This window comes from Pseudomonas sp. MSSRFD41 (genome assembly GCF_014230245.1).
GTDB lineage: Bacteria > Pseudomonadota > Gammaproteobacteria > Pseudomonadales > Pseudomonadaceae > Aquipseudomonas > Aquipseudomonas piscis.
Genome location: NZ_JACKZK010000014.1, coordinates 55,162 through 110,734, shown reverse-complemented (window position 1 = coordinate 110,734; position 55,573 = coordinate 55,162). Strand labels below are relative to the sequence as shown.

General features: G+C 65.2%; 55 protein-coding genes and 2 pseudogenes (2 of these 57 running past the window's edge). 35 read left to right on the top strand and 22 right to left on the bottom strand.

What is annotated here, in order from left to right:
* From H7A76_RS20740 to H7A76_RS20700, 9 genes are all read left to right on the top strand, one after another.
* Positions 1-484: the 3' portion of an NAD-dependent deacylase gene (locus H7A76_RS20740; RefSeq protein ID WP_185700225.1), read on the top strand. Its footprint begins 266 nt before the window's first position; only the last 484 of its 750 coding nucleotides appear in the window; its start codon lies off the left edge, out of view; the stop codon is at positions 482-484.
* Positions 485-535: 51 nt separating this feature from the next.
* Positions 536-1,189 carry a suppressor of fused domain protein gene (locus H7A76_RS20735; protein WP_185700224.1) on the top strand — a complete coding sequence of 218 codons (654 nt, stop codon included), beginning with the start codon at positions 536-538 and terminating at the stop codon, positions 1,187-1,189.
* Between the two features lie 221 nt (positions 1,190-1,410).
* Positions 1,411-2,784 carry a nucleotide 5'-monophosphate nucleosidase PpnN gene (gene ppnN, locus H7A76_RS20730; protein ID WP_185700223.1) on the top strand — a complete coding sequence of 458 codons (1,374 nt, stop codon included), beginning with the start codon at positions 1,411-1,413 and terminating at the stop codon, positions 2,782-2,784.
* Positions 2,785-3,206: 422 nt separating this feature from the next.
* Positions 3,207-5,042: a DUF1302 domain-containing protein gene (locus H7A76_RS20725; protein WP_260498035.1), complete on the top strand. Its 1,836-nt coding sequence runs from the start codon at positions 3,207-3,209 to the stop codon at positions 5,040-5,042.
* A gap of 23 nt (positions 5,043-5,065) precedes the next feature.
* On the top strand, positions 5,066-6,427 hold the full coding sequence (locus H7A76_RS20720) for a DUF1329 domain-containing protein (protein WP_185700221.1): 1,362 nt from the start codon (positions 5,066-5,068) through the stop codon (positions 6,425-6,427).
* A gap of 247 nt (positions 6,428-6,674) precedes the next feature.
* Positions 6,675-7,601, top strand: coding sequence for a LysR family transcriptional regulator (locus H7A76_RS20715; RefSeq protein ID WP_185700220.1), 927 nt, complete (start codon positions 6,675-6,677; stop codon positions 7,599-7,601).
* Between the two features lie 118 nt (positions 7,602-7,719).
* Entirely contained in the window at positions 7,720-8,913 is a 1,194-nt protein-coding gene (locus tag H7A76_RS20710) for a M20 aminoacylase family protein (RefSeq protein WP_185700219.1), read from the top strand.
* A gap of 24 nt (positions 8,914-8,937) precedes the next feature.
* A complete protein-coding gene (locus H7A76_RS20705; RefSeq protein WP_185700218.1) occupies positions 8,938-10,236 on the top strand; it encodes an MFS transporter in 1,299 nt (432 codons plus the stop codon).
* A 121-nt stretch (positions 10,237-10,357) separates the two neighbouring features.
* Positions 10,358-11,452: a M14 family metallopeptidase gene (locus H7A76_RS20700; protein WP_185700217.1), complete on the top strand. Its 1,095-nt coding sequence runs from the start codon at positions 10,358-10,360 to the stop codon at positions 11,450-11,452.
* Positions 11,453-11,463: 11 nt separating this feature from the next.
* Here the strand turns inward: H7A76_RS20700 and H7A76_RS20695 are convergent, their stop codons facing one another.
* Positions 11,464-12,456: a hypothetical protein gene (locus tag H7A76_RS20695; protein ID WP_185700216.1), complete on the bottom strand. Its 993-nt coding sequence runs from the start codon at positions 12,454-12,456 to the stop codon at positions 11,464-11,466.
* 167 nt (positions 12,457-12,623) lie between these two features.
* Here H7A76_RS20695 and H7A76_RS20690 point away from each other — a divergent pair, with 167 nt between their 5' ends.
* The gene (locus tag H7A76_RS20690; protein WP_185700215.1) at positions 12,624-12,998 is read left to right on the top strand and encodes a DUF2784 domain-containing protein; all 375 of its coding nucleotides are present in this window, start codon (positions 12,624-12,626) and stop codon (positions 12,996-12,998) included.
* 187 nt (positions 12,999-13,185) lie between these two features.
* Here the strand turns inward: H7A76_RS20690 and H7A76_RS20685 are convergent, their stop codons facing one another.
* Both H7A76_RS20685 and H7A76_RS20680 read right to left on the bottom strand, forming a co-directional pair.
* The gene (locus tag H7A76_RS20685) at positions 13,186-13,995 is read right to left on the bottom strand and encodes a helix-turn-helix domain-containing protein (protein ID WP_185700214.1); all 810 of its coding nucleotides are present in this window, start codon (positions 13,993-13,995) and stop codon (positions 13,186-13,188) included.
* A gap of 29 nt (positions 13,996-14,024) precedes the next feature.
* A complete protein-coding gene (locus tag H7A76_RS20680) occupies positions 14,025-14,483 on the bottom strand; it encodes a GNAT family N-acetyltransferase (RefSeq protein ID WP_185700213.1) in 459 nt (152 codons plus the stop codon).
* Positions 14,484-14,623: 140 nt separating this feature from the next.
* Here H7A76_RS20680 and H7A76_RS20675 point away from each other — a divergent pair, with 140 nt between their 5' ends.
* Positions 14,624-15,025, top strand: coding sequence for a DUF6713 family protein (locus H7A76_RS20675; protein WP_185700212.1), 402 nt, complete (start codon positions 14,624-14,626; stop codon positions 15,023-15,025).
* 13 nt (positions 15,026-15,038) lie between these two features.
* Complete coding sequence (locus tag H7A76_RS20670) at positions 15,039-15,362, top strand: DUF2834 domain-containing protein (RefSeq protein ID WP_185700211.1); 324 nt, start codon at positions 15,039-15,041, stop codon at positions 15,360-15,362.
* 9 nt (positions 15,363-15,371) lie between these two features.
* On the opposite strand, the gene H7A76_RS20665 is transcribed toward H7A76_RS20670, so the two are convergent.
* Both H7A76_RS20665 and H7A76_RS20660 read right to left on the bottom strand, forming a co-directional pair.
* A complete protein-coding gene (locus H7A76_RS20665) occupies positions 15,372-16,727 on the bottom strand; it encodes an MATE family efflux transporter (protein WP_185700210.1) in 1,356 nt (451 codons plus the stop codon).
* A gap of 112 nt (positions 16,728-16,839) precedes the next feature.
* Positions 16,840-17,823 (bottom strand): MDR family oxidoreductase, encoded by a 984-nt coding sequence (locus H7A76_RS20660; protein ID WP_185700209.1) that lies wholly within the window; start codon positions 17,821-17,823, stop codon positions 16,840-16,842.
* Between the two features lie 200 nt (positions 17,824-18,023).
* On the opposite strand from H7A76_RS20660, the gene H7A76_RS20655 reads away from it, so the two are divergent.
* Genes H7A76_RS20655 through H7A76_RS20645 form a run of 3 tightly spaced genes read left to right on the top strand, consistent with a single transcriptional unit; the run spans position 18,024 to position 20,437 of the window.
* A complete protein-coding gene (locus H7A76_RS20655; RefSeq protein WP_185700208.1) occupies positions 18,024-18,959 on the top strand; it encodes an ankyrin repeat domain-containing protein in 936 nt (311 codons plus the stop codon).
* Between the two features lie 28 nt (positions 18,960-18,987).
* On the top strand, positions 18,988-19,437 hold the full coding sequence (locus H7A76_RS20650; RefSeq protein WP_185700207.1) for a hypothetical protein: 450 nt from the start codon (positions 18,988-18,990) through the stop codon (positions 19,435-19,437).
* Between the two features lie 58 nt (positions 19,438-19,495).
* Entirely contained in the window at positions 19,496-20,437 is a 942-nt protein-coding gene (locus H7A76_RS20645) for a class I SAM-dependent methyltransferase (protein ID WP_185700206.1), read from the top strand.
* A 170-nt stretch (positions 20,438-20,607) separates the two neighbouring features.
* Here H7A76_RS20645 and H7A76_RS20640 read toward each other — a convergent pair whose 3' ends face one another.
* From H7A76_RS20640 to H7A76_RS20620, 5 genes are all read right to left on the bottom strand, one after another.
* Positions 20,608-21,066: a GNAT family N-acetyltransferase gene (locus tag H7A76_RS20640; protein ID WP_185700205.1), complete on the bottom strand. Its 459-nt coding sequence runs from the start codon at positions 21,064-21,066 to the stop codon at positions 20,608-20,610.
* A 140-nt stretch (positions 21,067-21,206) separates the two neighbouring features.
* Complete coding sequence (locus H7A76_RS20635) at positions 21,207-22,325, bottom strand: agmatine/peptidylarginine deiminase (RefSeq protein WP_185700204.1); 1,119 nt, start codon at positions 22,323-22,325, stop codon at positions 21,207-21,209.
* A gap of 39 nt (positions 22,326-22,364) precedes the next feature.
* Positions 22,365-23,474, bottom strand: a complete 1,110-nt coding sequence (locus H7A76_RS20630) for an extracellular solute-binding protein (RefSeq protein WP_185700203.1) — start codon at positions 23,472-23,474, stop codon at positions 22,365-22,367.
* A 2-nt stretch (positions 23,475-23,476) separates the two neighbouring features.
* On the bottom strand, positions 23,477-24,385 hold the full coding sequence (gene aguB, locus H7A76_RS20625; protein WP_185700202.1) for an N-carbamoylputrescine amidase: 909 nt from the start codon (positions 24,383-24,385) through the stop codon (positions 23,477-23,479).
* Positions 24,382-25,440, bottom strand: coding sequence for an agmatine/peptidylarginine deiminase (locus tag H7A76_RS20620; RefSeq protein WP_185700201.1), 1,059 nt, complete (start codon positions 25,438-25,440; stop codon positions 24,382-24,384). Before H7A76_RS20620 ends, aguB begins: the two co-directional genes overlap by 4 nt.
* 139 nt (positions 25,441-25,579) lie before the next feature.
* Between H7A76_RS20620 and H7A76_RS20615 the strand changes: the two genes are divergently transcribed.
* Complete coding sequence (locus tag H7A76_RS20615) at positions 25,580-26,449, top strand: LysR family transcriptional regulator (protein WP_185700200.1); 870 nt, start codon at positions 25,580-25,582, stop codon at positions 26,447-26,449.
* A gap of 92 nt (positions 26,450-26,541) precedes the next feature.
* Positions 26,542-27,162: a LysE family transporter gene (locus H7A76_RS20610; RefSeq protein ID WP_185700199.1), complete on the top strand. Its 621-nt coding sequence runs from the start codon at positions 26,542-26,544 to the stop codon at positions 27,160-27,162.
* Positions 27,163-27,172: 10 nt separating this feature from the next.
* Here H7A76_RS20610 and H7A76_RS20605 read toward each other — a convergent pair whose 3' ends face one another.
* The gene (locus H7A76_RS20605) at positions 27,173-28,057 is read right to left on the bottom strand and encodes a LysR family transcriptional regulator (protein WP_185700198.1); all 885 of its coding nucleotides are present in this window, start codon (positions 28,055-28,057) and stop codon (positions 27,173-27,175) included.
* Between the two features lie 137 nt (positions 28,058-28,194).
* Here H7A76_RS20605 and H7A76_RS20600 point away from each other — a divergent pair, with 137 nt between their 5' ends.
* From H7A76_RS20600 to H7A76_RS20580, 5 genes and pseudogenes are all read left to right on the top strand, one after another.
* On the top strand, positions 28,195-28,722 hold the full coding sequence (locus tag H7A76_RS20600) for a GNAT family N-acetyltransferase (protein ID WP_185700197.1): 528 nt from the start codon (positions 28,195-28,197) through the stop codon (positions 28,720-28,722).
* Between the two features lie 83 nt (positions 28,723-28,805).
* Positions 28,806-29,516, top strand: coding sequence for a FadR/GntR family transcriptional regulator (locus H7A76_RS20595; protein ID WP_185700196.1), 711 nt, complete (start codon positions 28,806-28,808; stop codon positions 29,514-29,516).
* Positions 29,517-29,611: 95 nt separating this feature from the next.
* Positions 29,612-30,805 carry an L-2-hydroxyglutarate oxidase gene (lhgO, locus tag H7A76_RS20590; protein WP_185700195.1) on the top strand — a complete coding sequence of 398 codons (1,194 nt, stop codon included), beginning with the start codon at positions 29,612-29,614 and terminating at the stop codon, positions 30,803-30,805.
* A 102-nt stretch (positions 30,806-30,907) separates the two neighbouring features.
* Complete coding sequence (locus H7A76_RS20585) at positions 30,908-32,236, top strand: MFS transporter (protein ID WP_185700194.1); 1,329 nt, start codon at positions 30,908-30,910, stop codon at positions 32,234-32,236.
* A gap of 81 nt (positions 32,237-32,317) precedes the next feature.
* A pseudogene (locus tag H7A76_RS20580) lies at positions 32,318-33,102 on the top strand (nucleotidyltransferase domain-containing protein).
* Positions 33,103-33,134: 32 nt separating this feature from the next.
* Here the strand turns inward: H7A76_RS20580 and H7A76_RS20575 are convergent.
* From H7A76_RS20575 to mqo, 3 genes are all read right to left on the bottom strand, one after another.
* A complete protein-coding gene (locus tag H7A76_RS20575; RefSeq protein WP_185700285.1) occupies positions 33,135-33,917 on the bottom strand; it encodes a DeoR/GlpR family DNA-binding transcription regulator in 783 nt (260 codons plus the stop codon).
* Between the two features lie 208 nt (positions 33,918-34,125).
* Positions 34,126-34,845 carry a GNAT family N-acetyltransferase gene (locus H7A76_RS20570; protein ID WP_185700193.1) on the bottom strand — a complete coding sequence of 240 codons (720 nt, stop codon included), beginning with the start codon at positions 34,843-34,845 and terminating at the stop codon, positions 34,126-34,128.
* A 233-nt stretch (positions 34,846-35,078) separates the two neighbouring features.
* Positions 35,079-36,716 carry a malate dehydrogenase (quinone) gene (gene mqo, locus H7A76_RS20565; RefSeq protein ID WP_185700192.1) on the bottom strand — a complete coding sequence of 546 codons (1,638 nt, stop codon included), beginning with the start codon at positions 36,714-36,716 and terminating at the stop codon, positions 35,079-35,081.
* Between the two features lie 709 nt (positions 36,717-37,425).
* On the opposite strand from mqo, the gene H7A76_RS20560 reads away from it, so the two are divergent.
* From H7A76_RS20560 to H7A76_RS20550, 3 genes are all read left to right on the top strand, one after another.
* Complete coding sequence (locus H7A76_RS20560; RefSeq protein ID WP_185700191.1) at positions 37,426-37,920, top strand: PaaI family thioesterase; 495 nt, start codon at positions 37,426-37,428, stop codon at positions 37,918-37,920.
* Between the two features lie 70 nt (positions 37,921-37,990).
* A complete protein-coding gene (locus H7A76_RS20555; protein ID WP_185700190.1) occupies positions 37,991-38,686 on the top strand; it encodes a DUF1963 domain-containing protein in 696 nt (231 codons plus the stop codon).
* A gap of 99 nt (positions 38,687-38,785) precedes the next feature.
* Positions 38,786-39,631 (top strand): CAP domain-containing protein, encoded by an 846-nt coding sequence (locus H7A76_RS20550; protein WP_185700284.1) that lies wholly within the window; start codon positions 38,786-38,788, stop codon positions 39,629-39,631.
* Positions 39,632-39,702: 71 nt separating this feature from the next.
* Here H7A76_RS20550 and H7A76_RS20545 read toward each other — a convergent pair whose 3' ends face one another.
* Entirely contained in the window at positions 39,703-40,377 is a 675-nt protein-coding gene (locus H7A76_RS20545) for an ATPase (RefSeq protein ID WP_185700189.1), read from the bottom strand.
* Between the two features lie 190 nt (positions 40,378-40,567).
* On the opposite strand from H7A76_RS20545, the gene H7A76_RS20540 reads away from it, so the two are divergent.
* The 3 genes from H7A76_RS20540 to H7A76_RS20530 all read left to right on the top strand — a co-directional run bounded on the left by H7A76_RS20540 (position 40,568) and on the right by H7A76_RS20530 (position 42,340).
* Positions 40,568-41,116 carry a hypothetical protein gene (locus H7A76_RS20540; protein ID WP_185700188.1) on the top strand — a complete coding sequence of 183 codons (549 nt, stop codon included), beginning with the start codon at positions 40,568-40,570 and terminating at the stop codon, positions 41,114-41,116.
* Between the two features lie 85 nt (positions 41,117-41,201).
* Positions 41,202-41,843: a LysE family translocator gene (locus tag H7A76_RS20535; protein WP_185700187.1), complete on the top strand. Its 642-nt coding sequence runs from the start codon at positions 41,202-41,204 to the stop codon at positions 41,841-41,843.
* Between the two features lie 11 nt (positions 41,844-41,854).
* Positions 41,855-42,340, top strand: a complete 486-nt coding sequence (locus tag H7A76_RS20530; protein WP_185700186.1) for a hypothetical protein — start codon at positions 41,855-41,857, stop codon at positions 42,338-42,340.
* 11 nt (positions 42,341-42,351) lie between these two features.
* On the opposite strand, the gene H7A76_RS20525 is transcribed toward H7A76_RS20530, so the two are convergent.
* The 3 genes from H7A76_RS20525 to H7A76_RS20515 all read right to left on the bottom strand — a co-directional run bounded on the left by H7A76_RS20525 (position 42,352) and on the right by H7A76_RS20515 (position 44,551).
* The gene (locus tag H7A76_RS20525) at positions 42,352-42,534 is read right to left on the bottom strand and encodes a DUF1289 domain-containing protein (RefSeq protein WP_185700185.1); all 183 of its coding nucleotides are present in this window, start codon (positions 42,532-42,534) and stop codon (positions 42,352-42,354) included.
* A gap of 1 nt (position 42,535) precedes the next feature.
* On the bottom strand, positions 42,536-42,907 hold the full coding sequence (locus H7A76_RS20520; RefSeq protein WP_185700184.1) for a hypothetical protein: 372 nt from the start codon (positions 42,905-42,907) through the stop codon (positions 42,536-42,538).
* A 78-nt stretch (positions 42,908-42,985) separates the two neighbouring features.
* Positions 42,986-44,551: a murein L,D-transpeptidase gene (locus tag H7A76_RS20515; RefSeq protein ID WP_185700183.1), complete on the bottom strand. Its 1,566-nt coding sequence runs from the start codon at positions 44,549-44,551 to the stop codon at positions 42,986-42,988.
* A 150-nt stretch (positions 44,552-44,701) separates the two neighbouring features.
* On the opposite strand from H7A76_RS20515, the gene H7A76_RS20510 reads away from it, so the two are divergent.
* The 6 genes and pseudogenes from H7A76_RS20510 (at position 44,702) to H7A76_RS32840 (ending at position 49,222) form a co-directional block, all read left to right on the top strand.
* Positions 44,702-45,427 carry a murein L,D-transpeptidase catalytic domain family protein gene (locus tag H7A76_RS20510; RefSeq protein ID WP_022643762.1) on the top strand — a complete coding sequence of 242 codons (726 nt, stop codon included), beginning with the start codon at positions 44,702-44,704 and terminating at the stop codon, positions 45,425-45,427.
* A 70-nt stretch (positions 45,428-45,497) separates the two neighbouring features.
* On the top strand, positions 45,498-45,803 hold the full coding sequence (locus H7A76_RS20505) for a hypothetical protein (RefSeq protein ID WP_185700182.1): 306 nt from the start codon (positions 45,498-45,500) through the stop codon (positions 45,801-45,803).
* 55 nt (positions 45,804-45,858) lie between these two features.
* Entirely contained in the window at positions 45,859-46,380 is a 522-nt protein-coding gene (locus H7A76_RS20500; protein WP_185700181.1) for an alpha-ketoglutarate-dependent dioxygenase AlkB, read from the top strand.
* Between the two features lie 87 nt (positions 46,381-46,467).
* The gene (locus H7A76_RS20495) at positions 46,468-47,349 is read left to right on the top strand and encodes an alpha/beta fold hydrolase (RefSeq protein ID WP_185700180.1); all 882 of its coding nucleotides are present in this window, start codon (positions 46,468-46,470) and stop codon (positions 47,347-47,349) included.
* A 244-nt stretch (positions 47,350-47,593) separates the two neighbouring features.
* A pseudogene (locus tag H7A76_RS32845) lies at positions 47,594-48,364 on the top strand (MCP four helix bundle domain-containing protein); the annotation flags it as partial.
* A complete protein-coding gene (locus H7A76_RS32840) occupies positions 48,359-49,222 on the top strand; it encodes a methyl-accepting chemotaxis protein (RefSeq protein ID WP_409519199.1) in 864 nt (287 codons plus the stop codon). The pseudogene H7A76_RS32845 and the gene H7A76_RS32840, both read left to right, overlap by 6 nt.
* A 44-nt stretch (positions 49,223-49,266) precedes the next feature.
* Here the strand turns inward: H7A76_RS32840 and H7A76_RS20485 are convergent, their stop codons facing one another.
* The gene (locus H7A76_RS20485) at positions 49,267-50,601 is read right to left on the bottom strand and encodes a PLP-dependent aminotransferase family protein (protein ID WP_185700178.1); all 1,335 of its coding nucleotides are present in this window, start codon (positions 50,599-50,601) and stop codon (positions 49,267-49,269) included.
* A 116-nt stretch (positions 50,602-50,717) separates the two neighbouring features.
* Here H7A76_RS20485 and H7A76_RS20480 point away from each other — a divergent pair, with 116 nt between their 5' ends.
* Entirely contained in the window at positions 50,718-51,614 is an 897-nt protein-coding gene (locus H7A76_RS20480; protein WP_185700177.1) for a DMT family transporter, read from the top strand.
* 15 nt (positions 51,615-51,629) lie between these two features.
* Here H7A76_RS20480 and H7A76_RS20475 read toward each other — a convergent pair whose 3' ends face one another.
* The 3 genes from H7A76_RS20475 to H7A76_RS20465 form a co-directional block, all read right to left on the bottom strand.
* Entirely contained in the window at positions 51,630-52,352 is a 723-nt protein-coding gene (locus H7A76_RS20475; protein WP_185700176.1) for a CPBP family intramembrane glutamic endopeptidase, read from the bottom strand.
* A gap of 544 nt (positions 52,353-52,896) precedes the next feature.
* Positions 52,897-55,185, bottom strand: coding sequence for a 5-methyltetrahydropteroyltriglutamate--homocysteine S-methyltransferase (gene metE, locus H7A76_RS20470; protein ID WP_185700175.1), 2,289 nt, complete (start codon positions 55,183-55,185; stop codon positions 52,897-52,899).
* A gap of 128 nt (positions 55,186-55,313) precedes the next feature.
* A protein-coding gene (locus tag H7A76_RS20465) for a hypothetical protein (protein ID WP_185700174.1) crosses the window boundary here: on the bottom strand, positions 55,314-55,573 show its 3' portion. It continues 70 nt past the right edge of the window; 260 of the gene's 330 nt are visible here — the last part of the coding sequence; its start codon lies beyond the right edge, outside the window — the gene reads right to left on this strand; its stop codon occupies positions 55,314-55,316.

Sequence of the window (55,573 nt, the reverse complement as noted above, 5' to 3'; positions counted from 1 at the left end):
CCTGCCGCGCCTGACCCTGATCACCCAGAACGTCGATGACCTGCACGAGCGCGCCGGCAGCGTCGATGTGCTGCATCTGCACGGCAGCCTGCACACGCCCAAGTGCTTCGCCTGCAATCGGCCCTTCGCCGGCACGCTGCCCATGCCCTCCGTGCCAGAGAGCGGCGCGCGCCTGGAGCCGCCACGCTGCACCGGCTGCAATGGCAAGCTGCGCCCTGGCGTGGTGTGGTTCGGCGAAGCACTACCGGAGGCGGCCCTCAAGCGCGCCTTCCAGGCTGCCCGCGAGTGCGACCTGCTGCTGTCGGTGGGCACCTCCGGGCTGGTGCAGCCGGCAGCGCAGATTCCCCAGCTGGCCCTGCAGCAAGGTGCCTGCGTGGTGCATATCAACCCGCAGCCACAACCCGGCAGCGCCCCCGGGGAATACCACCTGGTGGGCAAGGCCGGGCAGGTGCTGCCACAACTGCTACAGCAGGCCTTTGCCTGATTTCCGGGTGGCCCGCAGTGGGCCACCCTCTGCTTTCAAGGACGTTTGAAGATGTCGGATACCCAAGACTTTTCATGGTTCGAAGCGGCCTGGGAACAGCGTGAGGATCAGGTCTACCGGAGCTTGTTCGGTGATCTCGGCCGCGGGATCTACCCCCTGGACCCGAGCCTGTTCCGCGATGCCGAAGTCGACCCGCGCTGGCTGAGCCACGGGGTCTTCGAGTCGCCCCCCAATGCCCGGCGCGAGAGCTGGCTGTACGTCACCTCGGGCCTGTCCAATGCCTGGCACGCGGAGCAGCCCGAGCCGGACGGCTGGTCCGGCATGGGCCGCGAACTGCTGCTGGAAACCCGCGAACAAGCGCCATGGGCGCTGTACCTGCTGCGCCACTTCTGCGCCTACCAGCTGCTGCTGTCCGCCGGCCATTTCGGCGAGCGGCCGCTGTTGGACGAGTGGGACCGCATGCGCCTGGGCAACCCCATCGACGGCGCCGGCAGCCTGGTCGAGAGCGTGCTGTTCATCGCCGCGCCGGGTTTTCCCGGGACCCAGCAATTGCTCTCCGGGCGTTTCGACTTCCTGCAACTGGTGGGCCTGACCGCCGCGGAACACACCTGGGCCCAGGCCGAAGGCTACCCCGAGCTGCTGCAACGCCTGGCCCAGGCCGGTGCCTCGCCGGTGATCGATCCACGGCGTGCCAGCATCCTGTGATACGCCCCAAACCCGGGGGCAAGGGCGCGCCTCATCATTTTTCCCGCCACGACGGGTCGTCATGAGGTAGATTCATGCAGCGAACACCCTCGCAGCGATCGCCGCTTTCTTGCCCTGCCGCTGGAAACCAGCCCCCCGAATACGGGCGGCCCCGTTCACTGCCCCGCTCTTTCGCGCCCCCGCCCCCGGGATCGGTGGCGCCGCTTTCAGGAAATGGATGAATGCCGCAAAGACATGTGATCAATGCTTCGGTCAGCCCGAAAGGCAGCCTGGAGACCCTCTCGCAACGTGAAGTGCAACAACTGAGCGCCGCCAGTTCCGGCAGCATCTACACGCTGTTCCGCCAGTGCGCCCTGGCCATCCTCAATACCGGCGCCCACGTCGACAACGCCAAGACCATCCTCGACGCCTACCACGATTTCGAAGTACGCATTCACCAGCAGGATCGCGGCGTGCGCCTGGAGCTGCTGAACGCCCCGGCCGATGCCTTCGTCGATGGCGAGATGATCGCCAGCACCCGGGAAATGCTGTTCAGCGCCCTGCGCGACATCGTCTACACCGCCAATGAGCTGGACAGCCAGCGCATCGACCTGGACAGCTCCCAGGGCATCACCGACTACGTCTTCCACCTGCTGCGCAATGCCCGCACCCTGCGCCCCGGCGTGGAGCCGAAGATGGTGGTGTGCTGGGGCGGCCATTCGATCAACACCGACGAATACAAGTACACCAAGAAAGTCGGCCACGAGCTGGGCCTGCGCAAGCTGGACATCTGCACCGGTTGCGGCCCCGGCGTGATGAAGGGCCCCATGAAGGGCGCCACCATCGCCCACGCCAAGCAGCGCATGAGCGGCAGCCGCTACCTGGGCCTGACCGAGCCGGGCATCATCGCCGCCGAGGCGCCCAACCCCATCGTCAATGAACTGGTGATCCTGCCGGACATCGAGAAGCGCCTGGAGGCCTTCGTCCGGGTCGGCCACGGCATCATCATCTTCCCCGGTGGCGCCGGCACCGCCGAAGAGTTCCTGTACCTGCTGGGCATCCTGATGCACCCGGACAACCGCGACCTGCCGTTCCCGGTGATCCTCACCGGCCCCAAGAGCGCCGCGCCGTACCTGGAGCAACTCAATGCGTTCGTCCTGGCGACCCTGGGCGAGGCGGCCAGCCAGCACTACCAGGTCATCATCGACAACCCGGCCGAAGTGGCGCGGCAGATGACCGAGGGCCTGAAGACCGTCAAGCAGTTCCGTCGCGAGCGCAACGACGCCTTCCATTTCAACTGGCTGCTGAAGATCGACGAAGGCTTCCAGCATCCCTTCGACCCGACCCACGAGAACATGGCCAACCTGCAGCTCAGCCATGCCTTGCCTCCCCACGAACTGGCGGCCAACCTGCGCCGGGCGTTCTCCGGCATCGTCGCCGGCAACGTCAAGGACCAGGGCATCCGCCTGATCGAGCAGAAAGGCCCCTACAGCATCCATGGCGACCCGACGATCATGCAGCCGCTGGACCAACTGCTCAAAGCCTTCGTCGAGCAGCACCGCATGAAGTTGCCCGGCGGCGCCGCCTACGTGCCCTGCTATCGCGTGGTGAGCTGAACCCTCTGTGGCGAGGGAGCCTGCTCCCTCGCCACACGACCCGCCTGGCGGCTAATGCCGATCAATTAAGGAAACGGTAGGAGCGAAGCTTGCTCGCGATGGTCGTTAACGGTAGCGCGTGTTGACTGGATACACGCAGCGCTCTCAACTCCATCGCGGGCCAGCCTCGCTCCTACAGGGAGATCGCCTCGCTTAACTGACGGGTATCAAGCCTGGCGCCCCCTTGCCGCCGGCTGGTGCTTCACCTTTGGCTATAGGCATAAGAATTTCCTAGAAGGCAGGACGCCGAAAGCTCCCTACCATGCCACGGACCCCGTTCAGCGGGGCCCTCAAGGACCACGACCGGTCTCCCGCGACAATGCTCGCAGGTACCGGCCGCATAGGTGGAGAGCAGCATGGTGCAAATAAGAAAACCGGGGACCATGTATCCCCAGCCTCTGGAACCTCATCATTTAAATCCCCGTCACCTGACCGTTGCCGTTGCCCTGGCCCTGGCCCTGGCCCTGCCGGCCCAGGCCGAAGATTTCCGGCTGGGGGAAATCAGTGGTCGCCTCGACTCATCCCTGTCGATCGGTGCCAGCTGGGGCCTGCGCGATGCCGACAAGGCGTTCATCGGCGTAGCCAACGGTGGCAGCGCGTCCACCCGTACCGGTGACGATGGGCGCCTGAACTTTCGCAAGGGCGAAACCTTCTCGAAGATCTTCAAGGGCATCCACGACCTGGAGTTGAGCTACGGCGACAGCGGAGTCTTTGTCCGAGGCAAGTACTGGTACGACTTCGAACTCAAGGACGAGCACCAGCACCTCTACGATATCGATGACCACGGTCGAGACCGTGCCGCCCGAGCCTCGGGAGCAGAGTTTCTCGATGCCTTTCTCTATCACCACTACAGCATCGCCGACCTGCCGGGCAGTATCCGGGTCGGCAAGCAGGTGGTGAGTTGGGGCGAAAGCACCTTCATCGGCAACTCAATCAACGCCATCAACCCTGCTGATGTCGCCGCCCTGCGCCGTCCTGGCTCTGAGCTCAAGGAAGGCCTGATTCCGGTCAACATGCTCTACATCAACCAGGGCCTGAGCGACAACCTGGCGATGGAGGCCTTCTACCAGTTGAGCTGGCAGAAGACCGTGCTGGACAACTGTGGTACCTACTTCGGCAGCGACGTGGTGGCCAAGGGTTGCGACCTGGGCATGACCATCAACGGCACGGACCTGGAGCGCACCGCTCCCAGCTACGGTTACGTACCGCGCCTGGACGACCGCGATGCACGGGACGGTGGCCAGTTCGGCGTGGCCTTGCGCTGGACAGTGCCGGAGCTCAACGAGACCGAGTTCGGCGTCTATGCCCTCAACTACCACAGCCGCACCCCGGAAAGCGCCTGGCTGGTAGGCAAGGGAGCCTTTCTCGACCCGGTCGGCGGGCTCATCGGCCAAGGCGGCGCCAGCACCGCGCGCTATTACCTGGAATACCCCGAAGACATCCGCCTGTATGGCCTGAGCTTTGCCACCAACCTGGGCAGCACCGCGGTATCCGGCGAAATCAGCTACCGACCGAACATGCCCATGTCCCTCAACAGTACCGACGTGTCCACAGCGGCCACCCTCGGAGCCGCCGCGGTCCACCCGGCGATCAATGCCGGCCTGCCGGTCTTCGACAGCGGTTGGGCCAGCTCGGCCTACGGCTCGCGAATCCAAGGCTACAAGCGCCTGCCCTATACCCAGGCACAGCTCACCGCGGTCCAGACCTTCGACCAGGTATTGGGGGGTGATCGCCTGACCCTGGTGGGCGAAGCCGGCATCGCCCACATCGGCGGCCTGGACGGCAGCGATGGCTCAGGCCTGCGCTTCGGTCGCAACAGTGCCTACGGCAATGGCGAACTGGCCAACGCTGGCAATGCTGCATGGCTCGGGGTCTCTGGCAACGACATTTGTCGCGCTCTGAATTCGGCCAATCCGCGCCAGTGTACCGACAAGGGTTTTTACACGCGTAGTTCCTGGGGCTATCGCCTGCGCGCGGTACTGGAGTTCAACGACGCCATCGCCGGGGCCAACCTCAAGCCCAACCTGTCGTTCGCCCATGATGTCGAGGGTTACGGCCCGACCTTCAACGAGGGCAGCAAGGCCCTGAGCATCGGCCTGGATGCCGACTTCATGTCCAAGTACACAGCCAGCCTGAGCTACACCGATTTTTTTGGCGGCGACTACAACACCAATACCGACCGAGATTTTCTCGCCCTGAGCCTGGGTGTGAGTTTCTAGGCCCTGCCTTCAAGAGGTTAACCATGGAACATCCACGACTGTTGCAGATTGGCGGCCTGATTCTGAGCCTGTTAACGGGCTCGGTAATGGCGGCGGTACCCAACGACCAGGCCGCACGCCTGGGCCATGACCTGACGCCTGTAGGAGCCGAGCGCGCCGGCAATGCCGATGGCAGTATTCCGGCCTGGACCGGCGGACTGTCCGCCAGCACCGGCAAGATGGACGCCGACGGCTTCCTTAAAGACCCGTACGAGACCGAAAAGCCGCTGTTCACCATCACGGCCCAGAACCTGGAGCAGTACAGAACCAAGCTCAGCCCCGGCCAACTGGCCCTGTTCAAGCGCTACCCACAGACCTACCGGATGCCGGTCTACCCCAGCCACCGCAGCGTCAGCCTGCCGCAGAAAAGCCTCGAGGCCACCCGGCTCAACGCCATGCATACCACCCTGGTCGAGGGTGGCAACGGCCTGGAGAACTACAGCCCGGGCGCGGTGCCCTTCCCGATTCCCAAGGATGGCCTGGAGGTGATCTGGAACCACATCGGCCGCTACCGCGGGGAAAGCCTCAAGCGCATCGTCATGCAGGCTTCGCCCCAGGCCAACGGCAGCTTCACCCCCAGCGTGGTCAAGCAGGAGTTGGCCTACCCCAGCGGCCTGACGGATTATCAGCCCGCCGAGATGGCCAACATACTCAACTACTACCGCGAAGAGTTCCTCTCGCCGGCACGACTGGCCGGTGGGGTGCTGCTGGTCCACGAAACCGTCAACCAGGTCAAGGAGCCACGCATGGCCTGGCAGTACAACGCCGGCCAACGCCGAGTACGCCGTGCGCCGCAGATCGCCTACGACAGCCCGGCTGCCGAGGGCATGCGCACACTCGACGATTTCGACCTGTTCAATGGTGCGCCGGACCGCTTCGACTGGAAGCTGGTAGGCAAGCAGGAGATGTACATTCCCTACAACAGCTATCGCCTGGAGTCTCCCAGGCTCAGGTACAGCGACATCATCCAGGCCGGCCACCTGAACCCCGAGCACACCCGCTATGAACTGCACCGAGTCTGGCACCTGCAGGCGACCCTCAAGCCGGGCCAGCGCCATGTCTACTCCCGGCGCGATATCTATATCGACGAAGACAGCTGGCAAGCAGCGATCACCGACGCCTACGACGGCCGAGGCGCCCTGTGGCGCGTGGCCGAAGGGCATGCCAGCTTCTTCTACGACGTCAAGGTGCCGTCCTTCGCCGCCGAAGCCCACTATGACGTGCTCTCCGGACGCTATGCCGTGAACTCCCTGCGCAACGAGGAAAAGAACAGCTACCAGTTCAACCTGCCCTTCAGTCGCAAGGAGTTCACGCCATCGGCCTTACGCGCCACGGGCATTCGTTGACACCCTGCCGCCCGGCCTTGCGGTTGCCTGGCAACCGAACGCTGCCTCGCAAGATCGCTCCGTGTAGCCGCTGCCGCAGGCTGCGCACGACCGCGCAGCGGGCGCCAGCCCCGGGTTTGCGACTGCTGCGCAACCAGGCGCAGCCTCGCAAACGCATCAGCGGCCACGGAGATTGGCTACTCTCCCATCCCCCATGACAGGGTTTATGGCTTAGATTCAAGCTCCCATCCCTCGCCGGAATCTCGCCATGAAGCTGCATCAGTTGCGCGCCCTGGTCTCTATCTGCGAAAGCGGCAGCATTCAGGAGGCCTCGCGCCTGCTGCACATCTCGCAACCCGCGCTGTCCAAAAGCATCAAGGAGCTGGAAGCGGAACTGGGCGTACCGCTGTTACTGCGCTCCAATCGTGGCATCACCGCTACCGAATACGGTGAACGCCTGGTGCGCCGGGCACGCTTGATCCTGGAGGAGGTACGCCGGGCCGCCGAGGAAATCGATACCCTCAAGGGGCGCATGGACGGCCGGCTGTCCATCGGCGTCTCGCCAGTCACTCCCAGCCCACAGTTCGTCAGCAGCCTCAATCGCTACCGCCAGCGCTACCCCAAGGTCCAGGTACAGATTCATGAACTGCGGCCCTCCAAGCTCATGGAAGGCCTGCGCGAAGGCATGCTGGACATGGTGCTCACCTCCCTGCCTGCCGCACGCAATGCCGATGGGTTCCATTGGGAAGAACTCTATGCCCAGTCGACGATGCTGGCCGTACGCAAGGGCCATCCCCTGAGTCATGCCCGGCACCTGAGCGAACTGCGAGATCAGGAATGGCTGCTACAGGACTCCCTGGAGCAATCCATGGCCGGGGTCATGTTCAAGGAGCATGGCATCCAGCCGCCGGAGAAAGTCATCGAATGTGCTTCGGTGGTCTTGCTCGCGGAACTGGCCATCACCAGCGATGCGGTCAGCTACTGGTCGCAGCGGCTGCTGGAAAGCGCCCCCATGTTGATGCAGAAGCTGGAAATCCTGCAGATTGCCGAACCTGTACCGCCCATGAACATTTCCCTGGTATGCCGCGATCCGGAGTTGATGACCCGCGAAGCCAAGGCCCTGGCCGATGAGTTGATCTATGTCTACAAGGGCCCCGTGGCCCCACCGCCGAACCGCATCCCGACATTTGCCTGAACCACTCGCCCAGCAGCCCTTGATAACCACAGCCGATAAGCATGCACAGAGGTGATTATTCAGCGCTGTGACGCTGGGCCATGCTGCAGGCCTCCACCCGTCATCCGGTATGCATTTCATGACTGCACCCTGCCCGTCCCTGATTCCGCAGATTCTCGCCTGGCAGGACGAATTCGTCCGGCTGCGCCAGGAGTTCCACCAGCACCCCGAGCTGGGATTTGCCGAGCACCGCACCAGCGAGCGGGTCGCCCAATGCCTGGAGCAATGGGGCATCGAGGTGCATCGTGGCGTCGGCGGCACCGGTGTGGTCGGTGTGCTGCGCAATGGCGGCAGTCCTCGCAGCCTGGGAATCCGTGCCGACATGGACGCACTGCCGATCAACGAAACCAGTGGCATGCCCTGGCAAAGCCGGCAGCCGGGCACCATGCATGCCTGTGGCCATGACGGCCACACGGCCATCCTGCTCTGCGCCGCCCGCTACCTGGCCCAGACCCGCCGCTTCCTGGGCACGGTCAACCTGATCTTCCAGCCCGCCGAGGAGACCCTCGACGGGGCCCGGCGCATGATCGAGGACGGATTGTTCCAACGCTTTCCCTGTGACGCGGTATACGCCCTGCACAACATGCCGGGCTTGCCGGTGGGGGCATTCCTGACCCGACCCGGAGCCATGGGTGCCTCCTCGGACAACGTGCATATTCGTCTCAAGGGCATCGGCGGCCATGGCGCCATGCCACACAAGGCCCGCGACCCGGTGGTGGCCGCGGCCGAACTGGTCCTGGCCCTGCAATCGATCGTCGCGCGCAACGTGCCGGCCGGCGCAGTGGCGGTCATCACCGTCGGCTCGCTACATGCCGGCCAGGTCGCCAACGTCATCCCCGACCATGCGACCCTGGAGCTGAGCGTGCGCACCACCGACCCCAAGGTCCGCGCCCTGCTCAAGCAACGCATAGGCGAAGTGACCCACGGCGTTACAGCCGCTCATGCCCTGGAACTGGACTACCAGTACGACGAGCGTATCGGGGTCCTGCTCAATAGCGCCCCGCAAACCGCCTTGTTGCAACAGGTAGTCCATGACCTGCTGGGCCCCGCAAGCCTGCTGACCGACATTCCCTCCGGCTTTCTGGGCAGTGAGGATTTCGCCTCGATGCTGGAACAACGCCCGGGATGCTACATCGTCATGGGCAACGGCACCGAGGGCGCCCACGGCCGCACGGTGCACAACCCAAACTACGACTTCAACGACGCGGCACTGCCCTATGGCGCCAGCCTCTGGGCACGACTGGTGGAAACCGCCTTGCAATGCCCCCGATAACAACAACCAAGGGTTATTCGCTCCATGTCGATAGCTACCGCAAGACCCCGGGCCCTGATCATGGCGCTGCTGATGGCGGTGATGGTCATCAGTGTGCTGGACAAGACCATCTTCGCCTTCGCCGGCGTACAGATCATCGAAGAGTTGCAACTGACACCAGAGCAATTCGGCTTTGTCGGCAGCGCCTTCTTTTTTCTCTACTCGATATCAGGGATCGCCGTAGGTTTTCTCGCCAACCGCTATCCGACTCGCTGGATCCTCACGTTCATGGCGCTGGTATGGACCAGTGCCCAGCTGCTGGTGACCTTCGCTGGCAGCCTCGCGGCCCTGACCGCCAGCCGTTTGCTGCTCGGCGCGGGTTGCGGCCCGGGCACCGCGGTGACCCAGCACGCGGCGTTCAAATGGTTCGGTACTCGGGAACAGGTCCTGCCGGCCTCGCTGATCCAAGTATCGATCATGCTCGGCGGGCTCTTGGGCGCACTCGCCCTGCCCTACGCCATCAGCCACTACGGTTGGCGCTCGGCGTACCTGGGCCTGGCGTTGTTGAGCCTGGGCTGGGTGTTGGCGTGGTTGTACTACGGGGCCGAAGGGCGACATGACGAACGACCGGAGCAGATGCAACCTGGCGAGCCGACAGTCTCCTACCGGCACTTGCTGCTCAATCGCACCTTTGTATGGATCTCGCTGATGTGCTTTGTGGCCTACCTGCCCAACGCTCTTTCCTTCAGTTGGTCGGCGGTGTACTTGCAAAAAGGCCTGGGACTCGACCCGATGCAAACCGGCTATGTCATGTTCGCCGCCACCTTCGGCATCATCCTGCTCAACCTGCTGGTATCCGGCCTGTCGCAGTGGCTGCTCAAGCGCGGAGTCAGCGTGCAGCACGGCTTGGTGCTGCTACCGATGCTGTGTTGCATGTTCGGCGGCCTGGCCTTGAGTACCCTGGGTTCGCTATTCAATGCCCTGGAAGCAAAGCTGCTGCTGTATGTCGCCGGCGCGGTACTGCTCAACAGCGTCTTTGCGTTCGGCATGACCATCACTTCGTATATCTCCCCAACCCGCCAGCGTGGCGCCATGCTGGCGATCCATGTGGGCTGCATGACCATGTCCGGCATGCTCGCGCCCTGGCTCGTAGGCAAGCTGGTGGTGCTGTTCGATAACGACATCGCCCAAGGCTTTGAAACCGCGCTCAACGGTATCGGCCTGACAGCCCTGGCCTGTGCCTTGCTGGGGCTCTGGGTCATCACCCCAGGCGTTACTCGCGAACGCCTCCTGGCCCGGGGCCACGACACCCTGCCAAATCCGGCACCGGTTCAAGCAGCCTGACTACGCCTGATCGACCGCCTGGCGGTCCCCCTCTTCATTCTCCCTGGGACTACCAGCACCCGTGGCACGTCGGATAACGACGTGCTTCGCGATTGGGTATCCCCCATCAGGAAGCCTTTCCATGAATCTTGCGAGCTTCTCCGACAGCTACGCCGAGGCCCGGGACAAGTTTCTCCGGGCCTGCGAGCAACGTGGCTTGCCAGTGCAATCCCACATCCATCCACTCAAGGGCCGTGATCAAGAAGTCCTGGCCATCGATGTCTGTCGTGCCGGCCCCAGCGACGCGCGCAACCTGATGGTGATCAGCAGCGGCTGCCATGGAGTCGAGGGGTTTTGTGGCTCGGCGATCCAGATCGACCTGCTGGGCGACGAGCGATGGGTCCGCTGTACCGAGGCGCCAAGCCTCGCGGTGCTGTACCTGCATGGACTGAACCCCTATGGTTTTTCCTGGATACGCCGGACGACCCATGAAAACGTCGACCTGAACCGCAACTTCCTCGATTTCAGCCGTCCCCTGCCGGATAACCCCGGCTACCGTGCCATCGACCACCTGCTGCTGCCCCGAGCCTGGCCGGCTGGCATCGGTCAGAGTGCCCGGCTGATGCTGTTCGCCGCACGCCATGGCCGCCAGGCCCTGCAGCAAGCCATCACCCGTGGCCAGCATAGCCATCCCGATGGCCTGTTCTTCAGCGGCCTGGAACCCACCTGGAGCAACCTGCAAATCCGCCAGATCCTGCGCCAGCACGCCCAACGGTGTCGACGCATCGGCTGGATCGACATCCATACCGGCCTTGGCCCCAATGGTGTAGGCGAACGCATCTACAAGGGCCGTGCCAGCGCCGCCGACCTGCAACGGGGACAAGACTGGTGGGGCCCGCAGGTGACCAACAGCTTCGATGGCAGCTCCACGTCCGCCCAGCTCGACGGCACCCTGGACCTGGCCGTGATGCAAGAATGCCCCCAGGCGCAATACAACGGCTTGACCCTGGAATATGGCACCCTGCCCGGCCCTCAGGTGCTCAACGCCTTGCGCGCCGAGCAATGGCTGGAATGCAACCCCCAGGCCTCGCGCACGCGCCACGAACAGATCAAGCGCCAGATGCGCGACGCGTTCTATGACAACCGTACGCAGTGGAAACAGCAGGTCCTGCAGCAGGCTCGTGAGGTTTGCGACCTGACCCTCGCCGCCCTGATGGAGCCATTCGATCCGCGCTGACGAACGCCCTGTCACGGCTGGGCAGCACTGCCATTGGGCTCCAGCGGCGGCAACTGGCCTTCGATTTGCCGCCCCAGGTAATACACCCCCGCCATGACCCCGTGCTCAGGATCGTGCAGGTGCTTGAGCCAGGCCTGGTCGAACGCGGTTCCCAAATCGCGGCGGGTCTCGGCCTGCAGGTCCGGGCGCGCATTGTCCTGCACCAGCGCCCGAACTCCGGCTACCCCCACCGAAATCAGCGCTCCCGCCACCCGCCCCACGGCCGCTGCCACGGCTCCGGCCACGCCTCGCCCGGCAAACTGGGCCTGGAGTTTTTCGCTGGTCTGCACGGCCACCCGGGGCACGCCCGATGCCGTGCTGGCCGGCTCGGCCTGCGCCGGCGGCTGGAGCTTGTGCAACAGCGCGCCATAGACCGGCAAGCGGGCGATGGGCTCCACTTGCAGCAACTGCCGAAGGGTGGCTCGCTGGGCGGGCTCGGGGCCCAGGTCGATGGCCGTGACCCGCTCCAGATGCTGGTCCAGCTGCGGTGCGGGCAACTGGTGGCGGCGGCTGGTCACCGCCACCTGCTGGCGCAGCAACTGCACGTAGAATTCCATGGCTTGGGCGGTGATCTGGCCGGCATCGATCTCCAGCGCCACCGGTTCCAGGACTCGCTCCTGGTATTGCTGCTGCAAGTAACCGGCCAGGCGCCTGGAAGCCTGCTCGCTGTCGCCCCGGCTGTTGAGCGAATACCAGCCAACCTTCAGCGACAGCCATTCCTGGGTCCAGTAGCCGCTGAACCAGGGCAGGAAGTTTTCGTCGGTCTGCTGGTAGACCCGGGTCCGCCAATGCTCCATGGAACCCCGGGCGTAGACTTCGGCCTGTTCGGTGGCGGAACGCGAAGCCGCCAGCAGCTCACTGTCGACCTGGAGCCAGACGGCCGGGGCCACCGCGGGTTGCACCGTCGGCTCGGGCACGCGGCTGGCGCAACCGGCCAGGATCAGCAGCGCGAGGCCGACGCCCACTGATCTTGCGTACGCACAGAGTCCTGTCGGAGAGCACAAGATGGGTACCTCCTGGCAACGCAGCGTCGGGCCCGGTCTCCCGACCTTTTTGCAGTATAGGTAGCGCAACACCGGTATATTGCCCGCCGGCGCCCCCGCCACGGACGCTCTCCCCACAAGGACTCTTCATGCTCTACCGCATCGCCGCCGACAGCCTGGTGCTGTTCCACCTGTCCTTCATCCTCTTCGTACTGCTGGGCGGCCTGCTGGTGCTCCGTCACCCTCGGCTGATGCTGCTGCACCTGCCGGCGGCGGCCTGGGGCGTGGCCGTGGAAGTGGGGCACCTGGAATGCCCGCTGACCCGCTGGGAGAACCTGCTGCGCCATGCTGCCGGCCAGCAAGGTTATGAGGCCGGGTTCATCGAGCACTACCTGATCCCGCTGATCTACCCCGCGGGGTTGACCCCGGGTATCCAGGTGGGACTCGGCGGCGTGGTGCTGCTGATCAACCTGTCGGTGTACGCCTGGCTGCTCCGACGCTGGCTGCGCCGGCGCCACGGCTGAAGCCCATGGGGCTGGCCACTGGCCCCGATTTGGCGCGCAACGGACAAGCAGGCCATCCAGGCCGTCGCTACGCGGCATCTGCTGCTGTTCATCGCGGCAACGACCCCGTCCCACCCTGGCCTTGGCTGGCAGAACGCCCTGGTCCTGGGCCGTGGGCACTTCGGGCCTGGGCCAGAGCACTGGCGCTCTAAGGTTCCGCCAGCTGCGCGCAAGCCTCGCCCAGGGCCTGCCAGGTGGCTTCGTCGGCCGGGATCAGGTGTTCGATGCGCAGCGAGGCGACCGTGATGTCCTGGGGCATGCCGAAGGTGGTGAAGGTGGACAGGAACCGCAGTTCGCCCTGGGGCCCACGGACCCGAGTCAGCAGCAGCGGCGCCGACACTTCGGCCGCATCCACCGCCAAAGGCACCGGCAGGGTCGCCAGCAGCGCCGCCAAGCCGGGAGCCTCGCCGGCCTCCCGGGATGCCCGCTGCCAGGCCACCTGGCGGATCTGCTCGGCATTGATCAGGCAATCCCCCAAGCCTGCGGGCGCCAACAGCGTCACCAGCAGGTTGAAGCCTTCGCCCTGCGCTTGCCGGGGCAGGCCCAGCAACTGGAACAACGCCTGGGTCGCCCGATTGGCCACCAGCACTTGCCAGCCGCTGTCGATGACGATCGCCGGCGCCGGGTTGTTGGCTTCCAGCAAATGCAGCAACGCCGTGCGCACCGGGGCCAACCCCGGATCGCTCAGTGGCAGCGCGGCGTAACGCGGCGCGTACCCGGCGGCGAGAAAAACCCGGTTGCGCACTTCCAGGGGCGTTTCCAGGGTATCCAGAAGGCGCTGCAACAAGGCCGGGCTGGGTTGTGCCCGACCGGTCTCGACGCAGCTCAGGTGCCGTTGCGACAAGCCGGCCTGCAAGGCCAGGTCCAGCTGGCTCAGGCGCGCCTGATGGCGCAGCCGGCGCAACTGCATGCCTACGGCCTGCCGGTCGACGCGGGAATGCTCGAGGGTATCGGTCATGGAGACGGCCATCCTTTACGTCTGCGCGCTCAACGCAGGGTCTTGCAGAAGATCAGTTCCGGATCCTGCTCGTCGAGGTTTTCGATCACCCCGCTGGGGAGGAACCCGGCCTTGGCGATCATGGCCTGGGAGGCCTGGTTCGACTGGTTGCAAGAGATGAACAGCCGTGGGGTACGACACGCCTGCTCGGCGGCCATGAGCAAGCGCAGCGCCACCCCCTGGCGTTGCTGCCAGGGGGCCACCACCACCAGCGCGACGAAGCCGTATTCGAAGAACTCATGGTTGAGCAGCAGGTAGCCGACGACTTGCCCGTGCGCCACCTCGACCCAGCCCTCGCCCCGGGCGACGGCCTCGTCGACCTGCCGCCCCCGGGCCGGATGCTGGCGGGCGTAGGGATCGCACGCGAGCATGGCCGGCACATCCGCGGGGTCGGCCAGGCGAATCGATCGGCCAGCGCCGGCTGCTGGGTTCGGCTGGTGGGTGCTCATGGTGGTTCGTCCTTGAAGAGAGGGGCATGGGCTCTAGCACAACGCATCGCTGCGCGGCTGTCTATGACCTGCGGGGTCATTGAGTGGCGCAGCGCTCGCCACTTAGCCTGTTGGCCTGACATTGTTCAAGGAGTTTTACCGTGCAAACCACCTTCTGGATGCTCTGTGTCGCGCTGTTCGCCGGCCATGAACTGGACGCCGTGGCCCGGGCCGAATGGCGCCTGCTCTATGGCCTGCGCGACCTCGAACCGGCGCTGGCCCAGCAGTTGTTCATCGCCTTGCACGTGCCCCTGGGCGTCGCCTTGATGGCCCTGGCCGGACACCCCCGGGATAGCCTGCGGCACAGTACCCGGCGGGCCCTGGCCGGGTTCGCGGTGATCCATGCCGGGCTGCATTACCGCCTGCAAGAGCACCCGCTGTACCTGTTCGATTCGCTGCTGTCCCAGGGACTGATCCATGCCTGCGCGGGTGCCGGCCTGGGCTACCTGCTGCTGGACTGGCGAACCCGGCATCCGCGATTCGCCAATGCCCACCGCCCCTGATCGAGGAACACCCATGCCCCGCCCCTACCCCGCGCTCCTGGCCTTGCTGGCTTTCAGCGGCTACACCCTGTTCACCCTGCTGCAGGCCGAGCAATCGCTGCTGCAGTTCGGCCTGCAGCTGATGTCGCGCCCGGACACCGCGCAAGTGGTGATCGACCTGTACCTGATGGCCATCCTGGCCGGACTGTGGATGCTGCGCGATGCCCGCGCCCGTGGACGATCGGCGAGTTCGGTATGGCCCTACCTGCTGCTCACCGCCGTGTTCGTCTCCATCGGCCCGCTGCTGTACCTGGTGGTCTGTGGCTGGCGGGACCGACGCCAGCCCGGGAACGGCTGAAGCCGGGGCTCAGATCAGGCGCTGGATCTGCTTGTGGCGCCAAACCAGCTTGAAGTAGCTGACCTGCAGTACCAGCATCGCCAGGTAGGCCACCGGGAACGCCATCCACACCCCTTGCAGGCCGAACTGCGCATCCAGCAGGTAGGCCGCCGGCAACTGCACGCCGAGGATGCAGAAGATCGAGATCGCCACCGGCATCAGCACCGTGCCGCTGGCGCGCATGATGCCGCCGACCACCGCCTGGAAGCCGAACACCAGCAGGCTCCAGAGCATGATGTGCAACAGGTGCCCGGCCTGGGCCAGGGCCGTCGGGTCGATGATGAACACCCCCAGTAGCCAGTGGGAAACCAGGTAGCCCAGCAGCACCAGGGCGCCGGTCAGGCACAGGTTGATCAGCAGCCCGGTGCGCAGGATCGGGGCGATGCGCTCCAGGCGCCCGGCGCCGATGGCCTGGGCCCCGAGGATCGAGGCGGTGATGGCGATCGACAGCGCCGGGAACTGCACATAATTGACGATCTGGGTCACCGCGCCATAGGCCGCGGTGGCCTGGGAACCGTGGTGGTTGACCAGCGCCAGGATCACCAGCTCCGACAACGAGATCACCACCATCTGCACCCCGGTGGGCAGGCCGATGCGCAGCACCTTGGCCAGGATCGCCCGGTCCAGCCGCAACGCCGCGAACAGTGCCCGGTCGAAAGCCAGCGGATGGGGCTGGCCCCGCAGGCGCCAGACCAGAAAGCCCATGGCGATGAGGTTGCTGGCCAGCCCGGCGAAGGCCGCACTCTGGATTCCCAGGGGTGGCAAGCCCAGCCAGCCTTGGATCAGCGCCGGGGTCAGGAGCAGGCCCACCAGGGTCGAGACGATCAGCGCCAGCAACGGCGACAGGGTATCGCTGACCCCTCGCAGCAACTGGGTGAAGAGCACGAAGACCAGCAGCAACGGCAAGATCAGCATCATCACCCGGGCATAACCCACCGCGTCATCCAGCACGTCCGCCGGGGTGCCCAGGCCCTGCAGCGCCGGCCGGGCGAAGAGCATGCCCAGCAGCGCCCCCACCAGGCCGATCATGGCCCCGAGCAACAGGGTGCTGCCGGCCACCGACTTGACCGCATCCAGCTCCCGGGCGCCCCAGGCCTGGCCGATCAGCACCGAGGCCCCGGCCCCCAGGCCGATCACCAGGGCGATGAAGAAAAACAGGATGGGGAACATGCCCGACACCGCCGCCAGGGCCTGGGTCCCCAGCAACTGACCGATGTAGATCCCGTTGAGGGTGCCGGAGAAAGACTGCAAAAAATTCGACAGCACCATGGGCAGCAGGAAGATCAGGTACACCTGCCAGAGCGGTCGCTGGGGGGCAATGGACATGGAGCGGGCAACCTCGAATCAGGAATGCGAAAGAGCCGCGAAAGGACCCGGGGAATTTGCCGGCCGGGTGTTCCACTCGGATCTACCGTGGGCACACGCGGCCAGCGAGGGATCAGCGGTTCACATCGACCACGACCCGTCCACGGATCGTGCCAGCGAGCAGCTCATGGGCAACCTCGATGGCCTCGCCCAGCGCCACTTCGCGGGTGATCAGTTCCAGGTGCTCAAGGTCGACCTCGGTGGCCAACCGCTGCCAGGCATGGACCCGTTCCTGGTAGGGCCGGGTCACGCTGTTGATGCCCAGCAGGCTGACCCCACGCAGGATGAAAGGTGCCACCGAGGCCGGAAAGTCCATGCCCTGGGCCAACCCGCAGGCGGCCACCAGGCCATCGGCGGCGGTACCGGCGCAGACGTTGGCCAGGGTATGGCTGCCCACCGAATCGATGGCCGCCACCCAGCGCTCCTTGGCCAGTGGTCGTCCCAGCTGCGACAGCTCGGCACGTTCGATCACCTGGCTGGCGCCCAGTTGCCGCAGGTAGTCGGCCTCTTCCGGGCGGCCGGTGGCGGCGATCACCGAGTACCCCCGGCGTACCAGCAAGCTCACGGCAAAGCTGCCGACCCCGCCACTGGCGCCGGTGACCAGCACCTCGCCCTGCCCCGGGCGCAGGCCGTTACGTTCCAGGGCGATCAGGCAGAGCATGGCGGTGTAGCCGGCCGTGCCAATGGCCATGGCCTGGCGCGGGGTGAAGGCTTGCGGCAGGTGGATCAGCCAGTCGCCCTGCACCCGGGCTTTCTGCGCCAACCCGCCCCAATGGCTTTCGCCCACGCCCCAGCCATTGAGCAGGACCTGGTCGCCAGCCCGGAAGCGAGAGTGGCTGCTGGACTCCACGGTGCCCGCCAGGTCGATGCCGGGGACCATGGGGAACTGGCGCACCACCGGGCTCTTGCCGGTGATCGCCAGGCCGTCCTTGTAGTTCAACGTGCTGTAGGCAACCTGCACACTGACCTCGCCCGCGGGTAGCCGGGCCTCTTCCAGCCGCGTCATATCGGCGCGATAACCTGCAGTGTCTTTGTCGATCACAATGGCGTTGAACATCCGGGACTCCTGCTTGGAAAGTGGTCTGTCGGCAACGGGCAAAGGCCGGGGGCACCTGCACGGCACAGGGACATGCCGGCGAAGGCGCCATCCTACGCAAGGCCCCGCGCAGCGTCCACGTTGACGCCGACATGGCGAACCCGGGTATCGCGGCGTTACCATTGCCCCCGAGTTTTTGTTGATCGAACGGATTCCCGACCTTGTCCCACCTTCTGGAAAAAGCCGCCGCCCGCGGCGACCTCGCCACCCTGACCCGCCTGCTGGATGCCGGCGCGGATATCGAATGGAAGCACAAGGGTACCGGCCGCACCGCCCTGCTGGCGGCCACCATCGCCGGGCGCCTGCCCGCCGTGGCATTGCTGCTGCAACGGGGCGCCGACCCACAACAACCCTGCAAGGCCCTGGGCTACAGCTCGCTGTCCTGGGCTGCCGGCAACGGCGCTTGCGCCATCGCCAAGCTGCTGATCGAACACGGCGCGGCCCTCGACCAGGTCTCCCCGGACCTGCGGCGCAGTGCCTTGATGAATGCCGCCCAGGGTGGCCACGCCGAGATGGTCAGCCTGCTGCTGCAGGCCGGGGCCGATGCCCACCTGCTGGACTTCCAGCAGCGCAACGCCTGGTCCCTGGCCGAAGACAAGGGCCACGAGCGGATCATGCACCTGCTCGCGCAAGCCGGGGCCGGCGCCCAGCAACCCAGCGCGCCCGCGCCGCACCTGCCCTGGCCGGAACTGCCGGCCGCCGGCGACAGCAGCGCCGACCCGGTCACCCAGGTGCGGGCTTATACCCTGGCCCTGGAGGCCTGGGAGCGGCGTGGCAAGGCCCAGGCACGCGACGGCCTGGACCAGGACTTCTGGGCCGAGCCCCGGCAGTTGCTGGAGCGCTTCTGCACCCTGCGCGACAGGGCCTACACCCGCTCCTGCTATGGCTCGCCCACCACCTACTCGAAGGACCACGAACTACTGGCCTGCCAGCTGCTCAAGCCGAGCCAGGCCGAAGTACTGATCCGCGACCCTGCTTCGCGCAGGCTGCGCTACGAGTACCGTTTCCTGGTCAAGCGGGTGACCGGGCAATGGCGGATCGACAACGTCAAGCGCCGCCTGGCCGGCACCGAGAAATGGGAAAACACCCTTCTTTGAATCGCCTGCACACAAGGACCCGTGCCCGATGAAATATGACGACGCCTCCTGGCATTACGGCGGTGATTTTCCCAGCGACCTGCCACCCAGCGCCGGGGCCACCCATATCGGCCTGTTCCTGGCCTGGATGCTGCTCAACGGCTTTGCCAGCGAAGAACTTGAAGAAAACGCCGCCGAGGAACTGGCGCAGCTGCGCTCGCGCAAACTCGACGGCCGTGAGTTCCTGTTCAAGATGCTCGATGAAAGGCTCTACGACGAAGACTTCAACGCCGAAGGCAATGCCTTCGCTGCTGCCTACTATGCGGGAAAGGACAGCAACGTCCGCTACAGCGACGACTATGAGCAGCTCTTGGCGCCCATCCCCGATACGATCTACCGAGTGGAGAACAGCTGGAGCAACTACGACCTGCTCGCTCCGGTGCTCGATGGCCGGCTGGCGCAATGGCGAGCCATGGGCCGCCCGGAATACCTCGACTGAGCCGCGCCGGCCAACAATTGTGGTTAAATGCCGCCCCGAAAAATTGCCGGTCGCGCCGATGAATCCTCAAGCCCTCGCCACCCTCAACCAACACCTGCTGGACGCCCTGGCCAACGCCCCAAGCGAAACCCGGCGCCTGTTCCACGGCCGTGGACGCTGCTGGCCGGGCCTGGAGCAGGTGACCGTGGATTGGCTGCAAGGGGTGGTGCTGGTGTCGCTGTTCAAGGAAGTACAAGCCGAGGAACTGGCGGCCTTGAAGCAGCTGCTGGTGGCCCTGGGCTCCAGCGCGCAATGGCAGGCCAGCGGCGCCACCAGCCTGATGCTGCAACACCGCTACCTGCCCGACAGCCTCGGCGAATGGCTGCTGGGCGAGCCGGTGGAGTCCTGCATCATCACCGAGGAGGGCCTGGACTACCGGGTGGACCTGGGCAGCAAGCAGAACAACGGCTTGTTCCTCGACATGCGCTACGGGCGCAACTGGGTGCGGGCCAATGCCCAAGGCTTGAAGGTGCTGAACCTGTTCGCCTACACCTGCGGATTCTCGGTGGCGGCGATCGCCGGCGGGGCCGAGAAAGTGGTCAACCTCGACATGTCCCGGGCGGCCCTGAGCCGTGGTCGCGACAACCATCGGCTCAATGGCCACGACCTGGGCCGGGTGAGTTTCCTCGGCCATGACCTGTTCAAGTCCTGGGGCAAAGTCAAGCAAGGCGGCCCTTACGATCTGGTGATCATCGACCCGCCCTCCTTCCAGAAAGGCAGCTTTGTGCTGAGCAAGGATTACGCGCGAGTGCTGCGACGCCTGCCAGAGTTGCTAACGTCGACGGGCCGGGTGCTGGCCTGCATGAACGATCCGGCGTTCAGCGTGGAGTTCCTGCTGGACGGCATGGCCGAAGCCGCGCCAGGGCTGCATTTCGAACAGCGCCTGGACAACCCGCCGGAATTTCCCGATGCCGACGTGCAGTGCGGCCTGAAGGCCCTGGTGTTCAACCAGCCAGCGTAGCCGTGGCGGCCACCGGGTCGGCCTGGCGACCGCATCGTCCTTTTTACGGCCGCTGCGCGCCCGGACGCAGCCTCGCCAGCTCGGCAGCGGCTACAACCCACACACGCTTGGTGCAGCCGCTGCCGCAGGCTGCGCACGGCTCGGCACGAGCTTCCAGGATCGGCGCGGGGTTAGAGTGGCATCCGGTATTCGATGAATCCCGAATTGGCCGCCACCCAGTCATAGAGCTTTTGCGCGCGCTTGTTGGTGGCGTGGGTGTGCCAGTACAGCCGGGCGCAATCGTGCTGGCGGGCAAAGGCCTGGACCCACTCGATCAGCTGTTTGCCAGTGCCGCCACCCCGCACCTGCGGCGCCACGTACAGGTCTTCCAGGTAACAGAAGTCCGTGGTGGCCCAGGTCGAGCGGTGCAGCACGGAGTTGACGAACCCCACCAACTCGCCACCTTGCACCGCCACCGCCGAATACACCGGCTCCCGGGGATCGAAGAAACGCTCGAACGTGCGCTGGCTCACCTGTTCCGAAAGGTTCACCTGGTAGAAATCCTGGTAGGCCAGCCATAACGCCTGCCATTGCTCCTGATCTTTGGCCTGGATGGCCCGTACCACTACCGCTTGTTGCTGCTCGCTCATGACGCTCTCCTCATGAAAAACCGGGAAGACCACGGCTTCCCGGGGATATCGAAGAGCGCCAGCTTAGGCAGCGAGCGGCCCGTTGTAGCAGGCCAATTCCACTTTCAACAGCAGACCACTTGCCCTCGCCTGCCAGTGCCTCACAACGCCGGCAATTGATGGGTCACGCAATGGATCCCGCCCCCACCTGCGGCAATCGCATCGATATCCAGCTGCACCACCTCGCGCCCGGGGTAGAGCTGGCTAAGCAAGTCGTGGGCCTTGGCGTCGGCCACGGGATCGCCGAACTGCGGGGCGATCACCGCGCCGTTGATCACGAAGTAATTGATGTAGCCCGCGGCGAAGTCTTCATTGCCCCGGCTGAAGCGGCTCTTGCGCGGATTCAAGGGCGGCGACAGGGTGTGCACCTTGAGCTTGCGGCCATCGGCATCGGTGGCGTTGCGCAGGATCTCCAGGTGCGCGCGGGTCACCGCGTAGTCGTAGGAGTCCGGATCGTTGTCGAGGTTGGCCACCACCACCCCGGGAGCCGCGAAGCGCGCATAGAAGTCGACGTGGGCATCGGTGATGTCGTGCCCCTTGATCCCCGGCAGCCAGATGATCTTGCGCAGGCCCAGGCAAGCCTTGAGCTCGGCTTCGACCTCGGCCTTGCTCCAGTCGGGGTTGCGATTGCGGTTGATCCAGCTGCTCTCGGTCATGATCCCGGTGCCGTGGCCATCCACCTCGATACCGCCGCCCTCGCCCACCAGTTCGCTGCGCCAGTAGGTGGCGCGCGCGCCATCGGCCACCTGGCGTGCCAGGCGCGCATCCCGGGAATGGCGCTGCTTATTGCCCCAACCGTTGAAGTTGAAGTCCACTGCGCCCAGCTCGCCTCGGGAGTCGACCACGAAGTTGGCGCCGATATCGCGCATCCAGATATCGTCCAGTTCGGTGATCACATAGGTGACGTTGCGAGTGCCACACAGCTGCTCGGCCAGGTCGCGCTCATGCTCGCGGCAGAACAGGGTCAGCGGCTCATGGGCGGCAATCGCCCGGGCGATCCGGCCCTGGGCCTCCTGCACACCGCCGGTGAAGTCTTCCCAGATCGCATCCTGGGCACCGAAGGCCATGAAGGCCCGCTGGTGACGATCGCCTTCGTCGGGCATGACCCAGTCCTCCTGTTCTTGGGCCAAGACCCGACGGGCGCCGAGGCCCAGGGTAGTCACGGCGGCGAAACCGGCCAGCAGCGAGGCCTGTTTGATGAATGTGCGTCGGGTCGACATCGGTCTTTCTCTCAAGGGGATTGCCTGAAGTGGAACGGCTCAGGGTGCTTTTATCGTAGCCGTCTTGAACTGGGTCCAGATGCGCATCCGGGCGCGCATGTCGGCCTGGGGAATATCGCGCCCCGGCACCAGGCGGGCAAAGGTCGCTGCATCCGGGTAGATATCCGGATTGTCCACCATCCGTGGGTCGATCCGCGGCCGCGCCTTGGCATTGGCCGTGGGGTAGCCGGTGAAGTTGCTGATGGCCGCCATGTTCTGCGGGCGCATGACGAAGTTGATGAAGGCATAGGCGTACTCCGGGTGCCGGGCATCCTTGGGGATCGCCATGGTGTCCATCCAGACCGTGGTGCCCTCGCGCGGGATGCGGTACTGGAAATCGACCTTCTTGCCTGCCGCGTCGGCGGCGCGCTGGGCCTGGGTCACATCGCCGCTGTAGCCCAGGGACAGGCACAGGTTGCCATTGACCAGATCGGTCACCGGCTGCGACTGGAACTTGCGGATGTAGGGGCGCAGCTTGAGCAGCAGCTCGCCAGCCGCTTGCAGGTCTGCCGGCTTGGCGCTGCGCGGATCGCGTCCCAGGTAGTTGAGCGCCACCGCCAGGACTTCGTCGGGCGAGTCGATCACCGAGATCCCGCAATCGGCGAAATGCGCCGCCAGCTCCGGCTTGAACAGCAGGTCCAGGCTGTCGACCGGTGCGTTGGGCAGGCGCTGGGCGATCTGCCCGGCGTTGTAGGTCAGGCCGATGGTGCCCCAGGTATAGGGCACCGTGGCCTGGCTGGCCCTGGGGTACTGCACGCGCAAGGCTTGCAGGCCGGGCTCGATGTCGTCCATCTGTGCCAGCTTGCCGGGGTCGAGGCTCTGCAGGCTGCCGGCGTGCATCAAGCGCTCGGCCACGGTATCGCCGGGAAAGATCAGGTCGTAGCCGCTGCCGCCGGTCATCAGCTTGGCCTCCAGGACCTCGCTGCCTTCCATGACGTCATAGATCACCTTGATCCCGGTTTCGGCGGTAAAACGCGCCAGGGTGTCCTCGGCGAAGTAGTCGGCCCAGTTGTACAGGCGCAGGGTCTTTTCTTCAGGCGCGGCCTGGACCTGCGCGGCCATCAATGCCAGTGCCAGCGCGCCGAGGCGCAATATGCCAATGCGGTTCATGCTCATGCCTCCCGAGGGTTCCAGCGTGAATGCAGGTGCTGGCCGTCGAGGCTCAGCAAGGGCCCGTACATTTCCGGACGGCGGTCGCGGAAGATGCCCCAGGTCCGGCGCTCCTCGGCCATGGCCGCCAGGTCCAGCTCATGCAGGAGCATGCCGGTGGTGTCGCGGTCGGCCTCGGCCAGCAGCCGGCCCTTGTGGTCGCAGATGAACGAGGAACCGTAGAACTGCATGTGCAGCCCTGAGTCGCTGCGGGCCACTTCCCGCCCGACGCGGTTGGCGGCCACCACCGGCAGCAGGTTGGCCGCGGCGTGCCCGCGCATGGTCATCTGCCAGTGATCCCGTGAATCCAGGTCGGTCGCGCCGGGTTCCGAGCCGATGGCCGTGGGGAACAGCAGCACCTCGGCGCCCTGCAAGGCCAGGCAACGGGCGGTTTCCGGGAACCACTGGTCCCAGCAGATGCCCACGCCCAGGCGGCCGAACGCCGTGTCCCAGACCTTGAAGCCGGTGTCGCCAGGGCTGAAGTACTCCTTCTCCTGGTAACCGATGGCGTTGGGAATGTGGGTCTTGCGGTACACCCCCAGCAGGCGTCCGTCGGTATCGGCCACGCTCAGGGAATTGAAGTAGGCAGTACCGGCCCGCTCGAACCAGCTCAGCGGCAACACCACCCCCAGCTCCTTGGCCAGGGCGGCAAAGCGCTGGAGTAGGCGGCTCTGGCCATACTCTTCGGCCAGTGCCAGGTGCCGGTGCTGCTGTTCGATGCAGAAGTATGGCGTGGCGAACAGTTCCTGCAGCAGGATCACCTGCCCGCCCCGGGCCGCGGCCTCGCGCACCAGTTGCTCGGCGCGCTCGAGGTTGTCCGCCAGGTCCCAGGTACAGGGCATCTGCAACGTCGCGACGGTCAAGTTGCTCATGCCGACACCTCCAGTGGCCAGCGCGGTTGCTGCTGGGTGATGCAATGCACGCCACCACCGCCATGGGCCAGGTGGTTGATCTGCACCGGCACCACTTGCCGCCCGGGGAAGGCCTTGGCCAGGACCTGGGCCGCGACCTGATCGGCCTCGATGCCGTAGGCCGGCATGATGATCGCGCCGTTGGCGATGTAGAAGTTGGTATAGGAAGCGCAGAACACCTCGGCCTGGGTGTCCACCGCGGCAGTGGCTTCGAACAGCTCCACCAGTTCGAAGGCGCGGCCCTGGGCATCCCGGGCCAGTTCCAGGGCACGGCGGTTCTCGCGCACCACGTCGGCGTACACCGAGCCTTGGTCATGGGTAGCATCCACCAGCAGCAGGCCGGGACGGGCGAAGGCACAGACGCCATCGACATGGCCATCGGTCATGTCGCCGGTCACGTAGTCCGGATCGCCGGGCAGCCAGATGGTTTTCTTCACCCCCAGCAGGCGCTCGAAGATCTCTTCCATCTCGGCCTTGCCCAGGCCCGGGTTGCGATTGGGATTGAGCAGTACCGACTCGGTGGTGATCAGGGTGCCTTCGCCGTCCACATGGATGGCGCCGCCTTCGTTGGCCAGGTGGGTGCCGAAGCAGTCCAGCCCCAGCTGGTCCAGCAGGCGCCGGGCCAGGCTGCGGTCCAGCTCGTGGGCCGACTTGCCACCCCAGGCATTGAAGCGCCAGCTGACGCCGGCCAGCCCGTGCTGGGGATGGCAGACGAAACTCGGCCCGGAGTCGCGGCACCAGCTGTCGTCCACGGCCTGGACCACCAGCTCGACGTTGGCGCCGCAGTGGCGCCGGGCGCTCTCCAGGGCCGAAGGATCGACCACCAGCTTGACCGGCTCGAAACGTGCGATGGCATTGGCCACCCGGGCGAAATCCGCCTGTACGTCGGCCAGGGTCACGCCCCAGCCCGACTCCCACAGGTCCTGGTTATGGGGCCAGACCATCCAGGTCGCCGCGTGGGGCACCCACTCGGCGGGCATCCGCCAACCGCTGTTTCGACTGTCATTGCTGTGCATGGGAATCGCGCCTCTCGATTAAGGTTTTGTTATCAGCCAACCACTACCGGTGCAACCAATGGTGCCCATGCTATGGCTTTGAAAATCCCGCAACAAACGATAGATTTAGTGAAATTCTGATTAGCCGGGCTTATCGATAATGTTGAAACACTGGCCTCCCCTGAACGCCCTGCGCGGCTTCGAAGCCGCCGCGCGCCTGGGCAGCTTCCACCAGGCGGCGCAGGAGCTGCACCTGACCCAATCGGCCATCAGCCAGCAGATCCGCAGCCTGGAAACCTTCCTCGAACAGCCGCTGTTCTACCGCAGCGGGCGCAGCGTGACCCTGACCGATGCCGGGCATGACCTGCGCAGCACCACCCAATCGCTGCTGCAACAACTGGCCGTGGGCATTCGCCGCCTGGAGCAGTACCGCAAGCCCAACCAGCTGGTGGTCAACACCAGCCCGGCCTTCGCTCGACACTGGCTGCTACCGCGACTGGGCGAATTCAACCGCCTGCACCCGGAGGTGGACCTGTGGCTGTTCACCAGTTTCGAGCCGCCGGACATGGCCACCCAGACCATCGACGTGACGATCCGCGACGACCTCAGCGCCCAGGCCGAATGCAGCTACCTGGAGCTGTACCGCGACCAGCTCTATCCGGCCTGCCACCCGTCCCTGCTGGAGCAGCCCCAGGCGCTGCGCACCACCTTGCATGGCGAACGGGAAATGGACTGGAGCCACTGGGTGGTGGAAGGCGGCACCGACGTTGGCCAGCGCAGCAACGGCCTGAATTTCTCCGACCCGGGATTGCTGCTGGACGCCGCCTGCGCTGGCCACGGCATCGCCCTGGTCAGCCAACTGCTGGCCCAGCAAGCCCGGGTCCAGGGCCAGTTGCAGCCGCTGTGCGAACAAAGCGTGCGCGGCCCGACCTGGGCCTGGCTGGTGCATCGCGACAGTGAAGGCAGCTCGCTGACCCGCAGCTTCTGCAACTGGTTGCACAACGCCCTGGAGCAGGCCGGGCAGGCTTGAAAAACCGCTTTGCATTCCTGGCGGTAACCCCTGCCCCGGCGCCGCCTTAAGCTGGCGCCGGTGCAATCCGCACTGCCTCCAAGGAATCGCGCGTGCCCCCGATCCACGACATCAACTGGTCATTGTGGTTGTCCACCATGCTGCCCATGGCCCTGAGCGCCGGCCCCGGCAACCTGATGGTGGCCAGTTCCGGCGCCCGCAGCGGCGTGCGCCATTCCCTGCGCTTCATCCTCGGCCTGGACCTGACCTACTTCCTGCTGGCCCTGTTGGTGGGCCTCGGGCTCTACCACAGCCTGGCGCAGCAGCCACAACTGCTGCGGGGCCTGCGGATCGCCGGCAGCCTGTACATTTTCTGGCTCGGCCTGCGCCTGTTGCTGCGGCCCCTGCGCACGCCCGGCGAGCCAGAACAGGCGCTGTTGTTCCGCGATGGCGTGGTGCTGCAACTGGGCAACGTGCAAGGGCTGGTCATGCTGCTGGTGATGTTCTCCACCTTCAGCCCGGCCACCGGTGCCGGCAGCCTGGCGGTGGTGGCGCTGAGCGCCGCGCTGATCGCGGTGAACCTGCTCGGCCACCTGCTCTGGGCGGGCCTGGGCTCGAGCCTGCAACCGCTGCTACGCGCCAGGCCGGGCTTGCTCAAGGCGCAGAATGTGCTGTTCGGCATGCTACTGATGGGGGTGGCGGCGTGGCTCTTCCTGCGTAATGGCCCGGCCTGAGCCGCGCGCCTCAGTGGTCTTGCAGGCCATGCTGGTGCAGTACCCGATCGATGAACTGCACCACCTGCTCGACCCGCTCCTGGCCCTGGGTCGCCAGGTTGCGCAGCAGCCAGATATCGGCCCGATGCGCCGGGACATCCGGCAACACTCGGCACAGCCCCAGGGGTTCGGCGATATAGACCGGCAAGGCGGCGATGCCCAGGCCGGCCTGCACCGCCTGGAGCTGCGCTTGCAGGTTGGCGGTGCTCATCCACAGCGGCTGGCCGCCACTGAGCCGGTCCAGCCAGCGGGCCAGGGGCATATGCCCCAGGGCCTGGTTCCAGCCGATCAAGCCATGCCGGGCCAAGTCTTCGGGCGCTTGCGGACACCCCTGGGCCTGGGCATACCCCGGGGAGCAGAACAGCGCCTGGGTCAGCGTGCCGACCTTGCGCAAGGTGAAGTTGCTACCGGCTTCTGGCCGGTGCAGGCGCAGCACCAGGTCACTGTGGCTCTGGGTGAGCTTGACCGAGCGCGCGGCATTGACGAAGTCGAAACGGATCTCTGGATGGCCCGCGCGAAACGCCGCCAGGGCCGGGATCAACAGGTGGCTGCCCATCAGCTCCGGGCAATCGATGCGCACCACCCCGGCCATGCGCGCCCCGGGCCGGGCCAACTGGCGCTCCATCTGGCCAAGGCGCTCCTGGGTCTCGAGCGCCATGGGCAGCAAGTCGCGACCGGCCTCGGTGAGGAAATAGCCCTGGGTGGTCTTCAGGAACAGCGGCGTGTGCAAGGCCTGCTCCAGCATCTGGATCTTGCGCGAGACCGTGGCCGCCGACACCTTCAGCGCCTGTCCGGCATCGGTGATGTTGCTGGCGTTGGCGACCGCAATGAAGAACCGCAGATCATCCCAATTCACGGTTACCTGCCCGTCCTTGCGAAATCAGGCCGAGATCTTATGCGAAAAATACTCTGGCGCGATCAGAGTTTTCTTAACCCCTGGCGCTGAAGCGGTAGAGTAAGGGCATCGCCCAACCCGAGGACAAGGACCGCTCCATGCTGGAACTGCACACCGAACGCCTGCACCTGCGCTCCCTCACCGCCAATGACTGGGAGCTGTTCCTGGCCCTGCACAGCGACCCCGATAACCTGCGCTATGTCTGCGACCCGCTTTCCCGAGCGCAGATCGAGGAGCGCTTCACCTCGCGCCTGCCGCACTGGAATACGGATTCGACCCACTGGCTGTGCCTACTGATCAACGATCGTCACAGCGGTGAGGGCCTGGGTTTCACCGGCCTGCGAATCAGCGACAGCAACGCCGCCGAGGCCGAGGTCGGCTACTTGTTGCGCCCGCAGCATCAAGGCAAGGGACTGGCCGTGGAGTCCCTGCGCGCCGTCATCGAGCACGCCCGGCACACCCTGGGCATCAAGCAGTTGATCGCCACGGTCACCGACGGTAATGCAGCATCTTGCAAGGTCCTGGAGAAATGCGGCTTCGCCTTCCTGCGCCGTGACGAACGGGCCTTCCAGCTGGGCGGCGAGGATTTCGACGACCTGATTTTCGGCTGTCGCCTGACGGCTTGAGGCGGCGCCTTGTCACGGGTTTTTCTTGACAGGAAAAATTCGCCACGGCTATTGTCTGACAACCTGACTTACAAGGTTTACCCATGCTCGAACTCCAGCGCCCCGACTCTCTGGTCGTAAGGGTCGTCAACGCCATCCGCAACGAGATCGACTCCGGTCGACTGGCTCCCGAATCGCGCCTGCCCACCGAACAGCAATTGGCTGAACAGCTCAATGTCAGCCGCTCGGTGGTGCGCGAGGCCATCGCCCAGCTCAAGGCCGATGGCGTGCTGATCGCCCGCCGTGGCTTGGGTTCGTACATCTCCAAGACCCCGGCCGGCACGGTGTTCCGCTTCCCCCAGAGCGAAGGACGCCTGGCGGACCTGGCGCAGATGTTCGAGATGCGCCTGTGGATAGAGACCCAGGCCGCGTCGATCGCCGCCCAGCGCCGGGATGCCGGCGACCTGCAACGGATGCAGGCCGCGCTACAGGAAATGCACGACAAGCGCAGTGATTTCGAAGCGGCGGCCCTGGCCGACGTAGCGTTCCACCGGGCCATCGCCGAAGCCAGCAAGAACGATTACTTCGTGGCCTTCCACGACTTCTTGCGCAGCCAGCTGGCCAGTGCCCGCAAGACGGCCTGGGAAAACTCGGCGCTGCGCCTGGTCGGCGGCTCGGCCGATGCGGCCCAGGAGCACCAGGCGCTGTACCAGGCCATCGCCGCCGGTGACCGCCAGGCTGCCGCTGGCTGTGCCGATGCCCATTTGCGTGCCTCGGCCAAGCGCCTGGGCCTGGAGTTGCCTACCCTCGACTGACCCTAATGCGCCAGACCGCAGGCCGAGCCTGCGGTTTTTATCGGACTACTTAGTCTGACAACCTGATAACCAGACTGATACGGACACCTGGAACCATGATCTACGACTTTTGCATCATCGGCGGCGGCATCGTCGGACTGGCCACGGCAATGGAGATCCTCAAGCGCCAGCCCGGCGCTTCGCTGGTGGTCCTGGAAAAGGAAAGCGTGCTGGCCAAGCACCAGACCGGGCACAACAGCGGCGTGATCCACGCCGGGATCTACTACGCGCCAGGCAGCCTCAAGGCCGACCTGTGCAAGCGCGGCGCCGAGGCCACCAAGCAGTTCTGTACCGAGCATGGGATCAAGTTCGAGGTCTGCGGCAAGGTGCTGGTGGCCTCCAATGCCCTGGAAGTGCAGCGCATGGAAGCCTTGTACCAGCGCTCGCAACTCAATGGCCTGAAGGTCGAGCGCCTGGATGCCGAGCAACTGCGCCAGCGCGAGCCGAACATCGTCGGCCTGGGCGGGCTGTTCCTCGACGCCACCGGCATCGTCGACTATCGCCAGGTGTGCGACACCATGGCCCGGGTGATCCGCCGCGCCGGTGGCGAGATCTGCCTGGGCCAGACCGTCACCGCGATCCAGGAGCACGCCGACAGCGTCAGCGTCGGCACCCATGGCGGCAGCTGGCGGGCGAAGAAACTGGTGGCTTGCGCCGGCCTGCAGTCCGACCGCCTGGCGACCCTGGCCGGGGTGCAGATCGATCACCAGATCATCCCCTTCCGCGGTGAGTACTTCCGCCTGCCGGCGGCGAAGAACGACATCGTCAACCACCTGATCTATCCGATCCCCGACCCGGAACTGCCGTTCCTCGGCGTGCACCTGACCCGCATGATCGACGGTAGCGTCACCGTCGGCCCCAACGCGGTGCTGGGCCTGGGCCGGGAAAACTACCGCAAGTTCTCCATCGACTGGCGCGACGTCGCGCAGTACGCCAGCTTCCCCGGGTTCTGGAAAACCATCTGGCAGAACCTCGGCTCCGGCACCACCGAGATGAAGAACTCGCTGTTCAAGTCCGGCTACCTGGAGCAGTGCCGCAAGTACTGCCCGTCCCTGGAAGTCAGCGACCTGCTGCCCTGTGAAGCGGGCATCCGCGCCCAGGCGGTGATGCGCGATGGCAGCCTGGTCCACGATTTCCTGTTCGCCGAAACCTCGCGCATGTTGCATGTGTGCAACGCGCCCTCGCCCGCCGCCACCTCGGCGATTCCCATTGGCTCGATGATCGCCGACCGGATCTTCCAGGCCGACTGAAACACCCTGGCACACGCGTTGCCCGGCGCCTCGGCGACGCCGGCAGGGTCGCGTGCTCGTGTCACCCGACAATAAATACAATGATCCAAGAGGATGCACCCGATGACCGCAGTTGAAACCAGCATTACTGCAGCGCAAACCCCACAGCAAACCAGGAAACGCCTGCGCAAGGTCGCGGCGGCCACCATCTTCGGCTCGATGCTGGAGTGGTACGATTTCTACCTCTACGCCACCATGGCGGCGATCGTCTTCTCGAAGATCTTCTTCGACACCAGCAACCCCAACAGCGCCATGCTGATGTCGTTCTCCACCTTCGCCATCGGCTTTATCGCCCGCCCCTTCGGCGGTGTGCTGTTCGGCTACCTGGGCGACAAGTTCGGGCGCAAGCAGGTGCTGGTGCTGACCTTCTGCCTGATGGGCGTGTGCACCGCGCTGATCGGCCTGATTCCCAGCTACGCCTCGATCGGCATCTGGGCGCCGATCATCCTGGTGGCGATCCGCATCATCCAGGGCCTGGGTGCCGGCGCCGAACTGTCCGGCGCGGCGGTCACCTCCTATGAGCACGCCAGCGAAGGCAAGCGCGGCAGCCAGGGCGCCTGGCCGGCACTGGGGCTGAACCTGGGCCTGCTGCTGTCGTCGCTGACCATCTACCTGCTGACCATCAACGGCAACGAATTCCTCTTGGCCGGCGGCTGGCGCATTCCCTTCGTGTGCAGCATCGTGCTGGTGGGCGTCGGCCTGTGGGTGCGCAAGAGCATTCCGGAAACCCCGCAGTTCAAGGAACTGGACCAGCAGAGCCGCAAGGCCCAGGCCTCGCCGCTCAAGGCACTGTTCAAGAACGACCTCAAGGGCCTGGCCGTGGTGTTCTTCGTGGCCATCGGCTACAACGCCCTGAGCTACATCTTCAAGACCTTCTCCCTGGCCTACCTGACCCAGTACAAGCATGTCGATGTGCACGTGACCTCGCTGTCGGTGACCATCGCCAGCCTGGTGGCCATCGTCGCCGTACCGTTCTTCGGCTGGCTGTGCGACAAGTGGAGCAGCAAGACCGTCCTGGTGCTCGGCGGCCTGTTCTCGGTGCTGTTCGCCTACCCGTTCCTGGCCCTGCTCAATACTGGCGACAGCCTGATGATCTACCTGGCCATCGGGGTCGGCACCGGCCTCCTGGCACCGATGATGTTCGCGCCGCAGGGCTCGTTCCTCAGCCGCCAGTTCCCCACGGCGACCCGCTCCTCGGGCTTCGGCACCGGGCGCGAGATCGGCACCGCCATCGCCGGTGGCCTGGCTCCACTGGGCGCACTGTCGCTGGTGACCGCCTCGGCGACCCACTCCACCGACGGCGTGGTGTTCATCCTGGCCATCGCCGCGGCGCTGGTGGTGGTGTTTGCCCTGTGCGACCAGGGCCACAAGCACTCGACCTTCAAGAACTGAGCGATGCAGGACTGCGGCAGGCGCCAAGCGGCCTGCCGTAGCCTGTTAAGCTGGCGCTGGTTTTTTCTCACAGGCCATCCCATGCAAATGCCCAGTACGTTCGGCGTCGATACCGAAGGCTCGATCAAGCTGCCTGCCGAGCCGCCCCTGCAACCCGAGTTCAGTGCCTTGCTCGATGAGCTGTGCCACAGCCTGGACCAGCCATCGCTGCACAGCCTCTACCTGTACGGCAGCCTGGCCCGGGGCGAGGCCCGGGTTGGAATCTCCGACCTGGACCTGACCCTCATCCTGCGACAGCCACCTGCCCCAGGGCTGCTCGATGAGCTGGAACAGCTGCGCCTGCAGTTGCAGGCGCGGCACCCCGAGGTGTCGAAGATCGATTTCGATATCGGCCACCTGGAGCAAGTCCTGGCCAGCCACAATCGCCCCAGCTGGGGTTATTGGCTCAAGCATCATTGTCGCTGCCTGCTGGGCGAGGACCTGCGCCAGCGCTTCGCCCCGTTCAAGCCCAGCCGGGAAATAGCCCTGGCGGTGAACGGTGACTTTCTTGCAGTGCTGAACGACTACGCCACGCGCCTCGACCACGCCTCAACGCCTGGGCAGGCCCTGCGCCTGCAACGCGAGGCCTCGCGCAAGCTCCTTCGCGCGACCAACCTGCTGCGCCCGGAGCAGGAACCGAGCTGGCCCCGCAGCCTGGACGAACATGCCCAGTTGTTTGTGCGGCACTACCCGCAATGAAGGCAGTCATCGACGAGTTCCGCCAAGCCGCCGAAGCAACAAGTCCCGCCGATGCCGGTTTCAGCAGCCTCTTGCGGCAGATGGCGCAGTGGATGAGCCAGCAAGAAAGTGGCGGACAGGTTCGCTGAAGTAGAAGCCCTGCTCTGGTAACTGCCTGGAGTCAGACCTGCAGTACCTCGACTCCCTGCTGTCGATAGCCTTCGAGCTCCGCGCTCGCCACTTCCTGCTCTGTAACCAGCCGGTGCAGGCGGTTGCAGGGCGCCACGACAAAAGGCTCCATGGCCCCGAGCTTGTCGGCGGTGGTCACGGCAATGACTTGCGCGGCGCTGTCGAACATCGCCTGCTTGATCGACACTTCATCGAAATGCAGGGAGCTGATGCCGATCTGCGGGTGGATCGCACAGACCCCGGTGAACAACAGGTCGGCCTTGATCCCCTGGAGCATCCGCAGCGCTTCATGGCCGCTGGCCGCCAGCGTCGCCGGGTTGAGCTGGCCGCCGGCCAGGATCACCCGGACCCTGGGGTATTCGGCCAGGGCCACGGCGATCAGCGGCGAGGCGGTGACCGCGGTCAGGCCGATGTCCCGGGGCAGCGAGCGGGCAATGTGCAAGGTGGTGGAGCCGGAGTCGAACAACACCGTCTGTCCCTCCTGCACCCACTGTGCGGCGAACTGCGCCAGGTGCATTTTCACCGCGTCGGTCTCGCCCACCCGGGTGAAATAATCCTTGCCGCTGTCCCTGGGCCGGGGCAGCGCACCACCGTGGACCCGCTGCACCAGGCCGGCGGCATCCAGCTCCGCCAGGTCGCGGCGGATGGTGTCCTCGGAGACCGAAAAATGCCGGCTCAGCTCGGCGGCCATGACCTTGCCGTCGCGCTCCAGCAGCAGGAGGATCTTTTGCCGGCGCAGGGACGGCAGTTCAGCGGTGGAATGCAGGTTTTGCATGTTCATGCCCGTTTCTGCGTGTTTATGCGAGATTATCCAGGCCAGAGCAGCGGTACAAGTCCTTCTATCCAGCACCACCCGAAGGCCCTGCGGGCCTTGGCGCAGCCTCGCCGGGGCTCGACAGCGGCTACAGGAGCCATGCGTTGAGGCTTCGTGTAGCCGCTGTCGCAGGCTGCGCACGGGCGCGCAGCGGCCGCAAGGAACAGGGTCAGACCAGGCGCGGTGCCCGAGAGCGGTGCAAGGCCGCTTCGCCCAGGCGCTCGCGCACCAGCTCCTGGGCCTGGCGGGTCAGTTGGTCGAGGTGGCGGTCGCGCTTCTTCTCCGCCTCGATCATCGCCTTGCGCCCATGCTGCGCCAGCAGGTAGGCATGGATCTGCCGCACCTCCACCGAGTTGTAGATCGGCGCCACATCCAGCACTGCCAGCAAGCCATCGCTGCCATGCTCGCGGGTGTTCATCAGCACCTGCGGGCCACGGGCGCCCAGCAGTTGGAACCCCAGGGCCTCGAAGCACTGGAGCTTGGCCGGGCTGCAGGCCAGCTCGGCATGGGGATAGCGTGCGCGCATCGCCGCAAGCATTTGCCGGGCAATACCCTGGCGGCGCAGGTCCTGGCGGACCGCCATATAGGCCACGGCGCAAGCCTCGGGGTCGTCCTTGAGCGGCAGGTAGAGCAAGAAGCCCTGCACCTGCTCCGGGTCCAGCGGGTCGCTGGCCACCAGCAACTCCACGGCGAGATCCCGGGAACCGTCCATGGCCTGCAGGTACAGGTGCACCTCGTAGCCGACGCCGTACTGGTAGAGGTTGTACAGCGGATTGCTGGGAGCGATGGCGACCGCACTGATATCGGTGATGTAGTCCACCACCATCTGCTGGATCTGGCTCTGGATGGCTTCGGCGGGCGGGGCCTGGAACAGGGTGATACTGGACATCTGGGCGGTGACTCCGAGGGTTGGGGCATGTCCGCCGGGAGCGGGCGCGCCATGATACCCCTTCACGCAGGCGCAGGGGCGCATCGCCGCATGGCGAGGCAAGGCAAGATGGGAAAGGCTTGGGGAGTTTGCTGACCCATTGCGGCAGCGATACGCCACCGCAATCGGAACAGCCAGCCGATGCCAAGGGCATCGGCGATGTCCCGCCCGGCGAACGCGGGCGGGAGCGGGGCTTACAGCGCCATGTCGGCCGCTGGGTTGCTTTCAGGCTTGGCCAGGCTGGCCGGCGCTTGAGGAGCCGCACCCTTGACCGGTGGCGGCGGGGTCAGTTGCAGCACTTCGGCGGTGTAGGCCCATTCTTTGGCCACACGCTCAGGGCTGTCGTTCAGGGCAGTGCCGTAGCTCGGTACGATCTGCTTCAGCTTCTCCTGCCAGGCTGGAGTGGCCACCTGGTCCTTGAAGACTTTCTGCAGCACGCTGAGCATGATCGGCGCGGCGGTCGAAGCGCCCGGGGAAGCGCCCAGCAGGCCGGCGATGCTGCCGTCCTGGGAAGCGACGATCTCGGTGCCCAGTTTCAGCACGCCGCCCTTCTCTTCGTCACGCTTGATGATCTGCACGCGCTGGCCGGCCTGCCACAGGCGCCAGTCTTCCTGCTTGGCGTTGGGGAAGTATTCCTTGAGCGCCGCGAAACGGTCGTCATCCGACAGCATCAGCTGGCCGGCCAGGTATTCCACCAGCGGGTACTGCTCGATGCCCACCTTGGTCATCGGCCAGATGTTGTGGGTGGTGGTGCTGGTCAGCAGGTCGAAGTACGAACCTTCCTTGAGGAACTTGGTGGAGAAGGTGGCGAACGGGCCAAACAGGATCACGCGCTTGCCATCCAGGACGCGGGTGTCCAGGTGCGGTACGGACATCGGTGGCGCGCCGACCGAAGCCTTGCCGTAGGCCTTGGCCAGGTGCTGCTCGGCAACGCTGGCGTTGTCGGTCACCAGGAACGAGCCACCCACTGGGAAACCGGCGTATTCGTTGGCCTCGGGGATACCCGATTTCTGCAGCAGGTGCAGGGCGCCGCCGCCAGCGCCGATGAACACGAACTTGGCGTCGGTCTCGGTTTTCGAACCGTCCTTGAGGTTCTTGTAGGTCACGCGCCACGAGCCATCTTGGTTGCGCTCGATTTCTTCTACTTCGCTGGACAGCTTCAGGGCGAAGTTGGGCTGGGCCTGCAGGTGGGCGACGAACTGGCGGGTGATCTCGCCGAAGTTGACGTCGGTGCCGATCGGGCTCCAGGTCGCAGCGATCTTCTGCGCCGGGTCACGCCCTTCCATCATCAGTGGAACCCACTTCTTGATCTGCTCGGCGTCTTCGGAGTACTGCATGCCGCTGAACAGCGGGCTGGCTTGCAGGGCCTCGTAGCGAGCCTTGAGGAACTTGATGTTGTCATCGCCCCAGACGAAGCTCATGTGCGGCGTGGAGTTGATGAACGAACGCGGGTTCTTCAGGACGCCGGTCTTGACCTGCCACGACCAGAACTGGCGGGAGATCTGGAACGCTTCGTTGATCTCGATGGCCTTGGCGATCTCGATCTTGCCGTCCTTGCCTTCAGGGGTGTAGTTCAGCTCGGCCAGGGCCGAGTGGCCGGTACCGGCGTTGTTCCAGCCGTTGGAGCTTTCCTCGGCCACGCCATCCAGGCGCTCGACCATCTCCATGGACCAGTCCGGCTGCAGCTCGTTGAGCCAGACGCCGAGGGTCGAACTCATGATGCCGCCGCCGATCAGCAGCACATCCACTTTTTTTGGCTCGGCCGCATGGGCGGTCGTCAGCCCTATCGACATCGCCAGCCCGATGAGGGCCGTGTTCACTTTCTTCAACATTCTGTAGTACCTACGATAGAACGCCATCCGCCGCCCGATCCTCGATCCTGTGAATCCCGGAGGGTGCGAAACAGGCATTTCGCAGGTCCTGGATGAACGCATTCATGAGAACTGGGGGGTGGGCACACAAGGGCCGACGAAACGCGCTCGACCTCAGTTTTATATCGCTCCGGTGCTGACTTCTTGTCGTTGTTGGCTCAGCTACATGAGTGACACTTGTTACTCGGGGCTCGTCACGGGACACAGCCGACAGGCAGCCGCCCTGCTCCTTTCCATGTGCCGCTGGCGCCGAATCGACGGGCAACGGCGGTACCCGCCTTCGCGGGAACCAGCAGGGAAAAAGGGTCGGATTCCACCAAGGAAGGTGGATGGACACTGCCTGACATTACGCTCGGCAGGTTTGCCAGAGACACCCGCACGCTTGCAAAGGACCCGTTCAGGCCATTTGAAGCAAAGCACAGGGGGCATATTTTTGCACAAACGATGAACCGATTCAGCGCAAGAATATCATTACGGCATCAGCCTGTCTTGGCTGCAGCGCCCTTGGCAAACCCCGAGGCACTACGACATCCGCCGCAATCAATGCGTCACAAGGACGCTGGCGCAAATCCTTTCCCGGCGCCGCCGCAGACCTTGGCCTGTGGCACCACCACGGGCATCATGGCCGACCGCGCTACCCGCCAGACCATCGTCAAGGACAAGAACAACCATGCACGCGACTTCCCTGCAAGACACCACCGCGCCCGAGGGCGTCTGCTTCGGCTGCGGCAGCAGCAACCACCATGGCCTGCACATCAAGAGCCATTGGCACGAGGACGGTGTCCATGTGGTCGCCGAACACCTGCCCGAAGCCAAGTACTGCGGCTGGCCGGACCTGGTGTATGGCGGCCTGATCGCCATGCTGGTGGACTGCCACTCCAACTGGACCGCCATGGCCTACCACTACCGCAACGAACAGCGGACCCCGGGCAGCCTGCCGCGCATCGACTGCGTGACGGGCAACCTGGGGATCAAGTTCATCAAGCCGACCCCCATGGGCGTGCCCCTGACCCTGCGCGCCCGGGTCGAAGGTGAAGTCGCGCGCAAGAGCCGGGTGGTGTGCGAGGTGTATGCCGGCGACGTGCTCACGGCCATCGGCGACTCGCTGTTCGTACGGGTCGATACCCAGCAACTGGCCAACGCGGCCCATGGCCGTGAAGGCTGAGAAACGGCCGGGGTGGCCTTGCCGACGAGCGCGCCAGTCCCCTTACCAAGACAAGGAAATACGCCCGAACATGGATATCCAGGAAATCCAGCGCCAGTTGGCCAAACCGGCGCTGAAGTTCACCGCCGGCGGTTTTCGCCCCAGCCATAGCGATGAAGAGAGTTGGCTGGGCCGAGTCTTCCTGTTTCGCGAAGACGAAGAGCTGCCACGCAACAGCGCGGGGGAAACCCTGCTGCCCTTCGCCCAGTTCCACCTGCCCTCCCTGCCCTTTCGCAGCCCGCCTTTGCAAGGCGTCAAGGTACTCACGGTGTTCATCGCCAACCCCTTTCCCGATGAGCTCGAACCCATGGGCGAGCGTTGGCTGGTGCGCGAATACCGTGACGAGGACGCATTGGTGCGCAAGGAGCTGACGGCCGATAAGGCCTTTCTCAAGCCCTTCCCACTCAAGGCCGAGGTGGTACCCGCCGACTATCCGCTGTGGGACGGCGGCGGCGTGCCCCGGGACCTGGAGCTGGAAATCCTCGAACTGGAACGCTCCGGTCGCATCGAGAGCTACTACGACCTGACCACCCACTGCTACGAACACAAGCTGGGGGGCTACCCATCGTTCTGCCAGTCGGGGATCGACCCGGGCGAAGGCTTCGAGTTCGTGATGCAGATTTCCTCCGACGCCAAGATCAACCTCAACGTGGTGGACAGTGGCAGCCTGATGTTCTGGAAGCACCGGGACAGCGGCGAATGGGCGCTGTACTACGACTTCTACTGAGGCGCGCCGGCTGACGCCGATTTCATCCGCCCATGGATGAAAAGCCCTGGCGGCGAGTGCATCATGGGCACGTCCGATTCCTGGGAGACCTTCATGTCCATGCGTTCATTGCTGTTGCCCGTCGCCATCCTGTCCCTGGGCCTGCTGGGCCCGGCCGGGGCCATGGCCGACGACCAGGCACAGTTGATCGAGTCGATCAACGCCTACCGCAGCCAGCCGCAACGCTGCGCCAACCAGGCCTCGTCCGAACTGCCGCCGCTGGCCAGCGACCCGCGCCTGATCCTGCCGGTGGACAACGTCGGCGACTTGCAGCAGGCCCTGGCACGGGCGGCCTACCCCATGGTCAACGTCCAGGCCATCAGCCTGTCCGGCCCGCGTGATGCCCAAGCGGCGATGCAGGCGATCCGCGAGAGTTTCTGCCAGGTGGTGCTGGACCCGCAGTTCGTCGATATCGCGGTCAATCGCCAGGCCACCCAGTGGCGCATCGTCCTCGCCCGCCCGCTATTGTCGGCACGCCTGGGCGATTGGCAGGCCGAGGGCCAGCAATTGCTGGCGCAGATCAACAACGCCCGCAGCCAGGCGCGGCAATGTGGCGGCCAGGGTTTTGCCGCCACCGCGCCCCTGGCCTGGAGCGCCACCCTGGGCGAAACCGCCCAGGAACATAGCCGGGCCATGGCCAACCAGAACTACTTCGACCACAAGGATCGCGACGGGCGCACCCCTGGCGACCGCGCGGAACTGGCAGGTTACGCCGGCCAGCAAGTGGGCGAGAACATCGCCGCCGGCCAGGACAGCGTGCGCAAGGTAGTGGATGGCTGGCTGGCCAGCCCCGGGCATTGCGCCAACCTGATGAACCCAGCCTACCGTGAGCTGGGCGCGGCCTATGCGGTGGACCCCAAAAGCGATGCCGGCATCTACTGGACCGCGATGTTCGGCGCGCCTTGAGCCCACATGAAGCCCCCCTGAACGAAAACGCCCCGACAAGTCGGGGCGTTTGCATTACAGCCAGGACAGCGTCACTGATTGACCGCCATCTGCCCGGCATCCTCCTGGCTCACCAGGGCCTTGAGCGAGAGGTCGAACTGTTTCAGGGCATCGAGCTGCAGCTCGGTCTGCTGGTTGATCTGGGCAGCGATTTCCGGGGCCGCCTTGCCCCGCACCCAGACCGAAGGCAGGTCCTTGGCCCGGACCCCTTCGGCCTGGCCGATGTACTGCAGGTTGGAGTCGTAGAACTTGGCGATGAAGCGCGCCTCCACCCGGTTGTTGCGCTTGGTCACCAGCTGGTTGTAGGTGTCGAGCATTACCACCACGTCGGGATGGGCCTGGACCACGGCATCGAGGTTGTCGTAGACGGTCACCGCAGCGAAGTGCTTGCTCAGCGAAGCCATCAACCAGTTGATCGCCAACTTCGGATCGGAGCTGTTGACGAAGGCCTGGCTGATACGAGGATCGAGGCCGGCGTTCTTCGCGCCGTTGAGCGCCACCGAATGGTAGTGCTCCAGGTACTCCAGGGTATTGAGGGTGTTCTCGCTGTACAGCACACCAACCGATTGCGCGTGCTGCAGGTTGGCGCCGCTGTCGGCCATGGGCAGGAAATGGCAGGCCATGTCATCGGCAGCCAGGGCCACCGCTGGAGCACCGGTTCCCGAGAGCAAGACGACGACAAGGGCTAGCAAAGTCGAGATTCTCATCGGGTATTTCCTTCTGCAACAAAAACGGCGTAAGCGCTATCTTCCTCCTTTGCAGGAAAAACGGAACCTCCACTTTTTGATGATAACTATCGATCACGGCAATGATGTAGAGCGGTAAAACGGCCCGTTGGCTAGAATCGCCCGCTGCCGTTCATCTTGAGCAGTGCACAAGCCAGCAAGCGGAGCCACCATGGACCCATCCCCCCTGCAATCCCTGCGCGAAACCATCAGGCAGCAGCCGATCGGCCCGGCCCCGGCGCCCTGGGTACTGGTCACCCGACGCGCCACCGGCAGCCTGCTGGAAGTCGGCTTCGATCGTGATCGGGAATTGCTGCTGGTGATCTCCAGTACCGGGCGCAGTGTCATCGATTGCGAGACCGGCCAGAAGATCGCCCGGGACTACACCGAAGAGGTCGAAAGCGATCGCTACCTCGAGGCCGAGGGCATCGGGCCCCTGGCGGGCCGACGCATCGCCATGTCAGGGATCAATGGCGGCAGCCTGCCCTTGGGCAGCGACGATGGCTGGGCGGTGCACAATGTGCCCCTGGCCTGGCCCGAACAGCACTTGTTGCTGGTCGAACCAGGCTCCTGGCTCTACGGCGCCCAGCACAACCGCCCGGCGACCTTCCACAAGCTAGCCATCGAGCATGAGTGCCGGGCCTTTGGTTTCTCCTACAGCGGCCGGAGCCTGGTGATCGCCTCGTCCTGTGACCTGGTGGTCTACCACCGCACGCTCTAATCGGCACGTTCGCAGCGTGTCGCAGAGGATTTCCCGGCGGTTTGTCCTGTAGAATCCAGCCTCCCTTTCCCGACGAGTCCAAGCCATGGATGCCCACTCGATACTTGCCTATACCCTGGTCGCCGCCATCGCCATCGCCAGCCCTGGCCCGGCCACCCTGGTGGCGCTGCACAACAGCGTGACCTACGGCGCCAAGTCCACCCTGTGGTCATCCCTGGGCAATATCAGTGGCCTGTTCTGCATGTCCGCGGCGGCCATGCTGGGCCTGGGGGCGCTGATCGCCAGTTCCGAATGGGTATTCAACGCCGTGAAGATCCTCGGCGCCGGCTACCTGTTCTACCTCGGTGCCAAGCAGTTGCTGAGCAAGAGCCCATTGCTCAGCGCCAACAATCCGGATGACCAGCGCGTCAGCGCCCCGCCGCGGTTCAAGCTGTTCAAGTCGGCGTTCCTGACCGCCGCCACCAACCCCAAGGCGACCATCTTCTTCACCGCGCTGTTCCCGCAGTTCATCGACCAGCATGCCGCCCTGCTGCCGCAGTTCTTCATCCTGACCCTGATCTTCATGGCCCTGTCGCTGGTCTCGCTGAGCATCTATGCCCTGCTGGCCTCCCGGGCCAAAGGCGTGCTGACCCGCCCGGCGCTGTCGAAATGGGTCAACCGGGTCGTGGGCTCCACCTTCATCTTCTTCGGCAGCACCATCCTGGCCATGCGCCGCCAAGGGGTGTAGGTTTCCGGGCCATGCAGATAGATCTCCTCAACACACCCCTACTTGGCCACTGGAAAGTTCGTCCAGGTGTCATGCAATGCGAACAGCAGTTCGGTATCCGCCTGATCTATGTTGAGCACCCGAGCGATGAGCTGCCACAGCATAGATTGGCGGCGGTGCAACAACAGGTCCAAGCTGCCTGGGATGACATTCCCCAGGCCCTGGCCTTCGCCGAACAACTGTGTGATCCAAATATTCGCCAGCTATGGCAGAGGTATCAGCAGAAGCAACTGCTGTCACCGCCCCTCGCTGTCTACTCGATCCATTTCGAGATCGATAATCCTCACCCCTCCTACTGCATCTCTGAAGATCCGGATTTTGATTGGGACAAGACGCTAACGGTAGAGGACGAATTCGGTCAGGACTACAAACTCGAGCTCACTGAACTGCAACCCCAGAAAGATTTCTGGTTAAGTGTCAGGCGTTTGGGCGCGGGACAGTTTCAAAATGACATTTGACTAACCAGGTCTCAGCCCTGCTTTTTGCGCAGGGCCTTGAGGCGGGCGCCGGCCCGTTGCGCGGCGGCCATCTTCTCTGGGCGCTTCATGCGTTTCCACTTGCGGATATCGTCCTTGGTGCGCCCGCAGCTCACGCACAAGTCGCCGCTGAGCTGGCACAGGGCAATACAGGGGTTGTCGATTTCCTTGGCCATCTCAGCCCCGCCCCGGTCGCAGGCGCGCCAGGCGCCGGGTCCAATCACCACCACTGATCCGCTGGCACTGTTCTTCGCTGTCGAAGAACACATGGCCTGCCACCGGTTCAAGGGTGACGCCGGCATCCGCCAGCGCCCGGGCCGTGAGTTCGATCATCCACGGACCCTCTCCCGCCGCCAGGGCCCGCTCCTTGTCGGCCTGGGCAGCGAACACCCAAACCACCACCAGACTCGCGGGAAACACCGCGTAGTCCACTTCGTGGGTCAACCAGGAAAAACCTTCGAGGCGGATCTTGGCCGCTTCGCAGGCTTCGGTGAGGGTAGTGGCCAGCAAGCGCTCCATGGCAGCTTGCTGGCGTTTGGTCAGTGGCATGGCGCAGTCTTGGATCCGTGGCGAAAAAGGCCGCACACAATACCGCAAGTCACCAGGCCAGGCCGCGGTTTGCGCAAGTCAGATCTTGCTGCCCAGGGCGGTGGACAGCAGCGGGTCATGCCCGTAGATGTCCGGTGCATACAGCAATTGCCCATGGCTGTCGGCCTGCACCGTCCAGTAGGTGAGCAGGATCGGCACCGGCTTGGCCAGGCGGAACTCGTGGGTCAGGCCGGTGGCCAGCAAATCGTTGGTACGCAAGCGCTCCGCCGGGCTGAGCAACCAGTCGCGCAGTTGCAGTGCCTGCTCGACCCGCACGCAGCCGGAGCTGAAGGCCCGCGGCCCCTTGCTGAACAGCGCCTGGCTCGGCGTATCGTGCAGGTAGACCGAGAACGGGTTGGGAAAACGGATGGCGATGCGCCCCAGGGGATTACGCGGCCCGGCCCCCTGGCGCAGGAGGATGTTGCCCGGACGCTCCCAATCGATGTCCTCGGCGGCCAGGGGCTGGCCATTGGCGTCCAGCACCTGCAGGTCCTGTCGATTGAGGAAACCCTGGTCACGGCGGATCTGCGGCAGCTTGTCTTCCTTGAGGATGGTCGGCGGCACGGTCCAGGTCGGGTTCAGGGTCAGGCGCGTGACCTGGGACTTGAGCAGCGGCGTCTGGCGCTCGGCGCGACCGACCTGGGTGCGGGTCTGCCAGACCAGCGCATCGTGCTGGTAGAAACTCAACTGCGCCGCGGCGACGTTGACCAGCACGATGTTCGGCTCGAAGTCCCGGGCCAGCCAACGCAGGCGTTCGAGGTTGATGCGCAACTGCTCGCGACGCAGGGCCGGGCTGACGTTCATTTCCTTCAGGGTGCCAGCCCCCACCACGCCGTCGGCCTGCAGCGAGTGGCTGAGCTGGAAACTCTTCACCGCACTCACCAGATCGTCGCTGTAGATGTTGTCGGCATCGACCCTGGGGCTGGCCAGGAAACCGCCGTGATACAGGCGCTGGGCCAGGTCCGGGACACGCTTGTCCTCCATGTGTGGGCGCAACAACGGGCCGCCGGCCACGTCTTGCCAACGGGGCAAGGGCTGTTGCCGCTCATGGGCATAGGCCCGGCGCAGGTTGCGGTACTGCTCGAGGTTGGGCCGTGCCCGGTCGAATGCCGCGCCGAGGTCATCCAGCCCCGGCCCGGCAATGGCCAGCAACACGCCCTGGCGATCGTCCGGCAACGGCTGGGCCCGCCACAATGGCTCGAAGCGGGTCTGCGACAGGCGCCCGTAATGCAGGTCCTGCAGGGCTTGCAGGTACTGGTGGCTGATATCGATGTCGCGGCACAAGCCATCGCCCCCCGCGCTGGCCGGTGGCAGGCGATAGTGCCCAGGGTCCAGGCCGTCATCGACCAAGCCCGCCAATTGCGCCTGCAGTTGTTCCAGGCGCGCCCCGGTCGACCACACCGGTTGCTCGCCCTGCTCGCGATAGAACGCCTGCAACAATTGCTGCGTCGGCAGGTCCAGGCGCGGGGCCAGTGCCGGGCAGGCCAGCGCCGGCTGGGCCAGCGCCCCCGGCAGGGGGCTCGCCGGCGGCAAGTCCTCGGCCAGCGCGACCAATGGCGCAGCGAGCAGCCACAGGCTCAAGTAACATGCGTGTTTTTTGAACAACTGCTTTACTCCAATCCATTGCCCTCAGGCTGAGGGCCAAGCGTTACGGCAGATGCAGAGAACAATCAGGCCTGGGAATTAAACATATAGACCAGACTGCCGGGGAGACAGGACGTCGGGAGCCAAAGTGACCATGGGGATGTTTTAGACATGTTGACCTTCTTGTGCCGATTCTGCCTGGCGGCCCTTGCCCTGGGCGCCATTTGCAGTCCTTCCTTCGCTTCCAGCAAACCTCGCCCCACCACCAGCCCGACGCTGTACGCCAGCCTCGCCCACGCCGCCCCGGACCTCAACCCCCAGGCCCTGAAAAGCGCCCTGAGCGCCATGCAGTGCGCGGTCAGCAGCGGTGCGCGGCAAGCCCGGCACCTGGCGGTGATCGACTACTCCCAGCCCTCCACCGCCCGACGCCTGTGGATCTTCGACCTGCGCAGCAAGAAGCTGGTGCTGCGCGACCTGGTGGCCCACGGGCAGAAATCCGGGGAAAACTTCGCCACGCAATTCTCCAACCGCCTGGGCAGCTATCAATCCAGCCTGGGCCTGTTCCGCACCCAGGAAAGCTACGAAGGCAGCCATGGCTACTCGCTGCGCATGGATGGCCTGGAGCCGGGCTTCAACGACCGGGCCCGTGACCGCGACATCGTGATCCATGCCGCCGACTACGTGAACCCCTTGTGGAGCCAGCGCCAGGGCCGCATCGGCCGCAGCCAGGGCTGCCCGGCCGTGCGTCCGCAGGTGGCGCGCCAGGTCATAGACAAGCTCAAGGACGGCCAGTTCATGTTCTCCTGGTATCCCGACCAGCGCTGGCTCAAATCCTCGGCCTACCTCAACTGCCAGCCGCGCCAGGTGGCGAGCATCCTCGGCGCCAACGGCGGCTGAACCCGCCGGCACTTGCACGAAGCAACGAGGGCGAGCTACCGTCGCGGTCCGCCCTCTCTCGCTCGATCCCATGCCTAGATTCCTGCTCCACGGCCCCGGCCCGCGCCCGGCCTTCTACCGGGTCGCCGAACACCTGTGGGGCACCGGGTGCAATGTCGATTCCGATGGCGACAGCCACAGCGCGGCCGATGACCAGTGGACAGAGCTGACCCTGATCCTGCGGGCCGACAGCACGCAGCGCCTGGACATCGATCCGCTATCCAAGACGCCCCTGGTCCTGGCCATCAGCGCCTCCCGGATCGAACTGGGGCGACAGGCCGGGGAATTTCTCCAGGCCCGTTGCGGCGGCACCCTGGAACTCCAGGCAAGGCGCTGAAGCTCGCGGCGACCCACTCCCGTCATTTTCTTTCTCCAGCCAAGGCAGGCCCGGCATGACCGCACCCGATATCGATTTCGTCACCCATTTCATCCCCGATCCCCGCGCGCTGTTCGAGCAGCTCAAGGCCTCGGTGTCCTGGGACGAGCGCATGCGCGCGCGCAAGACCGCCAGCTTCGGCCTGCCCTATGACTATTCGCAGATCAGCTACCCGGCGGTCCCCATGCCCGAGGTGCTGGAGCGGCTGTGCCCGGCCATCGAGCAATTGCTGGGGTTTCGTCCCAATAATTGCCTGCTCAACTTCTACCCCGACGGCCAGTCGTCCATGGGCTTTCATTCCGATGCCAACGAACAACTGGTGCCAGGCACCGGCGTGGTGGTGATTTCCCTGGGGCATGCGCGCAGCATGCTGTTCAAGCACAAGCAAAGTGGCCGGATCCACGAATACAACCTGGGCGCCGGTTCGCTGCTGCATATGTCCGACGCCTTGCAAACCCAGTGGTTGCACGCGATCCCCAAGGCGTCGGGTGCCGGCGAGCGAATCAGCCTGTCGTTCCGCCAGCTCCAGGACCGATAGTGCTGGAGGCGGTCCGGATCGACCCTTGACTCGGATTTCAGCCCGTCGACAATGCCCGGCTGTGCCCACCGCCCCTGTCGAGGCTCCATGCAGTTGATTCCCTGGTCCCATCCATGCCGCGAAGGCTTCACCCTGCGCGGCCTGCGCTCCGTGCCCTCGGGCAAGCCGTTGCTGCACTTTCTCCATGGCAACGGCTTCTGCGCCATGGCCTACCAACCGATGCTGGCGCTGCTGGCCGAGTCTTTCGACCTGTGGCTCAGCGACGTCCAGGGCCACGGCGACAGTGACCATGGTGGCCCGTTCCTGGGCTGGAACCGCACCGCGCAACTGGCCGCCGAAGCCTTCGAAGCCGGGCTGGCGGACTACGGCGCAGTACCGCGCCATGCCCTGGGGCATAGCTTTGGCGCGGTACTGACCTGCCTGGTGCTGGCCGAGCGCCCACAACTGTTCACCCGGGCCGTGCTGCTCGACCCGGTACTGTTCACCCCCTCGATGATCAGCTCGCTGCGGGTGCTGTCGGTGCTGGGCCTGAACCGCCGCCACAGCCTGGCGCGCAAGGCCGCCTCTCGCCGGCGCCACTGGCCCGACCGCACGGCGGCCCGGGCTGCCCTGGCCAATCGCGGGGTGTTCAAGGGCTGGTGCGACGAGGCCTTGGCCGCCTACATCGAGCACGGCCTGAAGGACGACGGCCAGGGCGTGGCGCTCAAGTGCGCCCCCGAGCGTGAAGTGGATATCTTCAGCTCCGTTCCCCGGCGCCTGTGGCAGGCCCTGGGCCAGATCCGCACCCCGACCCTGGCGATCCGCGGGCACGACAGCTACCCCTATGTCGCCCGCTCGATCGAGCGCTGGGCCGCCATCAACCGGCACCTGCACACCCAGGTGCTCGACGGCCACCATTGCTTCATGCAGGAACGCCCAGCCGCCAGTGCCGACGCGGTCGCGGGCTTCCTCCTGGAACAGACCGGCTGAATCCCTTCAGCAAACCGCCCGAAATACATGTCATTGTGCTATCATCCGGCGGTTTTCCGGCTCGGGGGCCTGACCCCGCCTAGACGGGATAACGCTCGCCAAAGGCGCCGCCAGATGCGCCTGGTGCCAGCCTTGTGTGCAAAAACGCCGACGGCGCCATGGAGCCTGCTCCATAGCGCGCCGCACCGATGCAACCGCGCTTCGCACGCCGGTTGCGCTTTTTGCTGCCACAAGGAACACCGTCATGCTCTTGAGAACGATGAACATATCCCGCCGCGCAGGGCTAAGCTTCGCCCTGATCGCCTTGCTCGCACTGGGCCTGGGGGGCTTCTCGTTGCTGGAAATGCAGCGCATGAACCAGCAATCCCTTGAGGTCGACCAAAACTGGCAACCCTCCATCGTCGCCGCCAATGCCGTGGCCCTGACCAGCACCCAGATCCGCACCATCACCCTGCGCATGCTGGTGGTCCGTGAGGCCAGCGCCGTGCAGGCGCTGCTGGCCCGGGTCGAGCAACTCGAACAGCAACTGGACCGCCAGCAGGCCACCTACGAACAGTTGATCAGCGAACCCGAGGAACGTGCCGCCTACGAGCGTTACCTCAACGCCAGGGCGGCCTATGCGAAGGACCAGCACCAGGTGCTGGAGCAAGTCCGCCAAGGCCACAAGGAAGCAGCGGTGAACATCGTCGACGGCGGATCGTTCCTGGTCAACGCCGATGCCATGCTCAAGGAGCTGTTGAGCATCATCGATATCAACACCCGGGGCGGGGTCGCCGCCGCCGAGAAAAGCAGCCAGGTATTCCAGAGCGCCAGCGCCATGGTGGTGGTGATCCTGCTGGTGGTCGTGGCCCTGACCATCGCCCTGGCCCTGTTGCTCACCCGCAGCATCGTGCGGCCCCTGGGCCAGGCCCTGGGCGTGGCCGAGACCATCGCCAGCGGCGACCTGGGCCAGAGCATCGCCATCAGCGGCAAGGACGAACCGGCGCGCCTGCTGCAAGCCTTGCAGACCATGCAGGCGAGCCTGCGCAACACCCTGCAGCGCATCGCCGACTCCTCCAACCAGCTGGCCTCGGCCGCCGAGGAGCTGCATGCGGTGACCGACCATTCCAGCCAGACCCTGCATCAGCAAAGCAATGAAGTGGAACAGGCGGCTACCGCGGTCAATGAGATGACCGCCGCCGTGGAAGAAGTAGCGCGTAACGCCGTGAGCACCTCCGAGGCGTCCAAGGAAACCGACCGCACCGCCCACCATGGCCGCGAGCAGGTGCAACACACCGTCGACTCCATCGGCCAGCTGGCCCGGGACGTGACCCAGACCTGCGAGCGGGTCGAACACCTGGCGGTGGATGTGCGCAACATCGGCCAGGTGCTGGAGGTGATCCGCTCGATCGCCGAGCAAACCAACCTGCTGGCTCTCAATGCCGCCATCGAAGCCGCCCGCGCCGGTGACGCCGGGCGTGGTTTCGCGGTGGTCGCCGACGAGGTGCGGGCCCTGGCCCATCGTACCCAGCAGTCGACCCAGGAAATCGAAAGCATGATCAACACCATCGAGGAAGGCACCGAGGGCGCGGTCAGTGCCATGCGCACCAGCAATGAACGGGCGCACCTGACCCTGGAGGCGGCGCGGGCCTCGGGACTGGCCCTGGACCAGATCACCCAGGCCATCACCTCGATCAACGAGCGCAACCTGGTGATCGCCAGCGCCAGCGAAGAACAGGCCCAGGTGGCCCGCGAGGTGGATCGCAACCTGGTCAACATTCGTGACCTGTCGACCCAGACCTCGGCCGGCGCCAACCAGAGCAACGCCGCCAGCCAGGAACTGTCGCGCCTGGCGGTGGACCTCAACGGCCTGGTGAACCAGTTCAAGCTCTGAGGAACAGCCGCCAGGCGCGAGCGGCAAGCCAGTAGCTTGCCGCTTCAGAACGCATAGCGAGCGATCACCCGACGCACCTTGAGCAACGCCTCGCGCAGCTCCGCCAGGCTCACCGAGCCCAGGGCCAGGCGAATGGCATGGGGCACCGGCCCGGCGCATACGAAAGGCTCGGCCGTGGACACCGAGACTTTCTCGCGCAGCAGCGCCATGGCCACCTGGTCGGCCCGCACCTCCTCGGGCAATGGCAGCCAGAGGAAGTAGGCACCGGGATGGCCGAGGATCTCCAGCCCCGTCAACAATTCCCGCGCCAGCGCCTGGCGCTGGCGTGCATCGGCGCGTTTCTCCTGCTCCAGGCGGGCCACGGTGCCGTCCTCGATCCAGGCACAGGCCATGGCGCTCATCACCCCGGGATTGCTCCAGGTAGTGGCGCGGATCGCCCGTTCCAGAGCCTGGGTCCAGGCCGCAGGCGCCACCAGGTAACCCACCCGCAAACCAGCCGCGACATTCTTCGAGAACCCCGACACATACAGGGTGAGGTCCGGGGCCAGGGCGGCCAGGGGCGGTGGCGGGTCCTCGGCGAGAAACGCGTAGGCTCCATCCTCGATGATCAGCAGCCGCTGCTCCCGGGCGATCGCCACCAGGCGCCGGCGCCAGGCCAGGTCCAGGACCCAGCCCATGGGATTGTGCAAGGTCGGCATGGCATACACCGCCCGCACCCGCCGCTGCCGGCACAGGCGCTCGAAGGCCGCGAGATCCGGCCCCTGCGGCGTCAGGGGAATGGCCAGCAATTCCAGGCCATGGGCGTCCGCCACCACCTTGAAGCCCGGGTAGGTCAAGGCATCGGTGGCCACCACGTCGCCGGGCTTGAGCAACGCCATGGCGGCAACCGCCAAGCCATGCTGGGCACCGCTGACCATCAGTACTTGCTCGCTCTCCACCGCCAGCCCATGGCTGGCCAAGTAGCGCGCCACCACGGCCCGCTCATGGGGACGCCCGGCATGGGGCTGGTAGCGCAACAAGGCCTCCAGATCGCCACTGGAGGCCAACTGGCGCAAGGCGCCGCGCAGCAGCTCGGCCTGGCCGGGCAAGGATGGGTAGTTGAAGTTCAGGTCCAGGGTGCCGGTGGCCGTGGCCAGCTGGTCCACACCCTGCGCTGGTGGCAAGGCAGTCTCGCGGACGAAGGTGCCGCGCCCGGTTTCACCGCTGACCAGCCCCATGGCCTCCAGTTCGGCATACACCCTGGATGCGGTGACCAGGGCCAGGCCTTCCCTCGCCGCCAGCTCGCGATGGGTCGGCAGGCGGGTGCCGGGAGCCAGCACGCCACTGCGGATATCGCTGGCGAAGGCGTCGACCAATTGCTTGTAGCGAGCACGGGCCATAGGCGCTGTATCCATGACAATTTTTTGATTGTGCTGATTCTCGATCCTAGGATGGATCCGACGCAAGGCTGGCGCAATGCCGGCCTGAATTTGCCACTTCAAGCGAGATTCCCTCAATGGAACGGACATCGAACCTGCAATCCCCCGTGCTGGAGAAAACCTCCAGCGGTTGGCTCAACGGCTTTCTCGGCGTGCTGATCTTCAGCGGCTCGCTGCCGGCGACCCGGGTCGCGGTCGCCGAGTTCGATCCGCTGTTCCTCACCGTCGCCCGCGCCACCATCGCCGGGATACTGGCCCTGGCGATCCTGCTGCTGTTCAAGGAACGGCGCCCGAACAAGCAGCAACTGCTGCCCCTGGCGGTCGTCGCCCTGGGCGTGGTCCTGGGTTTCCCGCTGCTGACCGCCCTGGCCCTGCAGTACGTGACCTCGGCCCACTCCATCGTGTTCCTCGGCCTGCTGCCGCTGGCCACCGCGGTGTTCGGGGTGATCCGTGGCGGCGAGCGGCCACGCCCGGTGTTCTGGCTGTTCTCGATCCTGGGCAGCTTGCTGGTGATGGGTTATGCCTTCGCCCAGGGCCTGACGGCTTCGCCCCAGGGCGATTTGCTGATGCTGCTGTCAGTGCTGGTCTGTGGCCTGGGCTACGCAGAGGGCGCCAAGCTGTCGCGCACCCTGGGTGGCTGGCAGGTGATTTCCTGGGCGCTGGTATTGTCGCTGCCGCTGATGATCGTCCTGACCCTGTTCAGCCTGCCTGCCACCTTCAGCGGCATCAGCCTGCCGGCCTGGACCAGCCTGGCCTATGTCTCGCTGTTCAGCATGCTGATCGGCTTTGTGTTCTGGTATCGCGGGCTGGCCCAGGGCGGGATCGCCGCCGTCGGCCAGTTGCAGTTGCTGCAGCCCTTCTTCGGCCTTGGCCTGGCCGCCGGCCTGCTGCATGAACAGGTCAGCCTGGGCATGCTCGGGGTGACGATTGCCGTGATCCTCTGCGTCGTCGGCGCGCGCAAGTTCTCCCAATAGCCCACCTGGCGCCGCTCACATCGGCACGGCGATCAACCAGATCACCGTGGCGTGGGCGGCGATCGCCGCCAGCACCCCATGCCGCAAGCGCAAGCCGGCGCAGATCACGCCTTCCAGCAGAGTGAACAGCAACACCGGCCAACCGGCGCGGGTAACGCTGAAAGCCAGGAAGGCATGGCAGGCAGCGAATGCCAGGGCGCTGAGCCAGGCCGCCCGCCAGGGGGCGCAATACTCCTCCAGATACCCCTGCAACAGGCCACGGAACAGCACTTCTTCCAGGGCATTGCCGCCCAGGGCCAACAGGGCCATGCCCAGCAACCAGGAGCCGCTGGCCTGGTCCAGGTCGATCCCGGCATAGAGGCGCAACGGCAAGCCCAGCACGAGACCGCCGAGCAGCCCCAGGGCGAGGCCCGACGGCCACCCGCGACGCTCCCAGACCACCAGTTTCCAGAGTTCCGCAGCGACGCTCGCCAGGCAGGCGAGCGTCGCCAACGACAGCAGGCCCAGGCCCGCCAACACCATCGGGTTGGCAATGAAGCCGAGCTGCGCGCCAGCGCCCAGGGACCACAAGCGCAACGGCGTCATCACGTCCCGCAGCAGCACGAACCCCAGCAGCAGGATGGCGATACGCAGCCCCACCAGATGCCTGGGAGTCAGGCCGAACCACAGCGCATACAGCACCAGGCCCGGCAACAGGTACAGCAGGTAATTGCCGAGCAACGCCAGGGCAGCGCTCATCGCCCGGCTCCGGCAAACGACCGTAGCTGGCAGGAGAAGGAAAGGATGGGGTTCATGTCGGCAATCCATTGCAATGAGGGTGCGCCAGGGTGGCGCAATTCGGCGCCATGGCGCAACGCCCAAGGCGGATGAACGCCATTCAACGCAAGCGATGGATCAATGGAGCAATCAGAGGCTGCAACGGCAGCACGCCGTGAAGCGAGCCACCGCGGCCTGGGGCGACCCGGCTTCAGGTCGGGGAGATAGTGGCAAGCGCACCGATAGTGATGGTCAAGACCAGAAACCCAAACAAGAACAACGCCATCTTGGTCATCGGACCTCCTGAATATTAGGGTGCAGCGGGCCCGCTCTCCAGCCAGGGGCCGGGCGGGTGCGCCATTTTCCAAACTCGGCTGTGCTGATAACAGATGCAGATAAACCAGAAAAATACGGATCAGATGCCCGGTCACGCCAAGCGTCGTTACCCGGCCCTGCTCTTTCAGTGGGCACAAAAAAGCCGGAACCCCATTGGGGGCCCCGGCAAAAAAGGCCGAGCAAACGACGGTCAGGCCAGTTCCCTGCGCAACTGGCGGGCAGCGGCAACCATGTGCACCAGGGCCGCTTCGGTTTCCGCCCAGCCACGGGTTTTCAGGCCACAGTCCGGGTTGACCCACAAGCGCTCGGCAGGAATACGCTTGGCCGCCTTGCGCAACAGGTTGGCCATTTCCGAGGCGTCCGGCACCCGTGGCGAATGGATGTCGTAGACCCCCGGGCCGATTTCGTTCGGATAGGCGAAGGCTTCGAAGGCCTCCAGCAGCTCCATGTCCGAACGCGAGGTCTCGATGGTGATCACGTCGGCGTCCATGGCCGCGATGGACTCGATCACATCGTTGAACTCGCTGTAGCACATGTGGGTGTGGATCTGGGTTTCGTCGCGCACCCCGGAGGCGCACAGGCGGAACACCTCGGTGGCCCAATCCAGGTAATGCTGCCATTGCGCCCGGCGCAGCGGCAGGCCTTCGCGGAACGCCGCTTCGTCGATCTGCACGATACGAATACCCGCGGCTTCCAGGTCCAGCACTTCGTCGCGAATGGCCAGCGCCAGCTGCCGGGCCTGGACCTCGCGGGACACGTCCTCACGGGGGAAAGACCACATCAGCATGGTCACCGGGCCCGTGAGCATGCCCTTGAGCACCTTGTCGGTCAGGCCCTGGGCGTAGCGGATCCACTCCACGGTCATGGCCCGCGGCCGGCTCAGGTCACCGAAGATCACCGCCGGCTTGACGCAGCGCGAACCGTAGCTCTGTACCCAGCCGAAACGGGTGAACAGGTAGCCGTCCAGTTGCTCGGCGAAGTACTCCACCATGTCGTTGCGCTCGGCCTCGCCGTGCACCAGTACATCCAGGCCCAGGCGTTCCTGCACCTGCACCGCGTGGCGAATCTCGCTCTGCATCGCCTCGGTGTATGCGGCGGCGCTCAGCTTGCCCTGCTTGAACGACTGGCGCGCCAGGCGAATGGACGCCGTCTGCGGGAACGAACCGATGGTGGTGGTGGGGAACAATGGCAGGTCCAGGCCGGCGCGCTGCTTGGCGATGCGCTGGGCGAATGGCGACTGGCGCTGGCTGTCACGGGCGGTGATCGCCGCCGCCCGCGCTTGTACTGCCGGCTTGTGGATGCGCGGCGAGGCGGCCCGGCCGATCTGGATCGCCCGGCTCCGCTCCAGGGCCTGGAGTACCTGCGGTGCCTCTGGATGGTCGACCGCCTGGGCCAGCAGCGCCACTTCCTCGCATTTCTGCACGGCGAAGGCCAGCCAGCCCTTGAGCTCGGCATCGAGCTGGTCTTCCCGGGCCAGGTCCACCGGGCTGTGCAACAGGGAGCAGGAAGGCGCCACCCACAACCGCTCGCCGACCCGCTCATGGGCATGGCGCAGGGTCGCCAGGGCCTTCTCCAGGTCACAGCGCCAGACGTTGCGACCGTTGACCAGCCCCAGCGACAGCACCTTGTAGGCCGGCAAGCGATCGAGAATGGCCGGGTACTGATCCGGGGCGCGCACCAGGTCGATATGCAGGCCGTCCACCGGCAGGTTGGCGGCCAGGCCGAGATTTTCCTCCAGCCCCCCGAAGTAGGTGGCGATCAGCTTCTTCAGGGGATCGCGCTGGATCAGGTTATAGGCGCGCTCGAAGGCATTCTTCCATTCTTGCGGCAGGTCCAGCACCAGGATCGGTTCATCGATCTGTACCCATTCCACGCCCTGGGCCGCCAGGCGCTGGAAGATCTGCCCGTACAACGGCAGCAGGCGCTCCAGCAGCTCCAGCTTGTCGAACTCGGCGCCCTTGGCCTTGCCCAGCCACAGGTAGGTCAGCGGGCCAAGCACCACCGGCTTGACCTGGTGACCCAGGGCCCGGGCTTCCTCGACCTCTTCGAACAACTGCTCCCAGCCCAGCTGGAACTGCTGGTCGGCGCTGAACTCCGGGACCAGGTAGTGGTAGTTGGTGTCGAACCACTTGGTCATCTCCTGGGCATGGGCACCGCCGCAGCGGTGGTCGCTGACACCACGGGCCATGCCGAACAGGGTCTGCAGGGTGGCCGGCCCGCTCTGCGGGCGAAAGCGCTCGGGGATCACGCCGAACATCAGGGAATGGGTCAGGACCTGGTCGTACCAGGCGAAGTCGCCCACCGGCAGCAGTTCGATGCCGGCGTCTTTTTGCAACGCCCAGTGCGCCTGGCGCAACTCACGGCCAACGGCGCGCAAGCCGGCTTCATCGAGTTCGCCCTTCCAGAACGCTTCCTGGGCCTTTTTCAGTTCGCGGTCGCGGCCAATGCGCGGAAATCCGAGGGAATGAGCCAAAGCCATGACAGACAACTCCATTGTGTGAATGGCAGCCATTGTCGGTAGCAGCGACCGATTGAGACAAACTCATTTTAATCCTGATGACCACAAGTTTTATTCATGATCATCCTTGCATGGTGCCCCTCTCGGGCTCAGCGCCGGGCCAGCTTGTAGCGCACGCAGTCGTCGTAGAAGCTCTTGCGCAAGGCGTCGGGACGCAGCCGTGACGGGCTGTCGTAGGTCTGCTCGGTGATGCCCAGGGCCATCATGCGCATCCAGCCCTTGCTGAACTTGTAGACCTGGATCTTCTGCCGCGCCGCATACCGCGACACCCCCGCCAGTTTCAGTTCCTGGGCCCTGGCCGCCGTACCAGCGCCCCAGCTGCAGACATACCGGTCATTGGCTTGCAAAT

Coding starts and splice junctions, on each gene's coding strand:
- H7A76_RS20735 (WP_185700224.1), top strand. CDS start 536: ATGTCGGATACCCAAGACTTTTCATGGTTCGAAGCGGCCTGGGAACAG.
- ppnN (WP_185700223.1), top strand. CDS start 1,411: ATGCCGCAAAGACATGTGATCAATGCTTCGGTCAGCCCGAAAGGCAGC.
- H7A76_RS20725 (WP_260498035.1), top strand. CDS start 3,207: ATGTATCCCCAGCCTCTGGAACCTCATCATTTAAATCCCCGTCACCTG.
- H7A76_RS20720 (WP_185700221.1), top strand. CDS start 5,066: ATGGAACATCCACGACTGTTGCAGATTGGCGGCCTGATTCTGAGCCTG.
- H7A76_RS20715 (WP_185700220.1), top strand. CDS start 6,675: ATGAAGCTGCATCAGTTGCGCGCCCTGGTCTCTATCTGCGAAAGCGGC.
- H7A76_RS20710 (WP_185700219.1), top strand. CDS start 7,720: ATGACTGCACCCTGCCCGTCCCTGATTCCGCAGATTCTCGCCTGGCAG.
- H7A76_RS20705 (WP_185700218.1), top strand. CDS start 8,938: ATGTCGATAGCTACCGCAAGACCCCGGGCCCTGATCATGGCGCTGCTG.
- H7A76_RS20700 (WP_185700217.1), top strand. CDS start 10,358: ATGAATCTTGCGAGCTTCTCCGACAGCTACGCCGAGGCCCGGGACAAG.
- H7A76_RS20690 (WP_185700215.1), top strand. CDS start 12,624: ATGCTCTACCGCATCGCCGCCGACAGCCTGGTGCTGTTCCACCTGTCC.
- H7A76_RS20685 (WP_185700214.1), bottom strand. CDS start 13,995: ATGACCGATACCCTCGAGCATTCCCGCGTCGACCGGCAGGCCGTAGGC.
- H7A76_RS20680 (WP_185700213.1), bottom strand. CDS start 14,483: ATGAGCACCCACCAGCCGAACCCAGCAGCCGGCGCTGGCCGATCGATT.
- H7A76_RS20670 (WP_185700211.1), top strand. CDS start 15,039: ATGCCCCGCCCCTACCCCGCGCTCCTGGCCTTGCTGGCTTTCAGCGGC.
- H7A76_RS20665 (WP_185700210.1), bottom strand. CDS start 16,727: ATGTCCATTGCCCCCCAGCGACCGCTCTGGCAGGTGTACCTGATCTTC.
- H7A76_RS20660 (WP_185700209.1), bottom strand. CDS start 17,823: ATGTTCAACGCCATTGTGATCGACAAAGACACTGCAGGTTATCGCGCC.
- H7A76_RS20650 (WP_185700207.1), top strand. CDS start 18,988: ATGAAATATGACGACGCCTCCTGGCATTACGGCGGTGATTTTCCCAGC.
- H7A76_RS20645 (WP_185700206.1), top strand. CDS start 19,496: ATGAATCCTCAAGCCCTCGCCACCCTCAACCAACACCTGCTGGACGCC.
- H7A76_RS20640 (WP_185700205.1), bottom strand. CDS start 21,066: ATGAGCGAGCAGCAACAAGCGGTAGTGGTACGGGCCATCCAGGCCAAA.
- H7A76_RS20635 (WP_185700204.1), bottom strand. CDS start 22,325: ATGTCGACCCGACGCACATTCATCAAACAGGCCTCGCTGCTGGCCGGT.
- H7A76_RS20630 (WP_185700203.1), bottom strand. CDS start 23,474: ATGAACCGCATTGGCATATTGCGCCTCGGCGCGCTGGCACTGGCATTG.
- aguB (WP_185700202.1), bottom strand. CDS start 24,385: ATGAGCAACTTGACCGTCGCGACGTTGCAGATGCCCTGTACCTGGGAC.
- H7A76_RS20620 (WP_185700201.1), bottom strand. CDS start 25,440: ATGCACAGCAATGACAGTCGAAACAGCGGTTGGCGGATGCCCGCCGAG.
- H7A76_RS20615 (WP_185700200.1), top strand. CDS start 25,580: ATGTTGAAACACTGGCCTCCCCTGAACGCCCTGCGCGGCTTCGAAGCC.
- H7A76_RS20600 (WP_185700197.1), top strand. CDS start 28,195: ATGCTGGAACTGCACACCGAACGCCTGCACCTGCGCTCCCTCACCGCC.
- H7A76_RS20595 (WP_185700196.1), top strand. CDS start 28,806: ATGCTCGAACTCCAGCGCCCCGACTCTCTGGTCGTAAGGGTCGTCAAC.
- lhgO (WP_185700195.1), top strand. CDS start 29,612: ATGATCTACGACTTTTGCATCATCGGCGGCGGCATCGTCGGACTGGCC.
- H7A76_RS20585 (WP_185700194.1), top strand. CDS start 30,908: ATGACCGCAGTTGAAACCAGCATTACTGCAGCGCAAACCCCACAGCAA.
- H7A76_RS20575 (WP_185700285.1), bottom strand. CDS start 33,917: ATGCAAAACCTGCATTCCACCGCTGAACTGCCGTCCCTGCGCCGGCAA.
- H7A76_RS20570 (WP_185700193.1), bottom strand. CDS start 34,845: ATGTCCAGTATCACCCTGTTCCAGGCCCCGCCCGCCGAAGCCATCCAG.
- mqo (WP_185700192.1), bottom strand. CDS start 36,716: ATGTTGAAGAAAGTGAACACGGCCCTCATCGGGCTGGCGATGTCGATA.
- H7A76_RS20560 (WP_185700191.1), top strand. CDS start 37,426: ATGCACGCGACTTCCCTGCAAGACACCACCGCGCCCGAGGGCGTCTGC.
- H7A76_RS20555 (WP_185700190.1), top strand. CDS start 37,991: ATGGATATCCAGGAAATCCAGCGCCAGTTGGCCAAACCGGCGCTGAAG.
- H7A76_RS20550 (WP_185700284.1), top strand. CDS start 38,786: ATGCGTTCATTGCTGTTGCCCGTCGCCATCCTGTCCCTGGGCCTGCTG.
- H7A76_RS20545 (WP_185700189.1), bottom strand. CDS start 40,377: ATGAGAATCTCGACTTTGCTAGCCCTTGTCGTCGTCTTGCTCTCGGGA.
- H7A76_RS20540 (WP_185700188.1), top strand. CDS start 40,568: ATGGACCCATCCCCCCTGCAATCCCTGCGCGAAACCATCAGGCAGCAG.
- H7A76_RS20535 (WP_185700187.1), top strand. CDS start 41,202: ATGGATGCCCACTCGATACTTGCCTATACCCTGGTCGCCGCCATCGCC.
- H7A76_RS20530 (WP_185700186.1), top strand. CDS start 41,855: ATGCAGATAGATCTCCTCAACACACCCCTACTTGGCCACTGGAAAGTT.
- H7A76_RS20525 (WP_185700185.1), bottom strand. CDS start 42,534: ATGGCCAAGGAAATCGACAACCCCTGTATTGCCCTGTGCCAGCTCAGC.
- H7A76_RS20520 (WP_185700184.1), bottom strand. CDS start 42,907: ATGCCACTGACCAAACGCCAGCAAGCTGCCATGGAGCGCTTGCTGGCC.
- H7A76_RS20510 (WP_022643762.1), top strand. CDS start 44,702: ATGTTGACCTTCTTGTGCCGATTCTGCCTGGCGGCCCTTGCCCTGGGC.
- H7A76_RS20505 (WP_185700182.1), top strand. CDS start 45,498: ATGCCTAGATTCCTGCTCCACGGCCCCGGCCCGCGCCCGGCCTTCTAC.
- H7A76_RS20500 (WP_185700181.1), top strand. CDS start 45,859: ATGACCGCACCCGATATCGATTTCGTCACCCATTTCATCCCCGATCCC.
- H7A76_RS20495 (WP_185700180.1), top strand. CDS start 46,468: ATGCAGTTGATTCCCTGGTCCCATCCATGCCGCGAAGGCTTCACCCTG.
- H7A76_RS32840 (WP_409519199.1), top strand. CDS start 48,359: ATGCAGGCGAGCCTGCGCAACACCCTGCAGCGCATCGCCGACTCCTCC.
- H7A76_RS20485 (WP_185700178.1), bottom strand. CDS start 50,601: ATGGCCCGTGCTCGCTACAAGCAATTGGTCGACGCCTTCGCCAGCGAT.
- H7A76_RS20480 (WP_185700177.1), top strand. CDS start 50,718: ATGGAACGGACATCGAACCTGCAATCCCCCGTGCTGGAGAAAACCTCC.
- H7A76_RS20475 (WP_185700176.1), bottom strand. CDS start 52,352: ATGAGCGCTGCCCTGGCGTTGCTCGGCAATTACCTGCTGTACCTGTTG.
- metE (WP_185700175.1), bottom strand. CDS start 55,185: ATGGCTTTGGCTCATTCCCTCGGATTTCCGCGCATTGGCCGCGACCGC.